Origin of the sequence: Pontimicrobium aquaticum, from assembly GCF_005047595.1 — a bacterium.
Taxonomy (GTDB): Bacteria; Bacteroidota; Bacteroidia; order Flavobacteriales; family Flavobacteriaceae; genus Pontimicrobium; species Pontimicrobium aquaticum.
In genome coordinates, this window is the sequence record NZ_SUPL01000001.1 from 115,343 (window position 1) to 173,013 (window position 57,671).

General features: G+C 29.4%; 50 protein-coding genes and 1 pseudogene (2 of these 51 running past the window's edge). 6 read left to right on the forward strand and 45 right to left on the reverse strand.

The features are described from left to right. The 3 genes from E5167_RS00560 to E5167_RS00570 form a co-directional block, all read right to left on the reverse strand. A protein-coding gene (locus E5167_RS00560; protein ID WP_136839957.1) for a hypothetical protein crosses the window boundary here: on the reverse strand, window positions 1-267 show its start. It extends 1,038 nt beyond the left edge of the window; the window shows 267 of its 1,305 coding nt (coding positions 1-267); the start codon lies at window positions 265-267; the stop codon falls past the left edge of the window. 150 nt (window positions 268-417) lie between these two features. Further along, window positions 418-930, reverse strand: coding sequence for a glutamine amidotransferase-related protein (locus tag E5167_RS00565; protein WP_136839959.1), 513 nt, complete (start codon window positions 928-930; stop codon window positions 418-420). Window positions 931-1,102: 172 nt separating this feature from the next. Next, the gene (locus E5167_RS00570) at window positions 1,103-1,663 is read right to left on the reverse strand and encodes a YceI family protein (protein ID WP_136839961.1); all 561 of its coding nucleotides are present in this window, start codon (window positions 1,661-1,663) and stop codon (window positions 1,103-1,105) included. A gap of 167 nt (window positions 1,664-1,830) precedes the next feature. Here E5167_RS00570 and E5167_RS15585 point away from each other — a divergent pair. Next, window positions 1,831-2,016, forward strand: a pseudogene (locus E5167_RS15585) (LytTR family transcriptional regulator DNA-binding domain-containing protein); the annotation flags it as partial. Window positions 2,017-2,088: 72 nt separating this feature from the next. Here the strand turns inward: E5167_RS15585 and E5167_RS00580 are convergent. The 34 genes from E5167_RS00580 to E5167_RS00745 all read right to left on the reverse strand — a co-directional run bounded on the left by E5167_RS00580 (window position 2,089) and on the right by E5167_RS00745 (window position 40,557). Then, window positions 2,089-2,841 (reverse strand): glutamine amidotransferase-related protein, encoded by a 753-nt coding sequence (locus tag E5167_RS00580; protein ID WP_136839965.1) that lies wholly within the window; start codon window positions 2,839-2,841, stop codon window positions 2,089-2,091. Window positions 2,842-3,010: 169 nt separating this feature from the next. Further along, complete coding sequence (locus E5167_RS00585; protein WP_136839967.1) at window positions 3,011-4,639, reverse strand: T9SS type A sorting domain-containing protein; 1,629 nt, start codon at window positions 4,637-4,639, stop codon at window positions 3,011-3,013. Between the two features lie 168 nt (window positions 4,640-4,807). After that, window positions 4,808-6,067 carry a TPR end-of-group domain-containing protein gene (locus E5167_RS00590; RefSeq protein ID WP_136839969.1) on the reverse strand — a complete coding sequence of 420 codons (1,260 nt, stop codon included), beginning with the start codon at window positions 6,065-6,067 and terminating at the stop codon, window positions 4,808-4,810. A gap of 229 nt (window positions 6,068-6,296) precedes the next feature. Next, complete coding sequence (locus tag E5167_RS00595) at window positions 6,297-6,836, reverse strand: nuclear transport factor 2 family protein (RefSeq protein ID WP_136839971.1); 540 nt, start codon at window positions 6,834-6,836, stop codon at window positions 6,297-6,299. 89 nt (window positions 6,837-6,925) lie between these two features. Next, window positions 6,926-7,534 (reverse strand): FMN-binding negative transcriptional regulator, encoded by a 609-nt coding sequence (locus E5167_RS00600; protein ID WP_136839973.1) that lies wholly within the window; start codon window positions 7,532-7,534, stop codon window positions 6,926-6,928. Between the two features lie 403 nt (window positions 7,535-7,937). Continuing rightward, on the reverse strand, window positions 7,938-10,247 hold the full coding sequence (locus E5167_RS00605) for a M20/M25/M40 family metallo-hydrolase (RefSeq protein WP_136839975.1): 2,310 nt from the start codon (window positions 10,245-10,247) through the stop codon (window positions 7,938-7,940). A 25-nt stretch (window positions 10,248-10,272) separates the two neighbouring features. Continuing rightward, complete coding sequence (locus tag E5167_RS00610) at window positions 10,273-10,740, reverse strand: hypothetical protein (protein ID WP_136839977.1); 468 nt, start codon at window positions 10,738-10,740, stop codon at window positions 10,273-10,275. A 132-nt stretch (window positions 10,741-10,872) separates the two neighbouring features. Next, a complete protein-coding gene (locus tag E5167_RS00615) occupies window positions 10,873-12,000 on the reverse strand; it encodes a helix-turn-helix domain-containing protein (protein WP_169301347.1) in 1,128 nt (375 codons plus the stop codon). A 163-nt stretch (window positions 12,001-12,163) separates the two neighbouring features. Beyond that, window positions 12,164-13,306 carry a DUF5050 domain-containing protein gene (locus E5167_RS00620; RefSeq protein WP_136839981.1) on the reverse strand — a complete coding sequence of 381 codons (1,143 nt, stop codon included), beginning with the start codon at window positions 13,304-13,306 and terminating at the stop codon, window positions 12,164-12,166. Between the two features lie 94 nt (window positions 13,307-13,400). After that, entirely contained in the window at window positions 13,401-13,940 is a 540-nt protein-coding gene (locus E5167_RS00625; RefSeq protein ID WP_136839983.1) for a nuclear transport factor 2 family protein, read from the reverse strand. A 331-nt stretch (window positions 13,941-14,271) separates the two neighbouring features. Then, on the reverse strand, window positions 14,272-15,180 hold the full coding sequence (locus tag E5167_RS00630) for a gliding motility protein GldB-related protein (RefSeq protein ID WP_136839985.1): 909 nt from the start codon (window positions 15,178-15,180) through the stop codon (window positions 14,272-14,274). A 183-nt stretch (window positions 15,181-15,363) separates the two neighbouring features. Next, the gene (locus E5167_RS00635; protein ID WP_136839987.1) at window positions 15,364-15,969 is read right to left on the reverse strand and encodes an FMN-binding negative transcriptional regulator; all 606 of its coding nucleotides are present in this window, start codon (window positions 15,967-15,969) and stop codon (window positions 15,364-15,366) included. Between the two features lie 4 nt (window positions 15,970-15,973). Then, a complete protein-coding gene (locus E5167_RS00640) occupies window positions 15,974-17,362 on the reverse strand; it encodes a gluzincin family metallopeptidase (RefSeq protein ID WP_136839989.1) in 1,389 nt (462 codons plus the stop codon). 53 nt (window positions 17,363-17,415) lie between these two features. Beyond that, window positions 17,416-18,369, reverse strand: a complete 954-nt coding sequence (locus E5167_RS00645; RefSeq protein WP_136839991.1) for a serine hydrolase domain-containing protein — start codon at window positions 18,367-18,369, stop codon at window positions 17,416-17,418. Between the two features lie 197 nt (window positions 18,370-18,566). Next, window positions 18,567-19,550 carry a leucine-rich repeat domain-containing protein gene (locus tag E5167_RS00650; RefSeq protein WP_136839993.1) on the reverse strand — a complete coding sequence of 328 codons (984 nt, stop codon included), beginning with the start codon at window positions 19,548-19,550 and terminating at the stop codon, window positions 18,567-18,569. A 421-nt stretch (window positions 19,551-19,971) separates the two neighbouring features. Next, window positions 19,972-20,871: an alpha/beta hydrolase gene (locus tag E5167_RS00655; RefSeq protein WP_136839995.1), complete on the reverse strand. Its 900-nt coding sequence runs from the start codon at window positions 20,869-20,871 to the stop codon at window positions 19,972-19,974. Window positions 20,872-21,144: 273 nt separating this feature from the next. Next, window positions 21,145-22,032: an MBL fold metallo-hydrolase gene (locus E5167_RS00660; RefSeq protein ID WP_136839997.1), complete on the reverse strand. Its 888-nt coding sequence runs from the start codon at window positions 22,030-22,032 to the stop codon at window positions 21,145-21,147. Between the two features lie 213 nt (window positions 22,033-22,245). Continuing rightward, on the reverse strand, window positions 22,246-22,992 hold the full coding sequence (locus tag E5167_RS00665; protein WP_136839999.1) for an alpha/beta hydrolase: 747 nt from the start codon (window positions 22,990-22,992) through the stop codon (window positions 22,246-22,248). A gap of 8 nt (window positions 22,993-23,000) precedes the next feature. Further along, on the reverse strand, window positions 23,001-23,252 hold the full coding sequence (locus tag E5167_RS00670; RefSeq protein WP_136840001.1) for a hypothetical protein: 252 nt from the start codon (window positions 23,250-23,252) through the stop codon (window positions 23,001-23,003). Window positions 23,253-23,405: 153 nt separating this feature from the next. Next, window positions 23,406-24,290, reverse strand: a complete 885-nt coding sequence (locus E5167_RS00675) for an MBL fold metallo-hydrolase (protein WP_136840003.1) — start codon at window positions 24,288-24,290, stop codon at window positions 23,406-23,408. 30 nt (window positions 24,291-24,320) lie between these two features. Next, complete coding sequence (locus E5167_RS00680) at window positions 24,321-26,756, reverse strand: DUF5916 domain-containing protein (protein WP_136840005.1); 2,436 nt, start codon at window positions 26,754-26,756, stop codon at window positions 24,321-24,323. An 87-nt stretch (window positions 26,757-26,843) separates the two neighbouring features. Next, window positions 26,844-27,971 (reverse strand): TlpA disulfide reductase family protein, encoded by a 1,128-nt coding sequence (locus E5167_RS00685; protein ID WP_136840007.1) that lies wholly within the window; start codon window positions 27,969-27,971, stop codon window positions 26,844-26,846. Window positions 27,972-27,996: 25 nt separating this feature from the next. After that, window positions 27,997-28,827 carry an alpha/beta hydrolase family protein gene (locus E5167_RS00690; RefSeq protein ID WP_136840009.1) on the reverse strand — a complete coding sequence of 277 codons (831 nt, stop codon included), beginning with the start codon at window positions 28,825-28,827 and terminating at the stop codon, window positions 27,997-27,999. Next, entirely contained in the window at window positions 28,824-29,159 is a 336-nt protein-coding gene (locus E5167_RS00695; RefSeq protein ID WP_136840011.1) for an antibiotic biosynthesis monooxygenase family protein, read from the reverse strand. The genes E5167_RS00690 and E5167_RS00695 overlap by 4 nt, the downstream gene beginning before the upstream one ends. 67 nt (window positions 29,160-29,226) lie before the next feature. Then, a complete protein-coding gene (locus E5167_RS00700) occupies window positions 29,227-30,750 on the reverse strand; it encodes a serine hydrolase domain-containing protein (protein ID WP_169301348.1) in 1,524 nt (507 codons plus the stop codon). Between the two features lie 50 nt (window positions 30,751-30,800). After that, the gene (locus tag E5167_RS00705; RefSeq protein WP_136840014.1) at window positions 30,801-31,571 is read right to left on the reverse strand and encodes a TlpA family protein disulfide reductase; all 771 of its coding nucleotides are present in this window, start codon (window positions 31,569-31,571) and stop codon (window positions 30,801-30,803) included. Window positions 31,572-31,619: 48 nt separating this feature from the next. Further along, window positions 31,620-32,399, reverse strand: coding sequence for a hypothetical protein (locus tag E5167_RS00710; protein WP_136840016.1), 780 nt, complete (start codon window positions 32,397-32,399; stop codon window positions 31,620-31,622). Window positions 32,400-32,626: 227 nt separating this feature from the next. Further along, the gene (locus E5167_RS00715; RefSeq protein WP_136840018.1) at window positions 32,627-33,358 is read right to left on the reverse strand and encodes an outer membrane lipoprotein-sorting protein; all 732 of its coding nucleotides are present in this window, start codon (window positions 33,356-33,358) and stop codon (window positions 32,627-32,629) included. 45 nt (window positions 33,359-33,403) lie between these two features. Continuing rightward, the gene (locus tag E5167_RS00720; protein WP_136840020.1) at window positions 33,404-34,717 is read right to left on the reverse strand and encodes a DUF885 domain-containing protein; all 1,314 of its coding nucleotides are present in this window, start codon (window positions 34,715-34,717) and stop codon (window positions 33,404-33,406) included. A gap of 204 nt (window positions 34,718-34,921) precedes the next feature. Beyond that, window positions 34,922-36,166, reverse strand: coding sequence for a TlpA family protein disulfide reductase (locus E5167_RS00725; protein WP_136840021.1), 1,245 nt, complete (start codon window positions 36,164-36,166; stop codon window positions 34,922-34,924). 16 nt (window positions 36,167-36,182) lie between these two features. Further along, window positions 36,183-36,977 (reverse strand): TlpA family protein disulfide reductase, encoded by a 795-nt coding sequence (locus E5167_RS00730; RefSeq protein ID WP_136840023.1) that lies wholly within the window; start codon window positions 36,975-36,977, stop codon window positions 36,183-36,185. Window positions 36,978-37,266: 289 nt separating this feature from the next. Continuing rightward, on the reverse strand, window positions 37,267-38,382 hold the full coding sequence (locus tag E5167_RS00735) for an NHL repeat-containing protein (RefSeq protein ID WP_136840025.1): 1,116 nt from the start codon (window positions 38,380-38,382) through the stop codon (window positions 37,267-37,269). Between the two features lie 241 nt (window positions 38,383-38,623). Continuing rightward, window positions 38,624-39,748, reverse strand: a complete 1,125-nt coding sequence (locus tag E5167_RS00740) for a sensor histidine kinase (RefSeq protein WP_136840027.1) — start codon at window positions 39,746-39,748, stop codon at window positions 38,624-38,626. 41 nt (window positions 39,749-39,789) lie between these two features. Beyond that, a complete protein-coding gene (locus tag E5167_RS00745) occupies window positions 39,790-40,557 on the reverse strand; it encodes a LytR/AlgR family response regulator transcription factor (protein ID WP_136840028.1) in 768 nt (255 codons plus the stop codon). 489 nt (window positions 40,558-41,046) lie between these two features. Here E5167_RS00745 and E5167_RS00750 point away from each other — a divergent pair, with 489 nt between their 5' ends. From E5167_RS00750 to E5167_RS00770, 5 genes are all read left to right on the forward strand, one after another. Further along, entirely contained in the window at window positions 41,047-44,232 is a 3,186-nt protein-coding gene (locus tag E5167_RS00750; protein ID WP_136840030.1) for a SusC/RagA family TonB-linked outer membrane protein, read from the forward strand. A 13-nt stretch (window positions 44,233-44,245) separates the two neighbouring features. Continuing rightward, on the forward strand, window positions 44,246-45,700 hold the full coding sequence (locus E5167_RS00755; RefSeq protein WP_136840032.1) for a SusD/RagB family nutrient-binding outer membrane lipoprotein: 1,455 nt from the start codon (window positions 44,246-44,248) through the stop codon (window positions 45,698-45,700). Window positions 45,701-46,140: 440 nt separating this feature from the next. Then, window positions 46,141-46,953 (forward strand): MBL fold metallo-hydrolase, encoded by an 813-nt coding sequence (locus E5167_RS00760; protein WP_136840034.1) that lies wholly within the window; start codon window positions 46,141-46,143, stop codon window positions 46,951-46,953. A 203-nt stretch (window positions 46,954-47,156) separates the two neighbouring features. Further along, window positions 47,157-47,765, forward strand: a complete 609-nt coding sequence (locus E5167_RS00765; RefSeq protein ID WP_136840036.1) for a hypothetical protein — start codon at window positions 47,157-47,159, stop codon at window positions 47,763-47,765. Window positions 47,766-47,914: 149 nt separating this feature from the next. Continuing rightward, window positions 47,915-48,481: a VOC family protein gene (locus E5167_RS00770; protein ID WP_169301349.1), complete on the forward strand. Its 567-nt coding sequence runs from the start codon at window positions 47,915-47,917 to the stop codon at window positions 48,479-48,481. A gap of 166 nt (window positions 48,482-48,647) precedes the next feature. On the opposite strand, the gene E5167_RS00775 is transcribed toward E5167_RS00770, so the two are convergent. The 8 genes from E5167_RS00775 to trxB form a co-directional block, all read right to left on the reverse strand. Continuing rightward, window positions 48,648-49,685, reverse strand: coding sequence for a hypothetical protein (locus E5167_RS00775; protein ID WP_136840039.1), 1,038 nt, complete (start codon window positions 49,683-49,685; stop codon window positions 48,648-48,650). A 73-nt stretch (window positions 49,686-49,758) separates the two neighbouring features. Next, complete coding sequence (locus E5167_RS00780; protein ID WP_136840041.1) at window positions 49,759-50,874, reverse strand: hypothetical protein; 1,116 nt, start codon at window positions 50,872-50,874, stop codon at window positions 49,759-49,761. A gap of 52 nt (window positions 50,875-50,926) precedes the next feature. After that, complete coding sequence (locus E5167_RS00785; RefSeq protein WP_136840043.1) at window positions 50,927-51,880, reverse strand: DUF5050 domain-containing protein; 954 nt, start codon at window positions 51,878-51,880, stop codon at window positions 50,927-50,929. Between the two features lie 601 nt (window positions 51,881-52,481). Beyond that, window positions 52,482-52,880 (reverse strand): hypothetical protein, encoded by a 399-nt coding sequence (locus tag E5167_RS00790; protein ID WP_136840044.1) that lies wholly within the window; start codon window positions 52,878-52,880, stop codon window positions 52,482-52,484. Between the two features lie 183 nt (window positions 52,881-53,063). Further along, window positions 53,064-54,431, reverse strand: a complete 1,368-nt coding sequence (locus E5167_RS00795; protein ID WP_317130357.1) for an alpha/beta hydrolase — start codon at window positions 54,429-54,431, stop codon at window positions 53,064-53,066. A gap of 11 nt (window positions 54,432-54,442) precedes the next feature. After that, window positions 54,443-55,957: a M61 family metallopeptidase gene (locus tag E5167_RS00800; protein ID WP_136840048.1), complete on the reverse strand. Its 1,515-nt coding sequence runs from the start codon at window positions 55,955-55,957 to the stop codon at window positions 54,443-54,445. A 104-nt stretch (window positions 55,958-56,061) separates the two neighbouring features. Further along, on the reverse strand, window positions 56,062-57,096 hold the full coding sequence (locus tag E5167_RS00805) for an AraC family transcriptional regulator (protein ID WP_136840049.1): 1,035 nt from the start codon (window positions 57,094-57,096) through the stop codon (window positions 56,062-56,064). 333 nt (window positions 57,097-57,429) lie between these two features. After that, window positions 57,430-57,671: the final stretch of a thioredoxin-disulfide reductase gene (trxB, locus tag E5167_RS00810; RefSeq protein ID WP_136840051.1), read on the reverse strand. Its footprint extends 709 nt past the window's final position; 242 of the gene's 951 nt are visible here — the last part of the coding sequence; its start codon lies beyond the right edge, outside the window — the gene reads right to left on this strand; its stop codon occupies window positions 57,430-57,432.

Below are 57,671 nucleotides of genomic sequence, written 5' to 3' on the forward strand. Positions count from 1 at the left end.
ATTTGGTATATTGGCTGTTCCATGACGTTCCCCAACTAAAAAGTAGTTGGATTTCGATGCTTCATTTATTAACCATTGTGATCCTTGACCGCTAATATCTTTACCGTTAAACTGAATAGGGTAAGTATTTGCCTTAACAATGGAATCAAAGGCATTTGCATTAAAAGTGCTTTGTCCATTAGCAAAATTCACCGATAAAACAAAGAATAAAAAATTAATTATAAGGGAGGTTTTTATTAAACAATGAAACGTACTGTTTTTTTTCATAATTGATTGATTTTGTTATGGATATTAGACTGTTATTAGATGTGAATGGTTACATTTTTTTGTTTAATTCTTCATTAAAAATCCTGTTGTTGTTAACACCTTAATCTTCTATATTCTAATATTGTAGTTTTCTTTTAATATTATTTCTTCTCAAAGTGAAATCTTAAAGCTTTTATTTTTCAATGTTTTAGCATATTGACTAGTTAGCTTATCCAAAAAGATGAACAAAACGTTATTCATTTCTTTATAATCATTCTCCAAAAGTTGTTTAGAACTTTGAACATATTTCTTTCCTTCTAATAACTTAAGCGCTTCTGTAGAATGTGATATTAAGGGTTCTATAGATTCATTATTAAATTCTAGGTGACATTGAAACCCATATACCAATTCAGAATATTCAACTATTTGTCTTGGGCAGCCATCACTGAAAGCAATAATTTTTGAATTATTTGTTAAACCAGGCATATCGTTATGCCAATGCCCAACTAAAACTTTTTCGGGAAAGTGGGAGAACTTTTCATTTTGCTTTCCTTCTTCAGTTTTTATAATTGGAAAAACTCCAATTTCTGGATTAGGACTTTTTTCGAAAGGAGCTCCAAGAGCTTCTCCAATTAGTTGGGCACCAAGACAAACGCCTAGAACAGCTTTGCCTGTATCTAAAATGTATCTTGACTATTATTTTTTATATTACCATGAATTCAGAGCTATTTAAGAATGTAAAAGTTAATGTTAAAAATTACTTTTTAATTAACTTAAAAGGCCCTGTTTTTTTCCTGAATACAGTTTTACAAAATAACCACCTCCTCCTGTGCCTTTCTCCAACTTGTGTAATTCTTTATTGTTGGTTCATTTGTATATTAATTACTATTTGAACCTCATCTCCAAGCGATACAGATTTGCTTCCTACTTTAAACAGCAACCTATCTATAGCTCCTGTTATCTTTAGTCCTGCCTTAAGCTTTTGGTTACTACTATTAGTAATCACCCCATTAACTACCCCATCTAAAGAAACTGTTTTTGTGATATTCTTTATAGTTAACTCTCCCGTTAGTTTAAATGTTTTATCTCCTGTCATTTCCACATTTGTCGTTTTAAATGATATAATTGGGAAATCCTCAACCTGAAAGTAATCGTTACCTCTTAATTTTTTATCCCTACCATCATTATCAGTATCAATACTAGCAGTTTTAATTTCTACGTTGAAATTTGGATTAGAAAATGTATCGTTGGCTGTAGCTTCAATATTAAAATCATCAAAGTTTCCTGTAACTTCGGAAATCATTAAATGGGTAATATTAAAACTTACCTTTGAATGTGCTTTATCTACTTTCCACTTTGATTGAGCAAAAATAATAGGAGAAACTGTAAAAAATAATATTGTAAATAACTTTTTCATAATGCTTAAATTGTTTTTAATTAATCAAAAAATTAAAGTTTAATAACTGTTTGCTGTTATAAATATTTAAAAGATTACGCGAATGTAAGTATCTATCATAATAAAACTTGAGTAAATGATTTAGATACTCTCTTTTAAATGCTCTAACGTGCTTTTTTTGCAGTAAAAAAAATTTAAATAGGACTTACCAAATGAATAAACTATATAATCTTGTAGATAAGGCACAATTTATTCGTGTTAATAGATCAATTGTGATCAATAAAATCTACATCAAAAAATGTATGTATATAAAGAATAATGAGTATTCGTTCAAATCGAAAAATGGAGACACTCTTTTATCTTCAAGACCTTAGTATCAAAAAAAATTTTCGGCTACTTATTACCATTTAAATCTTTAAAACTCATTTGCTCGTGTGTTACAGTTTCTAATAGTGTTTAGTTTTTAATTCATTTTTTATATTTTTCATATACTGGCAAGTAAGTTTATCTAAAAAAATAAATAAAAGATTATTCATCTCTTGATAATCATGGGCCATTAGCTGTTTAGGGTTTTGAATATGCTTGTTCCCTTCTAATGATTTAAGCTCTTCTGTAGAATTTGAAATTATGGATTCTATAGATTCATTATTAAATTCTAGGTGACATTGAAACCCATATACCAATTCAGAATATTCAACTATTTGTCTTGGGCAGCCATCACTGAAAGCAATAATTTTTGAATTATCTGTTAAACCAGGCATATCATTATGCCAGTGGCCAACTGTAACTTCTTCGGGAAAGTGGGAGAACTTTTCATTTTGCTTTCCTTCTTCAGTTTTTACAATTGGAAAAACTCCAATTTCTGGATTAGGACTTTTTTCAAAAGGAGCTCCAAGGGCTTCTCCTATTAGTTGAGCACCAAGACAAACGCCTAGAACAGCTTTGCCTGTATTGATACATTTTTTAATGAAGGCAATCTCTGATTGAGAATCAAAATACGAACACTCTGTTTTTTTTGTAGTTGGGCATTGAGGACCTCCTAAAACAACTAAAAGATCAAGCGTATCAATACTTTGAGGGAGTTTTTCATTATTGTAAATTCTAGTACATGAGACTTCACACCCTCTAGTAATCGCCCAATTATTAAAAGCTCCTGGCCCTTCAAATACTTCGTGGATAATAAAATGTATCTTAACCATTGATTTTTGTTTGATATTTTATAATTTGATTTTAGCTAGATATTAAGGTTAATTGTTCCTAATTAAATTTTCTTAGTAAGGAACCAACTAATTACTAAAAATTATTTTCACTATAGCTTTTAATGAATATATAATTAGAATTGAGTTCAATTACATTATTTAAATAACGCTATTTTTTAATCAATTTTATAGTTTCCATTTTGGTTTGAGAATATAGCTTTACAAAATAAATACCAGATTCAAACCCACTTATATTTGTTTCGGTAATCCCACTTTTTTTAGTTAATATTTTTTGACCTTTTATATTATAAATTTCTAGTTTAGTTAGTTGGCTGTCATGGCCAGTCTTAATAGTAAAAACACTAGAGGTAGGGTTTGGAAACACGCTCGCTTCTTTTAAACTAGTTTCTGTGATAGATAAAGAAGCATCTCCATACATTTGCAGGTAAATTTCTGTTTCCCCGTCATTTGGTGCAATATTATCATCTCCTTGCCACACAATTAAATAAGCATCTTGACCATTAGTAGCAACTGCTGGATTATCTGCATCATAATTAGCATCTCCATCAGTTCCCATATCACTTAGTAAAAAAGTTCCGCCACTATTTGAGCCTGTATTAGTAATTATTTGTCCATAAATTTCCTCTTCATTTTGAGTATTGTTAGCATCCGCTCTATAAACTAAAAAATATTCATTATTTTTTTCATTCCAAGTAATTGCAGGAGCCCAAGCATCAAAGTTAGAATTTGTATCGGTTACTATGGTAATTCTAAAGTCATTTGTTCCAACTTCACTTCCAGAAGATGTTAATCTTTGTCCATAAATCTCATAGAGATTTGCGCCTATATCAGACCCATTCCATATTACCAAATATTCTTGATCTATTGCGTTATATGCGCATCTAACAAATTGCCCTATTGAAAAACTGGTGTCTCCATCGGTTCCCATATCGCTAATTTTAAAGTTACTCCCTAATAATGAGTTTGTGTTAGCATCATATAATTGACCAAACACTTCTGCCTCTTCATTTGTTGCGGTTTCCCCTTGCCAAATTATCAAAAATTCATTATCAATAGAATTCCATGATAAATGAGGGTAACGTGCATCAAAATTAGCATCACCTTCAGGAAGTTGATTACTTATTTTAAAATCGTTACTTCCTATCTCAGCACCTGTATTAGATAATCTTTGGCCATATATCTCCATTTCGTTATTTTGGTTTTCATCGTCCCCTTCCCAAACCACTAAGTATTCATTACTAGTGGAGCTATAAGATACTTTTGGCTTAGCAGCACCAAGAATTGTATTTCCTTCATCACCAACGTCACTAATTCTAAAATTGCTTCCAATCAATGCCCCTGAATTAGCATCAATGCGTTGTCCGTATATTTCAAGTTCCCCATCAACAGCAGTTTCACCTTTCCAAACAACTAAGAATTCATTATTTACAGAGTTCCATGTAACATCAGGTTCGTCAGCACGAAAACGCGTATCACCATCGGTTCCTGTAAAACTTATCCTAAAGTCATTGGTTTGAACCTCCTCTCCAAGGTTATTAATGAATTGCCCATAAACTTCAAACTCATTATCAACTAATGATCCTGTATCATCATCAGCTGTCCAAACGACCAAATATTTGTTTTCAGTTACACTATATGCTACTTGTGGATCGAATGCATAAAACGAAGTAACTCCATCGGTTCCCATATCGCTTATTTTTAAGTCGTTAACCCCAAATTCTTGAGCGTTTAAATTGGTTAGTGATGTTAAGAGTACAGCTAGTAAAAATCTTTTCATAAGTATTTAGTTTGAGTTAAAAACATAAATTTATTACACAATACCTTGGTTAATATTTTTTTGATGTGAGTAACTAATTATATGATTTAAAAAAAGATTAGCAATTGAATAAAATCTTATGTAAAATATCATCGTCTTAATTAATACTGTTGAAAACTATTTTAGCTTTTAAAAATTTTCGTTTATATATTTATCTGCGTTGCTTTTTTTATAGAATGCTTTATAATCTTTTATATTTAAAATTTCATTAATAACTTCTGATTTACTCTTACCCTTTGCCTCATTATAGTAAGATTTGCAAATAATATAGCCAACCCAATACATAGCAGACATTGGTCGTTTTCCTTCTTGGGGTAACATCCATTCCATATATTTATCATCATACATGTCCTTTTTAAAATCTTTCCAGATCAATTTTTCCTTTCCAATAAATTCAGTAAAAAACCTCATAACATCAGATTGACCTGTTATTAGCTCTGTAATAAACTCAGCAGAGCCTTCTATCATAGCATATTTTAATAATGTTTTTTCATTAGCCATTCCTTCTTGATTAAAATGAACCGATTCATGAATAACAGTAACAGGAGTTTTAAAAAAATCGCTTGTCCATTCTAAAGTTTGCTTATCCCAATTAATAGAATTTTTTTTAGTCTTACTTTTAACAGAAGAATTTATTAATAATCCGTTATTTGTTTTAGTGCCTCCAGACATTAAATCAGAAATAACAAAATACACATCTGGAAAAACAGCTTCAGGGTACAAAGTCTTAAACTCTGTAAAATAACCATGAATATCACCCTTGAAGTTCTCTACTTTTAATACTGTACTTCTTATGTCTTTATAGAAAGATTTGTTTTTTATAACATGTGCCCCGAAGCTATCAATGTCTCTAACTTTGTAAGCAAAAAAATCTTGTAACCCAACACTCCCATTTATAAGGTAATTTTCCTTAAATATTTTGGAGGCATCTTTGGGATTCTTAATTGCTATATCAAAAGCTTTATAAAAGTTTTGAATATCACTTGTAACTAATTTTGGTGACAAAGGGTTGGAAGAGCTTAATTTGGGAACAATGGCGTTTATTAGACTATTCCATCTCTTATCTTTATGCAAATAACTCAAGTCAATATCTTTAGAAACTCGGGTTTTATCACTAAAACCATTATCAACTGCTAAATTTAGGCTTCTGAAAGCTAAATCCATTTTTTTTGCTAATGAATAGCTACAAGCAGCATTGTAGTAGTATCTTTTCTTTATGGTTTTTAACCAAGCTAAATTAGCTGCCCTGTCATATTCTTTTCCAGCCTTTAAATAAATTTTGGCTGAGTATAAGCTATCAGCTATTAAAGACACTTCTTTATATGATTGGCTGAATAAAGCGTTGCTATTAAAAATAAGCACAGCAAAAAGGATAATAAAATTTTTCATTGTTTTAATTTACGTTAATAATGCGTTGTGATTTAAAGACGGTGTTGTATTCTAGTGGTTACAATTTATTTTAATTAAAATCACAGAACGCTAATATGGAGAAATGATTAATCGTTTTTTTGATGTGAACGATTAATAATATGATTTGAAGAGACAAAAAAATCCTTACAAAAATGCAAGGATTTTTAAACCAAAAACATTCTAATGAAAAAAAAAAAAAATGAGTTTGTTATTTTTTAGTAAGCTGAGCTTGTATTTGTTTATTCCATGTGTCATAATCAGCATAATCTTTATGGCTAACTATTTTACCATTTTTAATTTGAAGAATCGTTAAGATAGGGATGGATACCATTATCTTTTCAGTGTTAGAGTTTTTGTACCATACATTTGGAAGTACACTTTGGTAAGTAGAGTTAACCACAACAAAAGATCCTGAACTAAAAATTTTATCAACATTTATACTAATGTATGGTGGTTTATTATTTTCAAATGCTTGATAAACTCCCTTAAACATAGTATAAACTTTTTCTTTACCTACAGTTTCAAATGCGCTTTTAAAGGCTTCGGTTGCTGTAGGATCTTGAAAGCGAATATTATCATCGTAAAAAGTTTTCATTTTATCAAAGTCCCAATTCCCATAAGCTTCCATATATTCTAAAGCTAAATCTTCAGATGATCTTCCTGCAGACGGTGTTTGACCATATGAGAAAAAAGAAGTAAGTAATAACAGTGTTATTATTAATTTAGACTTGTTAAGTAGTATTCTCATGAGATTTTTTTGTTAAAAGTATTAGAATAGTTTGTTCTTATTACAATAATGATTTGAATAGCTTAATTAATGAAGCAAAAAAATCTCTCTTATAAGTTTTTTCTCATATAATCTGCAATAAGTTTTTCATTATAAGTTCCACTATTAGAAAGAGAATCAATAATATTTTTTTGTTCTTTTTTAGTTTTATTCTGACTTAATTTTTCTTTGGCTTGTATTTCAGAAACTTTTATCTCAAAAGCCACAATACCATTTGCCATTTTGGTTTTAAAACCTAAGGGTAGTTTATTCCATTGCTGTTTATAAGCAACCTCAAAATTTTCAATAGTACCCTCCAGCAATTCAAAAGTTTTCTCTAAATCAGTAATAATTTTCCCTTTGCCATAGGCATGCACTGAAATATAATTCCAAGTGGGTACATTTAATTCCTTTCCGTAATTTTTGGGAGAAATATAGGCATGTGGTTCACTAAAAATGACCAAAACATTTTTATCTTCAATATCTTTCCACTGTTTGTTGGCTTTAGAAAAATGAGAGGTTAAAATTATGTCACCTTCATTTTCTGAAATTAAAAAAGGCAAATGCGTGGCAATTGGGACATTATTTTTTGAGGTGATAATGGTTCCAAAACTAAAACGTTGTATAAATTCAACAATTTGCTTTTTGTTAGTTTGTAAGTTTTTTTTTGGAATGTACATGTTGCTATTTGAAGTTTCATTTATTATATCTTTATTAAATAAATTTTAAAAAGGAAAAAAATACTCCATCTTTATTTTATGATATAATTATGATAATTAGCTTTCAGCTTAATTTTAACTTTGAATTAAGTCTTGTTAAAGGGCATCTAAATTTAATATCTCACCAAAAATGAATAAAAAAAACCTCTCTAGGTCTATTAAAAGGTTGATTATTTTTACAAAAATGTGATTTTGCTTCATTAAATTAAGGAAGGTAAATGACTGATTTTTTACACATAATTTCGAGAATAGTTTATGTGTCAAAGCAGAATTATTGTGTAAGATACCACACAATGTTTGAAGGTTTAAAAAAATATTTGAGTATAAATATGATATCTATACTCAAATATTTAAATTTCTAGTATTATAAGACTTCTGTTTTTTTAATAAATATAGCGTTTGAATAAAACCCTGGGCTAGGAAATTGATTTTTAGGCCTTTCAGTATATCCCCATTTTTTGAAATCCATTTTGTAAGAAATAAATAACATTGGTAATTCTAATAACGTATTTTTTTGAAGTTCAAACCTTAACTTTAAATGAGAGCCAGGATTATAAAAAATCATATTGATTTGACTTCCATCTTTATTTCGCTCTTTAAAGTGATTATCTGTATATAATTTATCATTCACATAAATCTCTTGTACTCCATCCTTTTTGATTGGTAGGTTTAAAACAGAAGCTTCATTAGTAGGTGGTTCAATCATAATTTCAAGAATTCTTTTATCTCCTCTAATTGAATCTAATAATATTTTTATTTCTGGATTTACTAGCCCAGGTAGTACTTCTGCATAACTTTTAAGAACCGGTGTTTTTGAAGTAGGAATAATTTCAGTTGGCGGAGTAAATTCTGTGTTCTTTAAAAATTGTGATGCCCACTTATCAGCCTTGCGCTCACCATAAACCCAACCAGATTTCTTAACATCTAAGTTCCAGAAAAAAGATAAATCAGTTGGTTTAGGTCGTTCATTAGAAAATTCTGATGTCATACTACCAAAAGAAAGAAACAATAAGAAAATTACAAGCAACCCTGCATTAAAGTATTTAGGAGCGTAATTAATTGCTTTCATTATATAAGGATACAACATCCCTAGAAGAAGTGTAAGGAAAAGCATTATAGGTCCAATCATACTAAGAGAAAGCCCTTGAAAAATTATTATAATAATAGGTAGCCAAATAATTATTGCTGGTAAACCTAATAAAAATCCATATTTTTCATAAATTATTTTATTACCTACTTTAAGTAATGACCACAATTTTCCTAATAAGATTATAATTAAAGGAACATAAAATAGATAAGCTGCAGTAGGTGCTAACATTGTAACAACCAACATTAAAATAACCAAAACTATAATAGGGCCTAAGAACTTTGCTTCATCATTAATCTTTGAGCCAATTCTTTGGAAATAAACACAAAAAAGTAATATCGCTAAAGTGAATATTCCCCAAAAGTAGGTGTAAGCATTATACATACCTGAAGTGCCTAATAACTTATAATTTGGATGAATAAGCTCTATCAAAAACCATAACCCATATGAAATACTTGGAATTAGAACTAAAACACCTAGATACAGCATTACAGACTTTAATACACTAACAATTTTAAATTCATTTTTTCGTTTACCAAAAATTAGGACAGCTACAAATAGTAAAAACGTCAGAATTACAAATGGCCAAATTAATGATTTTGGATGCATTACCATAAAATCCCCCAGTGTATTAAAATACACAGAGTTACCACCTCCAGATAGAGTGCTGAAATCTAAATTACCAAAATGATTAGCTACTCCAAAAATATGGTTTCCATAACTTTGTAGGCTGGCAAGTGATAAATTCTCTGGGTTGTCTTTACTAGTATGATAATTATCAACCCCGTCTACAATTGCACCAGTTGCACCTCGAATTCCTTTAGCTTTAAAAATTGTAAAATCTGTCCCTTGGGGAACCATTTTATATATTTCATAAAAAATAGATGATGCTAACATGCTTGGAACTGCTTTATGTAGTTCACTAATAACTTTACCATTATTAGCACTAGTTTCAAACATAAGTACTGGGCCTGAGTTTCCTCTAGCATCCATATTTAATAAAAACCCAATGTCATTTTTATTTTTTAATTGCTCTACATATGAAATTGCGCCAAATAGCCCTGCTTCTTCACCATCTGTAAACAAAAAAATTATGTCGTTTTTATAACCTTCCTTTTTTGCAACTAATGTTCTTGCTGTCTCTAACATAGATGCCACAGCCGACCCACTATCTCCAGCACCAGGTGTGTGATAATCTGAATCGTAATGTGACGAAATAACTAAAGATTTCGAACTAGTTCCTTTACCTGGGAGAACTGCAGTAATATTCTGCACATTCGCAATCATTTTTTGAGACCTATTGAATCTTGCTTCTCTGAATGCGGTTTCATTAGAAACAGTTACTTCTAATCCTAAATTCTTAAGTTCACTTACTATATATTCTTGCACTAAACGGTGCTCATTCATACCCAAATAATGTGGGGCTTTAGCAATGCTCTTTACGTGATTCATAGCTCGTTCAGCAGAATAACCAGATTCTAAAGCTGGCTTTGAAATTTTATCACTAGGAGTAAGTGAAAAAGTACTTAACCAAGCAACAAGTATAAACGAACCTATTACTACAACTATTGGTTTAATTTTATCCATAGTCTTTAAATTATTTGTCAGGTTGTTATTTGCTCATTGCTAGTTTAGCCGAATGCTTAAAGACATCTTCAATTTTTTTTGCAAAATTATTGTCTACACCTTTATAAAATGTAACTTTCATATCTCTTTTTCTACTGTTTTTAGCTTTAACACTTATTAATAGACTCTTCTTAATTGTAATTAACAAAGAGCCTTCCGATTCTGAGTATGCGAATAGAACATTCTTCCCTACCTTCATTTTTGACAAATCAAAGTCATAAATAACTTTTCTTTCGTCCCCTGATTTTTTTAAGTTTTGTGAAATCTTAATTATAGAGCCTGTATAAGACACATTGTAACTAACATCATAACCATATACATTTCCTTTAATTTTAGTTTCCATTTGAGTTTTAATCCATTCAAGAGATTCCGAAAGGGACATGCTATCTTTATTTTGACCATAAGACATTAAACTACTAGCTGCTAAAAACAGAAATACTACAAAATTCTTCATTATTCTTAATTTAAGTTAATATTAACCACAAATGTATCTAATGAAGGGAATGTATGCTCGCAAAATTTATTGATAGTTGTTGCAAATCTTGAATTGCCAATAAGCAAAACACGAATTGAGTACTTGAAAAATTTAATTTTTTCTGGTTTTCCTGAAGTCAGTTGGCGTTAAACCTGTATGTCGTTTAAAAGAACGATAAAAGCTATCTATTGAATTGAACCCTGCGTCTAAAGCTATTGATTCAATAGTAAAAATATCATTATTTAAGTCGCTTAATCTTTTCGTGGTTTCTTTAATTCGGTAACTATTTATAAACTCAGAAAAATTCATATTCATTTGTTCATTAATAATTTGAGATAAGTGCTTTGAAGAAATATTAAGCTCGTCGGCTAGCTGATTTAAAGATATTTTTGGGTCTTTGTATCTTTTTTCTTTTTCAACCAACTGAAGTATTTTGTTTAAACGGATATTAGTGTCATTCTTTGATAAATAGGAAGAAGAATATTTTTGGGTCCAACCGTGATACGGAATATCTGTACCCATTTGGTTAATCCATAAAAATGAAATAATTAGCGTAAATAATGAATAAAGAATAATTTCTACCGCTGAATGACTAATGTTTATTATTTCAAAATTGCTTAACAAAATAGACCCTTTAAGCAGTAACCAAATTAAAAGATAGAAGTAAAGTAATCTTTTAACCCAAATTCTATTAATTTTATACTTATTGATGAATCCTATGGAAGATTTTTTAAATTTTGATAATAAGATGAATGTAAGAATTATATAAATAATTATTGACAGATCTATTATTCCAACATCTATTTGACGCACTACACCAGCTTTCACATCCCAATGCCTGATTAATTTTTCAATTTTTATTGAAGATGGTTTAAAGTATGATTTAATGTGAATTATTTGCCAAATCAAAAACGGTATAAAGTGTAGTAAGTATACCGATCGAAGAGTGAACTCTTTTTTTATTAAAGATAGGGAGTAAATATACAATAATGGTCCATAAGCCAACAAAAAAACACCTCCCCAACCAAACCAAGACGGAATTTTAAATATGAATCCTGAACGAATAACAATCCCATAACACAATTCATAACTTGCAATCAATAATAACAATGCTAATAATTTATTTGGAAAAGATTTAATTGAAGAGCTTGTTAAAATGGATGTCACAAAAAAAACACCGACACTTAGTGCTATTAAACCAAGTATTATATAGATGTCAACAACTAAATTACTTGTCATGTTTAAAAAGTACATTTTCAATTATAAGATTCTAAATATCTATGATATTTATTTTGCTTTATCCCCTCCTCTTTTCAGCAAGATAACTTGGCTAAGTTACTTAAAATATCACTTACTTTTATTTTGGCAAAACTAATTATTCTTAATTTCTTTTTATTTAACATCATTTAATGCTATTTGTTAATTTCCTAACTCTAGAGCCATCAGTTTTCATTATATAGATTTCAGAATTACCGCTACGATTCGATTCAAAAGCAATAAACTTACCATCGCCAGAAAGTACTGGACGATCATCTACATATGAATTATTTGTTAACCTCTTTAGTTTTCCATCTTTTTTATTTCTCGTATATATTTCAGTATTTCCATCACGACGGGAAGTAAAAACAATTTTATTTCCCACAACCATCGGATTTGTATTAGAAGTAGAAGTTCTTGTTAAGTTTTTTTCATTTGTTCCATCAATATTCATAATAAAAACATCTGCTGATCCACGTTTTTCTGAATCAAATAGAATTCGCTTACTATCTGGAGTAAATGAAACAAAATATTCATCCCTATCCGTATTAGTAAGTCTTTTCATATTCTTACCTGTACTATCCATTATATACAGTTCGTAATTTCCTTTCATATTAGATGTAAATGCTATCTTCTTGTTGTCTGGAGAAATTGCAATAAGAAAATGTTTGTTTGGGTTACGAATTAACTCTTTCGGTTGACCTCCATTCATCATGTCAACTTCATAAATACTTGAAGTATTATCCTCATGATTTAATATATAATATGCTTTTTTAAGATCTTTGGATACAATTGTTCTATTAGGATTTGGAGTGCGTTTAACTAACTTTTGTCCCGAACCATCCAAATTCATGGTGTAAATCCCATCACCGTCATGTGTAAAATAAATTTTATCTTTTGTCCAAGCAATGGCACCTGAATATTCTCCATCTTTAAAATTTGTAAGCTCTTTTACGTCAGATCCGTCTGCCTTCATACTTATAATTGGACCTGATATCCGCTTCCCATTTGCATCTTGTAATGAAGATTGTGAATACAAAATTCTTTTTCCATCAGGTGACCAAATAGGCTGTATATGGGTTCCATCACCAACTGATAATATTTGTTGATTAGATCCATCTGGATTCATTGTAAAAATTTTACCTTTTCCTGGTCTATAGGAATAAAAAACTATTTTTTTTTCATCATTAGACATAACTGCTGAATAATCATTTGGAGTTTGTGCTATGACAATACTACTTTGCAATGTTAAAAGCAAAATCAAAAAGATGTAAATTATTTTTTTCATACTTATTATATTAAAAAAGTTCTTTACAAATTTAATTGGAGCTTAAGTGATTTTTATAAAAAATGTTATGAATAGTTATTTTTGTGATAGTTTGCTATTTTTTAGTAAGCTGAGCTTGTATTTGTTTAGTCCATGTGTCATAATCAGCATAATCTTTATGAATAGTTATTTTACCATTTTTAATTTGAAGGACCGTTAGGAAAGGAATGGATACCATTATCTTTTCTGTGTTAGAGTTTTTATACCATGAATTTGGTAGTATACTTTCATAAGTAGAGTTAATTACAACAAAAGAGCCTGAACTAAAAATTTTATCAACGTTTATACTAATGTATGGTGGTTTATTATTTTCAAATGCTTGATAAACTCCTTTAAACATAGTATAAACTTTTTCTTTGCCAACTGTTTCAAACCCGCTTTTAAACGCTTCGGCTGCTGTAGGGTCTTCAAAGTGAATGTTTTCATCGTAAAAAGTTTTCATTTTTTCAAAATCCCAATTGCCATAGGCTTTCATATATTCTAAAGCTATAGTCTCAGATGACTTTACTGCTGAAGATGTTTGACCGTAGGAGAAAAAAGAGGTAAGTAGTAAAAGTATAATTATTAAATTTGATTTGTTAAGTAGTATTCTCATGAGGTTCTTTTTTTGTTAAAAATATTAGAATAGTTTGTGCTTGTTACAATAATGATTTGAATAGCTTAATTGATGAAGTTAAACATATTATCACTTAAATTTTTCTATTTATTGAAGTATTTTTTTTAGCGCCTTGACTCTTATTAACTCACCCTAGTAGTTAATAATTTAACTATATAAATTCAATCCATTTATATTTTAAACTACTTTTCCGAATAAATTCATTGCAGATTTTTTATAAAATCCTAATTTATCTGATTAATATATAGGATTATGCTTAAAAGTTACGTTATTCTATTGTTTCTTTATATGTGTTGTGTTTACAACTAACTTATTGCTTTTTAACTTTCTCCTCATACTTTTCTAAATAGCCACTTTCTTTTAAAAATCTATCATAATCTTCGATATTCAGAATATGGTTAACAGCTAATTTTTTGTCTTCAGCTTTGTTAAAATATGCTTTTACTATTTCATAACCAATCCAGTATCCTAAATCATGTGGTCTATCATCTTTACCACTTACCCCATATAACCAATCTTGAAAATTATTTCCATGCATTACTTGTAAAAACTCTTTACATAGATTATCTTTATGTTTATTTCCATATCTGTTTGTGCCTCCATTAAGTTTTGTTCCAGTTATTAGTTCTGCAATAAAGTCTGCTGCTCCTTCTAGAATAGACTGTTGAAGTAGGTTTTTCTCTCCTTTAGGCCATTTTTGTTGGAAATGAATTGATTCATGAACAATTAATCCAGGAATATATTCAAAATTATTGTTATTTAGCATTTCAGCTCCAATTAGCAAACCGTTTTTAGAGATAGTCCCCATAGTATTAAAACGTCCAACTACAAAATAAACTGGAGGATAAACAGTATAAGGGTACCAATATTCCAAAGCATAGAAATATGGTTTAACCTTTTTTTCAATGTCTTTAATTTTTTCTTCAATATCTCTTACTTTTTCATAATCTTGTTTTCGTCGAATTACCATATTCAATAAAGAATCTGCACTAATTATTCTATTACGAATGAAACCCTGTAGCCCAGCAGTTCCATTTTTAATATAACCCTCAAAAGGGTTTTTATCAGAATCTTCATATGCGTCAAATGCTATCCAGAAATTTTGAATATCGGAAGTTTCAAATTTTGAATCTATTGGCTTTTGGGGGAAAGATTTCTCTTGGCTTATTACTTTTGCAAAGCTTAGCGTAATAAATGTTAATATTAATGCTCTTTTCATCGTATTTTCTAATTTTAAGTTATACTATAATGAGTCATATTATTTGCAATTGTTACTACCTTTTATTATAAACATATATGAATAATTCAATAAGCAATATGAGCAGCTGATATATTGAAGCGAGAATATGATTTTATGACTTAAAGAAATAGTTAATTAAACAAAAGCTAACATTTTTAATTTTTATAAAGATTTTCTCATATAATCTGCAATAAGCTTTTCGTTATAAGTTCCACTATTAGAGAGAGAATCGATAATATTTTTTTGCTCTTTTTTAGTTTTATTCTGACTTAATTTTTCTTTGGCTTGTATTTCAGAGACATTTATCTCAAAAGCAACAATGCCATTTGCCATTTTAGTTTTAAAGTCTAATGGTAGTTTATTCCATTGCTGTTTATATGCAACCTCAAAATTTTCAATCGAATGCTCTAACAATTCAAAAGTTTTCTCTAAATCGGTAATAATTTTTCCTTTACCATAGGCATGCACTGAAATATAATTCCAAGTGGGTACATTTAATTCCTTTTCGTAATTTTTGGGAGAAATATAGGCATGTGGTTCACTAAAAATCACCAAAACATTTTTATCAATATCTCTCCATTGATTATTGGCTTTAGCAAAATGAGATGTTAATATAATATCACCTTGATCTTCTGAGACTACAAAAGGTAAATGTGTTGCAATTGGCAAATTTCTTTTTGATGTGATAATAGTTCCAAAACTAAATCGTTGTATAAATTCAACAATTTGTTTTTTGTTAGTTTGTAAGTTTTTTTTAGGAATATACATAACCTTATTTACTATAGTTTTTTACAATTTCCTTTATAATATTTTGTTTAAAATTTTTGTTGGATATGAATTCTTTTTCAAATGCTTCAAAAGCGTCTTTTTTAATGCCACTTTTAATTGCAGATTGTTTCCAGTGCTCTAATGTTAAAGTTTCATCGTAAGAAAGCTCTAACAAAGATTTAATGATATGATTCATTTTATCTCTTCCAAATCTATCTTCAAAACATTTTAACATTAAAGGCGCTAAAATGTACCTGTATTTACTTCCTATATCACTTCTTTTTTTTACCTCACTTAACGCTATAAATGTATCCTCTTCGTTAATGCTTTTAACTTGTTTTATTAGTGTTTCTTTTAAAAAATCCTTTCCACATAAATCTTCTGCTATGTTATAGGATAAGTATTCTGTAAACGATTCCCCCCAAAACCACTTTAACTTACCTGAATTTACATTGTTTCCAAAATAGTTATGTCCAAATTCATGCCCAAAATATCTAACATTATTATTTGTGAACTGACCTTCATCATCTAACATCTTGTCAAAATTTAATGCTGTGAAAGCAAATGTTGGATACGTGTTAAATCCCCAACTGCTACCTTTTTTTCTTTTATTTATAGCTTTATGACTAACCAAATAAATTTTATCAGTAAATACTATACCAAGTTTGTTTGATAAATTAGATTTAATTATCTCTATATTGCTAAACACTTTTTTTGAAGTTTCTTTTGTGATTTTTGTGTTGAGAATATAATTTCCATTGCTCTCCACAAAATCATAATTACCAGCAAACAGTAATAAACGCTGTGCTTTTTTTGACACAAAGCGAGACGTTTTTCCTTTTTTAGGAGCACTACCATTAATAAAAATGGTAGTACCTCCTTTTATACTAATGGTCAAATCATACGTATAGCTATTAATTAATCTGTCATTAGTAACATCATAAATCACGGGATACCATTTGGTCTGCTCAGTGGCTCTTAAGGTTTCTCCGTTAAAAGCTATTATTCCTTTGTAATCAAATGCACTAAATTCGTCATTCTTATATATTGGAAAAGCACCTCTATAGGTGACATGAAGCTTACTAGGAATATATGTTGTATCTGTTCTTAATGTATATTCAATAGCTTCTCCATTAGTATTTCCGTTATGATGACCATTATAGCTTATTAATTGATTTTTATCATCTTTAAAATATTTTATATTCATTCCTTTGTTGAGTAAAATGCGATACTCTTCAATTTTTGGAATGTTAGATAAATCAAAATCACAATTAATTAATCCAGAATTCATATCTATTTCAACAGTTCCTTTTATATTAATTTGTGCATAACCAATACTAAACATTAGTAATGCCCAAATAATTATTACCTTTTTAAAGTTATTTTTTTTCATTTTCTAAAATTTCTATTAAATTATTTGTTAGCTCAAACAGCTTACGTTTTTTATTATTCCCTAATAAGATAATTATATAGTCCTTTTGAGTAATTTGAATATAAGAGAGCTTCAAAGTTTCTAGATTCTCCATTATGTAAATGCGTTTCCCATTTCTCATCTTTAAATTCAACACTTCCTAAAGCAGACTGATTGCCATTAAAACTTTGCCCTAAAATTTTAATTGATTCTTTATCTATTAATCGATAATTCTTTAATGACTGATCCCATTTTAAAAGATCATGTGCCGTTACATAAATTACTCCCGTAAAACGATCTTCGATTTTATCATTAACTAATGAGTTAGAATATCCTAAGGCTATATTTTTAGTATCAATTGTTGGGTTCGCAATTGCCGTTTTCATGCCAATAGGGTCAAATAGGCGTTCTTTAACAAATACATTAAATGGCGTACCAGATACTTTCTCAACTATAAATTGTCTAACAGATATATCATTATTGTTATAAAAATAATCAGTTCCTGGTTCAAACTTTAACGAGTTTAAATTTTTTAAGTCATTTAAAATATCCAAATCACTTTTGATGGTTCCCCATTTTAAATTTGGCAAACCACTAGTATATTGAAGCAAGTGTTTTACCTTAATTTTCTTTCCCCATGAAGGTAGTGATAAGATGAATTTTGAAATAGAATCATCTAAGTTTAATTTTCCACCTTCTACCAAAACCATTAAAGCTACAGCACTAAACTCTTTGTAAATAGATCCTATATTAAATCGTGTTGCAAGGCTAATTTCCTTTTCTTTAGATGCATCCGTATATCCAAATGAGGCAGAATAGATTATCTCATTATTTTTTACGATTAATGCATTTCCATTGAAATTTCCTAAAGAGTATGCATTGTGTAGCAATGAGTCTATTAGAATTGTATTTTGAATATGAGCAAACCCGCTATTAAATACGATTAGCGCAAAACTGATTATGAACGTTTTAAAACTGTTTGTTCTCATGAAATATTGTTTATAATAATGACAACTATTATTTAAAATAGTTACAACCTGTTTTGCAAAAACAGCATGAATAACTTAAAAGGCACAATAACTAATCACACTTTTGATGTGAAAACACAGTTTTATGATTTTAAAGAAATAAATATTAGTAAAGCTAATTATTCATTATACCTACTGTTCCTGTTCTTAATTATCGTTTAATCCATTTTTTTAAAGTAATTGAAATTTTGTTGAGGAAGACTGTAAATCATTACTCCATTAGCTTGAAGGCTATTAATTATTTCTAAATCTTTAGAACCAGTGTCCAAATCAATGTAGTTGTCATTTACAGATAGGCGTTTTAAGTTTTTAAGTGTTGACAATGAATTTATGTCACTAATATTATTTGCTCCCAGTTCTAACCATTCAAGATTATGTAATTTTGAAAGCGTAGTAATATCTTGAATGTTGTTCTTCCAAAGAAACAACCTCTTTAATTTATAATTGCCAACTAAAGGGCTTATATCTTCAATACGATTATTTCTAAGGTCGAGGTACTCAAGTAACACTAAATTGGAAATAGGTTGAAGGTTAGATATCTGATTTCCATTGAGTGTAAGTAATTCAATTTTTTTAAGATTTGAAAATGAAGCTAAATCTGAATCATTTATCTGAATATTATCAATATTTACCTGTTGAAGATTAGTTAAGTTATTTATAGGAGTAATATTACTAACTGGGTTATTTGCGATAATAAGGTGCTTTAGATTGACTAAATCTTTTATAGGGGTAATATCAGAAATCTTGTTATTAGGTAGCCAAATTCCAACTAAACTTTTTATTTGAGACACGGGAGAGATATCTGTTAAATTAGCATTTCCTATATTAATCGCTCGCAGTTTCTTTAAATTGGATAAAGGACTGAGATCACTAATAGGGTTATAATCTGCTGAAATTGCAATAAGATTTTCTAAATTTTCCACCCCTTTAAGTGAAGAAATATTTTTATGTCTGATATCTAACTTTGTAACATCTATTAAATGACTCTTTTTTATAGACTTATTGGGTAAATTAATAAGTTGTCTTATTGCTAATTCTAAATTGGGGTCTTCGAATGATACTTTTTGAGCATAGACATTGTTACAGCAAAATATAATAATGATTAACGCTTTAGCTATTTTATTAAATACTGGTTTTTTCATAATAATTTTATTAATAGTTAGTTTACTTTAGGTTATTTGTTTGCTTTTAAGGCTAATCTTTTTACTGATTTAGATGTTGTTGTATATAAAAGATATGAATTATTTGTATTTGTTACTAACCTAGACTTGTCAAAACAACAAACACCTTAATAAAAGCATTATGTGCTGGTATATTGCTATAGATACATGTTTTTATGATTTTAAAATCATACAACTCAAGTCTATTGATTTAATGATTTTACTACAAATTCAAGCCATTCATGTTTTGGAATACTTTTATCTATATAAAAATCTGGTTTAATACCTTTATTATCAACAACCATTTCTGGTATTCTCATACTTTTTGTTAAGCTATATCTTATTTTGGTGTGAATCCTTTAATGTATTATTTATTTACTATTATTAATACTTTTTATGTAATCTATTTTACTTTATAACTTCTTATCATTTTCTTAATTATTTTAACAATAAGTTTAGGCTCATCAATATGAACATTATGCCCACTCTTTTTAGCTATAATCTGCTTGCTATTTGTAGATAAACTTAAAAGGTCTTTTTGTAAATTCTTTGAGTGTTCTGCTAATCTCTCTGAGCTCCAATTTCCATCACCTTTTGAAGTGTCTTTATCTCCACCAGAGATAACCACTAGAGGTATATCTCCTAAATTATATTTTTCTTTATTGGTATGCATGTCCTGCATTATTTCAGATTCATAAGTATTACTTTGACCTTTAACATAGGTCCATTTACGCTCATTGTAAATCCAATTGAAACGTGCCTTATCTTCATCAGAAAATTTATTTAGCATATCTCCAAAATCTCTTCTTGCTTGAAAAGATTTTGTTTCTTTAGGCTCACTTAAAGGCGTCGTAACCACTTCTTTTATTGGTTGATCTGCTTTTAACCGCATACGCATCCATTCCATTTTCTTTGTCTCTTTATTGTAAACCTTCAAGACTACATCTGGATGTGTGGCATCTACCATTACAACACCAATAACTTCCTTACTATATTTTGCTGCAAATAAATTGGCAGTTATACCTCCTAATGAATGACCGACTACTATATAAGGAGCGTTAAAGCCTCCTTTTTTAAGTGCTTTGTAAGTGTCATATACTTGTTGGTTTAAGGCCATACCATGACCATGATCGCTCCATCCTTCTCCAGCATGGTCTATGGCTACAGCTTTTGCAAACTTTCCAACTTTAGGTAATACCAAATTCCAATGTAAAGCGATATCTCCTGCTCCGTGGAAGAAGACAACTGTTGGACCTATTTTATTTTCTCCAGATGCTAGTAAGTGAATTTTATAACCTCCAATATCTACTAACTTTCCAGGTGCTGAGTACTCTTTTGACTGTTGCCCATTTTACTGAAAGGACCATTAATATAAATATTATGCTTATTGTTTGAATTCTTTTTTTCATTTGATTTTTGATTTAATTTAAGGAATTTAAAAGTTTAGGTAAATAATTTTTGATTAATTTATATAGCTTTCTCTATTTCGAATTTTTTAATAAAAAACATTATGTGGTTAAAATATCACTGTTATTAAGTATATGTTTTTATGATTTAAAATTATATTTATATATTATCAAAGGTTGTTATAAATAAAAGTAATCCACTTGTCTTGCGATACATATTTAGCCCCTTCACTTAAATACTTAAACTTTTCAGGGAGTCCTTGTTTAAGAGCTTCTTCAATTGAAAGCCCTTTTGTTTTCATAGCATTTATTTTAGAAATGGATTCTTTAATTTTATTAATGTGTAAGCTATATTCTTTTTTAGATAAGTATCTTTTCTTTACTTCTTTAAAAGAGGTATGTCCAGGGATAATTTTGGTGTTATTATCTGCTAAACTTAGTATGTAATCTATATTTTTAAAGTATCCATCAATGCTTCCTCCTCCTCCTTTTAAGTCAATTCTTGGATACATATCTTGAAACAAATAATCGCCTACAATCAATACATTTGCTTGCTTGAAAAAAAAGAGGGCATCTGAATCTGTATGACCAGAAGTGTTAGGAAAAGAATGAATTTCTAATTCTTCTTGTCCAAGTTTTAGATGGTATTTGTCATCAGAAGATATGATATTTTTAATATCCATATTTGAAATGTTTTTTTGTTGATTTGATGACAGAAGGATCGTGGTATTGTTGTAATAGTTTTCCATAGCTTGTACATGGTCTAAATGAAAATGTGAGGTCATAATGAATTTAATGCTACCACCGTTTAAAGCATTGATGCTGTCTTTAACACTTAATTGCATTTGCTTGTAACCTGGATCTATTAAGATGGAAAGTTCAGGTGAACTATACACAATACTTGAAGGGTTGGTAATATTAGTTTGTTGAACAAATAAATAAATATCTTTACCAACTTTTTCAATTTCAAGTTTTGATTTGCTTAAATCCAATTGTGCAGAAGCACTATATACCATTAATACAATAATTAAAAGTGTAATAATTCTGTTATGTTTCATCTGTTCGTTTTTTATTTTTTTTAAGAATAAGTTTTAATAAGTACTCATCAAGCAATTATCTAATGGGCTTAATTTATGATTTTAATAGGTTAACATATATCTACTAGTCCACAGGAAGTTTATTGTTAGAAACTTAAAACTTAAGAAGCTCTTAAGTTTGCTCAATAATAATAAAATGATGCAATCATTTAAAAACATGAATTAAACCATTAACTACTTGAGGCTTAGAATTTTTTCAATCCAGTTAGACATATAAGCTGCTAAATTTGGATCAAACTCAAAAAGAGGGTAGCCATGCCTTTTACCTTTATACGTAATCTTTTGAGAATATTCGGATTCATTACCTGGGAATACAGCGTTAATACCAGCTTGCGCAAAAGTATCTTCAATAGATGAAACGGCTAAAATAGGTAACTGCTTCATTTCTTTAAATTGATTTAAATATTCTGATTCTATCCAATGTTCTCTGACACTTGGAGAAAAGAGAACAATACCTTTTATTATGTTCTTGTTTTTATTAAGTGCAACAACTTTGAGTGTTTGTGCTCCTCCACAACTTGCTCCCACAACAAAATACTTTTTTGATGAACTTGTCTTTTTTAACCAAAACTCATTTATATCTTCAATATCTTTTTTAAAATGATTAGTAACATAGTCGTAATCGTTCTTATCTATATCAAAATCTTTAGAAACACTCTTGCCATAACCTCTCATATCAACAGTTAATATATTATAATTATTCTTAGACAGCAGTTCTATCAAAGGCTTCCACATTTTTTGATCTTGATTGCACTGATGTAGCATTAGAATTGATGGATTCTCATAATTACCTTTATGAAAAGTTCCAAATAATGTATACCCATCTTTTAATTTAATTGATACTCCTTCTTGTGCATGAATAATATTACTTAAGAAAAGTAGTGTAACAGTAGTGAATAAAATTTTGCTTAATGTTTTCATAATCTCTTTTATTTAGGAGTGTTTATTTGTATTTTAATTGTAGTTTTTTTAATCTCTTTAATAATGTTTTCTTTGAATTTTTCATTAGAGATAAATTCTTTTTCAAATGCTTCAAAGGCATCTTTTTTAATGCCACTTTTTATTGCAGATTGTTTCCAGTACTCTAATGTTAAAGTTTCATCGTAAGAAAGCTCTAATAAAGATTTAATGATATGATTTATTTTATCTCTTCCAAATCTATCTTCAAAACATTTTAGCATTAAAGGCGCTAAAATGTATCTGTATTTACTTCCTATATCACTACTGTTTTCTATACTGCTTAATGGAATGAAATTATCTTCTTCGTAAATGTTTTTAACTTGTTTTGTGTCAAATTGTATGTTTTTTTGGAATATACATGTTGCTATTTACTATTACATGTTGTTATATATAAAAGTAATCCATTTGTCTTGTGATACATATTTCATCCCTTCATTGAAATACTTAAATTTTTCTGGAAGCCCTTGTTTTATAGCTTCTTGAATTGAAAGTCCTTTCGATTTCATTGAATTTATTTCAGACATAGATTCTTTCAATGTTTTAATATGTAAGCTATATTCGGCTTTAGATATATATCTATTTTTAACATCTTTAAAAGAGGTATGACCTGGTATTATTTTGGTATTATTATTAGCTAAGCTAAGAATGTATTCAATATTTTTAAAGTATCCTTCAATGCTTCCACCTCCTTTTACGTCAATTATTGGATACATATCCTGAAACAAATAATCGCCTACAACCAATACATTTGCTCGTTTGAAAAAGAAAAGAGCATCTGAACCTGTATGACCTGAAGCGTTAGGAAAAGAATGAATTTCTAATTCTTCATTTCCAAGTTTTAGATGGTATTTATCATTAGAAGACATGACATTTTTGATATCCATATCTGTAGTGCTTTTGTATTGACTTGATGACAAAAGGATTGTGGTGGTGTTGTAATAGTCTTCCATAGCCTGTGCATGATCTGTATGAAAGTGAGAGGCCATCGTAAACTTAATGTCACCACCGCTTAAAGCACTTATGCTATCTTTTATAATGGGTTGCATTTGCTTGAAACCTGGATCTATAAGAATAGAGAGTTCAGGAGAACTATATACAATACTTGAAGGGTTGGCTATGTTGGTTTGTTGAACAAATAAATAGATGTTTTCACCAACTTTTTCAATTTCAAGTTTTGATTTATTTAAATCTAATTGTGCAAAAATACTATTTGTAGTTAATGTTAACATAAATAGCAAAGTGATTTTAAAATGTTTCATTTGTTTTTATTTTAATGTTTGTGTTTTTATTTAAATAATATTTTTTTTCTTAAAGAGATTTTTAACACTTGAATAATCAATGAAATATTGAACACGCAAAGAAATGATATTTTGTATAGGTTGATTAAATAGTGTTTTTAAACTAGCTCCATAAGTGTCTGTTGAGGCATTATTATAATTAAATAATTGATTTCTATATAAAGCAGTTAAAAAGCTACCTGGTGCAAATTGCCAGGTGTAATTCAAATCAAAATTCCATGTATTATAATTTATATTAGGATTGGTTTCTAAATCATTCATTTTGTATGCTGAGTTTTGGTTTAAACGACCATTATCTCCTAAAGTAAAGAAGTCATTTTTATAGGTTACGGTAGACCAGTAATTTCTAAAGGTTAATGATAATCCATGAAACGGATTGAATGTATAAAATGCAACTACTTTATTTTCTAAGGTTTTTCTATCACGCTCTCCAAATATAATGTCATCATTTACTGTTGTTGCGTAACCTCTGTCATTAAACTGTTTGTTATTTGCAAAAGTATAGTCAATTAAAAATTTGTCATTTAAACGAATCCTCGGGCTTATAAGTAATCTAAGTTCGTTTGTATTCCTGTTTTTTTCAAAAAAGGTATTACCGCCAACGCGAATATCTAAAGCGAATGTTTTATTGTAATTACTTCTAACCCAAAGACCTAAATCAGTTTTATTCTCATAAATAAAAAATCTACCTTCTGTTCTTGGCTCAAAATAGTCATATTGTTTACCAACATAAAATTTTGAATTTACTCCAAAATCAATAAGGTTTTTTGTGCGAGCATAAAAATCAAATCCAAAATTAGTGCCAGTATAAACTCCAGGACTCGCTAGCCTTTTGTAGTTTATATAAGTTCCTATAAAAAGCCTATTTAAATTATTGGTAGGCTTAAATATTCTATAGGTTACATCTGCTGCAAAATTGTTATAATTATTTCTTAATAAAAGGCCTAAATCATTAATATCAAATTTTGTATCGGCAAAACTATGAATAAAACTATATCTTAATTTACCGTGAGATTTTTCTACTTTAACAAGCGAACTATATCCTGTAGAATTTCCATCGACTAAATTGAGATAGCTCATTTTGCCTTCTCCATAGATATTATATGTATTTTTCTTATTAGAAATATTATAAACTAAACCTGTGACATTAGCATCTTTAAAATCACCACCTCTTGTAACATTAGTATTAATTAAACTTATTGATGAATTTTTATTGAACTGCTGGTCCACAACTAAAATATTGTAATTAGCAACAGGTTCTATAACCTGTTCTCTTAGCTCTCCAGAAATAGTATCTCTTATGGTTGCATTAGCTTTTTTAGTTATAGCGTTAAAAACACCTATGCCTAGTCCGTTTTTAGTCCTCCCAGAGAGTTTAACTGCGTTTAATACCTTAACATTATTGGTGTCATCGATAATTTCTTCATCTTCATTTAAAGTCGCTTCTCCTGTTGGATTACTACCAATACGCCTTGAGAAAAACAAATTACCTTTGTTAAATAAATCAACACCTTCAGTAAAAAATTGTCGTTGTTCAGAAAAAGTTTGCTCAAATGGGCCTAAATTTAATTCTAGATTATCAAAACCAGCTTGACTAAAGTCTGGTACCAAAGTAGCATCTAAGGTAAAATTTTCACTGATTCCATATTTTATATCAAGCCCAAAATTAAAATCTGTAACTGTTTCACCATCATGATTACTTATTAAACCAGACGTAAATGGATAAAAACTAAGTCTAGTTGGAGGTTCAATATTTTCAAGACCAACTAATTCCCCATGATATAGACCAATATTTCCTTTTGAAACGTTAATTGGATTCCATGAATATTCAGAGCTATGCCTTCTAAATTGTCTTTGAAATTGTATGCCCCAGGTTTTTATATTGTCATTTGAAAACCTTAGTGCACTATAAGGTATTTTAGCTTCAACAATCCAACCATCGCTAATTAATTTTACTTTACTTTCCCAAACAGCATTCCAATCATAATCCTCTCCAATATTAGGGTTGGAAATAGCATCTGCTTGTGTCCCTGAACTCATAATAAAGAACATTGTATCGTTTTGGGCGTCATTATTAGGGTTAATAATAATGGTAAAAACATCTGACTGACCAAAAAGATCTCTAGGAGTAATTTGTCGCATTATTTTTGAAGGATCATCTTGTAAATAAGCTCCAAAGTAGATAGCATTATCATCATAAGCTATCTTTACTATGGTTTTAGAGCCTATAGTATCTTTTACACCCATTTCGGGTTTAAATTGTGTAAAATCTTTAGCTTCTGCAGAGTGTTTCCAAACTTCATCATTTAAAACACCATCTATTTTTGGAGCTGTATTTGCTCGCTTAATTTGATATGTCTTTTTGTTTTGAGAAACACCAGTTGAATAAATTGTTATAGCAAACACTAAGAAAAGAAAGTATTTCATTGATTTTAATTGATTAATATGTAAATAAGAGTAATCCATTTTGATTTTTAACTTTATTTGTCTTTAATGTTTATATAATAGGTTGCTTTATTTTTCTAAAAATAATTCTGTAAGCTTCTTCTCTAGTTCATTTCCATGAATATTCTTAGCAAGGATTATCCCATTTGCATCAACAAGAAAATTTTTAGGCAATGCTGTTATTGAATAATTAGCAGAAACATCATTAGAATACCAATTTAGAGTTGAAACTTCTATCCATGTTTTTTTGTCTTTTCTAATCGCTCTAGTCCAACTTTCTCTGTTACTTTCTATAGCAAATCCAAAAATATTGAAGCCTGAATTATTAAACTTATTATACATTTGAACAAGATGATTACTCTCAGATCTACAAGGCCCACACCAGCTTCCCCAAAAGTCTATTAATGTATACTTTCCAAGATTTTTATATAATGATTTTTCATTACCAAAAGTGTCTTCTGCTATAATATCCGAAACTTTACCACCAAGAGAAACTTGTTTCAAAATTTTGATCTTTTCTGAAATTAGATTAGCAACTTCTAAACCTTTATGCTTTGCAACAAATTTTTCCGCAAGTTGTTCATAATACTGCATATGTTGATCACCATTCCAACGAATTATGGTTGGGTAAATAGCTATTGAAGTACCCATTTTCTTTACCACATTAATTAATGTGTCTCGGTATTTCTCTTCAGCTTTTACTAACTGCTCTCCCAAATCATTAATTAGCTTTGGGTTAGCACCCTTTTTATTCATTAATTTCCTCAATTCACCTCGTTTAGGGTATACTGTTTCTTTTAACACATCTGACCTAAATTTTTCATACTCTTCAAGTAGCTTTGTGTCTGGAGACCCTGTGATACTATACCTTTCTTCAGCAAGAAAATCTATTTTAATTTTTTGTCCATAATTAGCTATAAAAGGAATTTCTATAGAATCAAATACCTTTAAAAAGTAATAATGTGGTTGAAGATTATATGTGGCTAAAAAAGTACCATCCTTTTTTATATATAAAGTATCTACAATGTCGTATTTCTTTCTGTTTAGATCAGTTGCTTTGTAAAGTAAAACTTCCCCTGCTTTAATTTCGTCTAACTTTCCTTGTATAGAAAAAGTAAAATTCTTTTCTTTTTCTTCACAAGATGCTAAGAAAATTGAAGACATTATCAGTACAAAAATTGAAATTCTATAATTCATATTTTATGTTTTTGCTTAATTCGTTCTATTTGTTTACCCACTTAGATACTTTATGAATTAACTCCAAACGCTTGTCTGAAAAAGAATGATCTGTTTTCATTAGTATATACTCAACATTCTCTATGTTTTCTATCCAGTGTTTATTTCTTTCATTTTCATCAAATATTAACACCTGTTTATTTTTTAATTGGTTTTTATAGTTGATAATACTATACTGCTCACTATTTTTTACAATGTCTTCAAGAAAGCGCTTTGGCTCTATGTTAAGCATGAATAAAGGTTTTAGCATTGCTTTAAATCCATTAATTTGTTGTGTAGTAAATTTTGTACCTCCGGCATTCCAAGGTGAGTACACGGCAATTTTTTTAACTCTATTATCTTTTGCGCCACTAATTAAGGCAACACCACCACCCATACTATGCCCAAAAAGGATAAAAGAATCTAGTTTAATTCTATACTTATCTGAATTCTTTGATGTAGAGAAAAAGTCTATTATTTTTTTAACATCTTCAATACAGTTTGCATACATAAATTCACCTTGACTTCCCCATGCGCCACGGTAATTAAAATAGATTACATTTTTTCCATTTCGTCTTAATTCTTGTGCTACATCTAGGTTTCTTTCATTACCTGGAAGACCATGTAATAGAATCACGGTTTCCTTTTTAGCTTTCCCTCTAGCTAACATTGCCCAAGCTACAATTGAATCGTTCTCTATTGGAATAATTATTTGTTCGCTACTTGCAGGACAACTATTGTTTTGAGCACTTAAGTTATAGTTAAATAGAGCTAAAATGAAGAATAGAGTTATTATTGCAGTAAATGTATTTACCTTTAAATTAATTATTGTATTCATTTTTGATTAAGTCGTTTTGGCATAATGGCACAATTAATTGTATTAAATGTTCCTATTTTTACTTCTGTTTCGTAAATATTTTCAAATCTAGAGCTTAAGCTTTCGTAAAAACTTTCATTTGTGTTTTTGAAATTTTCATAGGATTGTTCGTCTGTCCAGGTATCAATAAGAAGATATGTCTCGTTCTTGTCAGAACTTTTATATAAAGAAGAATTTATATAATTATCAGAACTCTTAAATAGTTTTGACCAAGTTCCAAGATTTCCATACTCTAATTCAAATTCTGTTTGATTGTTTTTATTCACTTTATACTTCCAAACTACTAAGTACATATAATTTTATCAAATTTAATTTTAGCTTTAATCCATCATTTAGAACTATTTTTTTATTAATAGTTCATTAAAGCTTTTCATAATAATTATCTTTATAAGTAAACCCTTTAACTCGGTCTCCTTCAACATCTAGTTGGAGTGTTTCACCTCCTCCAGTCATGTCTATTCTAATGGCATTTGGAAACCCTTGAGGTTCAACTCTAGCATTCATAATGCCTTGTGACACACCTAGTTCGCCATCTTTTTCAAAAACTCTAATAATAGGTAAATTTTCATCTTTACATTTATAGGCTCCTGTTATGGCACTAAATGGCACTGATAAATCCCATGTACGTTTTGAACGATTTAAAAAATCTTGATACATAGGGTCTAAACCATATTTTTTAGTTTCAGCCTTCGATTTTGTTATCCATTTGTAGTAAGATTGCTTCCAATCTTTATCTTTTAGGGTTTCGTCAAAAAAATCATAAGCAAAAGTGGATAGAAAGTGTGTAAAGCTATTTCCTATATTACTATCATTAACCATTACGACGACACCAGATTTTGTTTCAGGAATATATGAAATCATAGTTCTGTAGCCTGCAAACGCACCTCCATGATGATAGAGCAATTTGTCTTTGTATTTTGCAATATTCCACCCAAGACCATAACTAATATTCATACCGTTAAACCCAAACCCTTTTCCTTTAACCTCTCCTCTAATTTTTCTAGTTTTAGCTAATGCTGTAGGTGATATAACAGTTTTAGAATTAATTTTTCCATCACTAACCTGAACAAGTAACCACTTTAAAACATCATCAACCGAAGCGTATAATCCGCCTGCAGCATGCATGGTTTCGTCTCGTTTAAAAAGGTTTGGGATTGCAAAAAAGTCTTTACCATTTACTCCAAGTGCTTGATAAGGTGTAGCAACATCTTCTTTGTTTTCTAATAAATTTATATAGCTACTGTATGTGTGATTCATACCTATAGGGTTTAACACTTCTTCTTGCACAACGTCTTTCCAAGTTTTACCTAACTCTTTAAGAAAGATTAAATTCATGATGTTGTATCCTAAATTAGAATACCTATAAGTACCATAAGGAAGTCGTGCACATGTATTCTCCATTAAATCAAAAAGTTGATCTATGGTATATGAACCTGTGTTTGATAGTGCATACGTCATACCTGCACAATTATCAATTCCTGAGGTATGACCAAGCAAATCAGGGATTTTTATTTTATCTGCTTGAATGGAATCTGCGAACTTTACTTTAGGAAAATAATCTGCCAACGATTTATTAAAATCCAATAAACCCTTTTCTCCTAAAATAGTAGCTGCCAGAGCTGTAAAAGATTTGGTTGTGGATGCAATATAATATTGTGTAGAGGTTTTTGCAGGCATTTTGTTTTCTACATTGCTGTAACCATAAGCTTTTTTGTGCACTATTTTACCATTATGGATAACACCTATTGAAATACTCGGCGCATATGGTATTGAATCGTATATTGTTTCAACAAATTCATCTAGGGCTTTAATGCTTTTTGTTTGAGCATTTATTGATAAACTAGCAGTTATCAATGCTATAATAATTAAGCTTTTAGTATTCATATTGATTGTTTTCATATTGATATTAAGGGAACCTAGGGTCTTTTATTTACTCATAGTTGTTTATCAATTTCGGCGCTAATTAGTTCTGGTACTTGTTTGTTATAGCCTATTTTCATAAACGTGATTTTTCCGTTTTTATCAATTACAACATTGGTTGGATAACTACTAATCCCAAATTTTTTAATAATCGAGTAATTTTGTGGAACAATGTTATAGTTAAATGCTTTTGTTTTAAGAAACTTTTGTATTTGTTCTTTAGAATCATTAGGTGAAATAGCAATAAAGACCACATCATCACTTTTGTATTTTTTAACCAATTTATTTAAATCTGGCATTTCCATAATACAAGGTGGGCATTTTATAAACCAAAAATTTAGCACCACTACTTTACCCTTAAGTTCTTCTAGTGAATATGAGTTTCCATTAATATCTGTTACAGAAAATGATGGTGATGGTTTGTTAACTAAGGGTGATTTTTTCCTAGAATTAGAAGCTGCAAAATTAAAGACACCTTTTCCAGCTAGTCTAAGCGCTAAAGCTTTTAGTTTCCCATTACTATCTGCATAAAGATCTGCACTATATTTTTTATCTCGCAATTGAGGTGTTATGCTTTCAAAAGACATTTTTCTTCCTTCTAGGTCGAAGCTCACTATGGATGGATTAAGTTCCAGCTTTTTTCCCATTACATCTTCTTTGGTAAGCTTTTTTAAGTCCTTTAAAAAGGCTTCCTCTTCTTTGGTTTGAGAATGCCCAACAAAGGATATTAATGGTATCATAAATAATAGTAGATACTTTGATATATTTATTTTTTTCGTTTTCATAATGATTGTTTTTAATTGATATTTTAATTCTTATAATAAATTAGAAAGCTATTCATCAAATGGTTCTTCTAATAAATTCATTTGATAGGTAAAAAAACTATCAGAATTAATATCAGTTTTAAAGGCTAAAACTTTACCAGATTTTTTATCAATATACCTGTAACCACCAGATTTAACTTCTCCATTTGATCTTTCAACAGTAAATTGTAAGACCCAAGTCTCAATAGATTGCTTATTTGGTAGAATAAAGTCTTTTTCGTCAATTACCTTAATTTTAAAAACTGCTGGTTTTTTCTCAGGAGAGAAGGTTTTAAATTGTACTCTTTTGTTTTTTGAAAAATCTATCGATTGAAGAATTTCAGAAAAACTATTGGATAAAAATACTCCCGTCTGATTATTAAATTCTTTTTTGATTTCTTTAGAATTCTTTATTTCTACAAGTAGAATTTTATCTTTCTTAAAATTATATTTTTTGATTAATGTATCGCTTGACTGAACTTCAAGATATAGAGGTAACAAGGTTTTTAAATCTATATAGCATAAAGTTTTAGTATTCGTTTTATTGTTATTGTACTCCTCAGTAATTTTTATGATTGGTGTTTGGTTATAAGTGTCTCTACTTATTTTTCTGTCTAAAATTGCTATGTCAGAAAGCGCGTTTTCTTTTTGATTATATAATACGAGCTTGTATTTAACATTTTTAACCCTACTTGGGTTAAATATATCAACAGCATTTACAAATGATTCTTTATTTTGTCCAATTAAATTTATTGAAAAAAAATAATTGAAGTTTATTAAAACCAACAATAAGAGTGATTTTAATTTCATAATAATTGTTTTAAATATGGGGTTAAATTTAGAGCCCTGTAAGCCAAAAAATTGTTAAGTATTGTTAATAGAGTCCAATGGCTCAATAAATGAATTGAATGGGTTCTTTTTTGATGTAAAAATCAAAAAAAAGATAATGAACATAATGTTACGTATAGTTGCTTAGTAATGGTTATGTTATTAAATTGTGTTTCAGCGTTTTTGCAATAACAAATCTTAAGGCATTTTTACCATTCCATTTCAGAAAATCTTGAGCTATCTAGTAGGTTTTTTGGAAGCTTTTTTGGCACTTCTATGTCGTAATATGTTTCCTTCATAATTATTTCACCATCTTTATAAAATATTACGGTAGGTGCTATCCAAGCTTCGTTTAATTTTTCATAATCCATAAATTCAGTGGTAGAAATAGTGCCATTTGGGTAATGTGTTTCCACTTTAGTAAAAAGTAGGTGTTCAGTATCTATCCAAAATTGTTTTTTCGAAGGCTCCCCAACGACATAATAAGACTTATTGTCTATGGTGTCGGTTTTAACAATATTAAGGTTAAAACCGACCTCTTCTAGTTTAGAGATTGTTGTTTCTGGATTATCGAGATAAACACTAAAACCAAGTACTAAAAGTTCATGAACTCTTCTCATCTTGTTTGCTGCTTTTCCATCTTTAAAAACAGTCATAGAATCATTCTTAAAAAGTAATCCGTTACCACCATGTATATCTTCAATCTTAATTATTAATCCTTTAGGGATTTGCATAGCCTCATGCCATAATTCTTCTTTTGAAACTCTTCCTTCTTTATAGAAAATAGTTTGCTGTTTAAAAGTAAGATTGCTGTACCATTTTTTATAGTACTTCTCATGCATTTTATGTACCAAGTCATTTCCGTTTTTCACTTCTTGTTTTGACCTAACTGGAGTTATAAAAATGATTGAAATTAGGATAATTGAAAATAGATGTTTCATTATTTGTTTATTTGTGTTAATAGATTATTAAGGAAAAAGAAACTTTTATTTAGGTTTATTATTTAATGTTTTATTAATAATAGATAAAGGTAACGATCCATTTTCCAGTAAGAGCTTATGGAAATCTTTTAACCCAAAAGTATCATTTTCCGCTAAGTATTTCTTTTTCCATCTTATTAGTTTATCTGCTCCATATTTATAGGTTATAACTTGTGCTGGCCACCTTTTTATACGTGCAATTTCTCTTAGTGCTATATCATCTTTATTTTGGATGTGTTGTCTCCAAAAATTCATAGCTTTATAATCATCCCACCCATAATAATTAATACCTACATCTAGTACTATTCTAACCGAGCGAATAATATCCCATTCCCATTTGCCTAGTTCTTCATATATATCTTCATAAGCATTAATTTCAAAACCAATTTCCTCAATGTATGCAGCATAACCCTCTAAAAAGCCATAATATTCAAACATTCTTTGAATTGATGACCTAGGTAATACTTTATCGAGCATTAACTGGTAATGATGCCCTGGAATGGCTTCGTGAATATACACCCAGCTTATTTGTCTTTTATTATATGGAGAACCTCTGTAATTATAATAAAAGGTTCTTTCTTTTGGAGTATAAAAAGCTGGGGCATTTACTAAATTTTCATCAGGTATCCTTGCGATTGTTACTTTGGGTATTTTTTCAAGAAAAGGAAAGTGCTTGTTTAATGCTACATCAATTTTATATTGTTTCATTTCAAAAGCTTCTTGAATGTCAATCTCATCATTGTAAAAAAATGAAGGCTGATTAATATGCTTTTGAAATGAAATACTATCCATTCCAGAGCTTATTTGTATATCTTTTATTTTAGATTTTACTCGCTCGATTTCTTTTAAACCAAATTGATATATAGCATCTGGATTGACCTCTTCATCAACCCATTTTTTTAAAAAATAGGCATACCATTCTTTGCCATTAGGGATGTTATAAATCCCTTTTGTTGACACACTGTCAATTTTTAAGTCCTTCCACTCTTTTTCTAGATTTATCCTCTCTAAATTAAGTCTTGTTTCATACTTTATTAATTCATAATCCAACCATTGACTTTTTGTTAATAATTCAGGCTTAATTTTTTTTAGTGATGCCTCTGTATATTTAAAAAAACTTTCTTGATATTGAATAGAATCATTGCTCTTTATGGACTTAATATTTTCAATATAGCTCATTGCAAGAGGAGCTATACTTAGTTTCTTAAAGTCTTGCTGAAACTGTTGACTAAATTCATCCCATTCAATGGTTTTTCTTTCATTTTTGCAGGAAAATATTAAAAGAAAAAACACTGTTAATAATGAAACACTTCTTATCATAATTGATATAATTATTTAGTTAATTTCTTTCCTTTACTATATAAAACAGCAAATTGATGAACTCAAGACTATAATAATAAGCGGAGAGTATAGGTAAATTTCTTTGACTTCTGTAGAGTTTAAGATTTTCATGTTTTTGATTACATTAATGGTAGTAATATTATTTAGGTGTTTTATAAATTCCATAAATAATGTTTACTCTCCTTATTCTTTTAAATATTGATATAATTTTTTAGCATTTCGTTCAATAACTTCAATTTTTCCATCTTTTGAAATAAGAATAAATGTTGGATAGGAATATGTTTTAAATTTCTCTACAAATGCTTTAGACATTAGTGCTACAGGCCATTCTATACTATGCTTTTTAACATAGTTGGCGACTCTTTCTTCGGTATCGTGCGCAAAAACACCAATGATATCTACTAGCTGTTCTTTATATATTTTCTTTACTGTAGGTTCTTGGGTAATACAACCACCACACCATGTACCACCTACATCTATAAGTAACGGCTTGTCTTTTATTAGGTTTGATATAGCTTTTGTTTCTCCAGACAGTAAATCAATAGAAAAATTAGAGACATCAGTTTCTTTATTAAACATCACTCTGGTATTTTTGTCAGTTTCAGATATTGTTAGTTTATTTCCATTTTTAGACAAATGTTTCACATAATAGTTTTTGCCATATAGTTCAAATACAGCATTGTGGTCTATAGGTTCTGCATCCATAAGAAAAGACAATAAGCTTTGTGTTTCGTCTATAGATTTATCTAATAAGACTATTCTATCTCTATTATTATCAGGATTAAAAGTATATATTCCATTAACATCACCATCACGAATAAGAATGGTTATGGGCTTTCCATTAATTTTACCTTTTGAAACTCTTACAGAAAGCTTCTCAAAAACTAACCAAAATTTTGTAGATACAATTTTGCTCTTAGGAAAATTAGCACTATATCGATTAGTAATAGAAACTTCATTTTCTTTACTAATTCTACTTTTAGACACTACATATAAAAATTTACTATCTTTTAAATCGCTATTAGATAGTTTTAATAAGAATTTGTCTTTAAAATAAATAGGCTTCCCATCGTCTGTGAAATCTAAATTACCGTTTCTGTCGATATGTAAAATAGGAGTAGTGCTATCATAATTCTCAACCAATACAGTTGTCTCTCTATTGAAAACAGAATGACTATTTCCTAAAAACAGAATAAAACCATAAGCAATTTTAGATGGATTAGAAAAACTTGGTTTGGCTTTAATTGTTCCAGATTGGTTCTTATTATAAATAGTATTTGATTCTAACTTAAAAAGCGGCGAAAAAGTTACCATATCACTACTTTCCCCAAACTCACTCACATAATTTTCAGCTATGTCGAAAGTCATGCTGTTTTGAGCAAATAAAAATTGACTGACTAAAGCAAAAAATATAAATTTGAATTTCATGATTATTACTATTTTTTTAATTAATTAGTGATTTTGCTATCTTATTGACATCTTCTCCATATCCTGTTTGTTTTAAAACTATTTCGCCTTTTTTATTAAACAAATAAACTGTTGGTGTATTTTGTACATCGTATATTACTTTAATTGGGCTAAAGTCTCCTTTAAGGTCGGACAACAAAGGGATGTCTAAATTATATTTAGATTCTTTAATCCATTCTTCTTTTGAATCAGTAAAAAAGTAATTGAGTATGTTGATTTTATCACCATATTCATTATGAAAATTCTTTAATATTTTTCGACCATGTTCCCTCATGCAATAAAGACCACCTAAAATAATTAGTAGTGGCTTATTCTGATTTAATATGTTCGAAATTTTAATCTCTCTTCCTTTAAGAGATTTAGCGGATATATCAGTGTATAAATCACCAACATTAAGTGTTTTTGAGTGAGTATAGGCATTCAAAACTTGTACATAAGGGTTGTTTTTTAATTTAGCAGAAACATTATTTAACACCTTGGTAATAGCCTTTTTATCTATGTATAGTCTAAACTTATAAAGTTCTTCAATAGTAAGTTTGCTATTAGGGTTTTTTAAGCTAAGATCTAAAATATCTTTGGCTAAATTTTTTCTTAATAGAGTTAATGAGTCATGTTTTTTTTCTTTACTTAATCTTCCAAACTCAGAAAAAAAATGGGTGTATCTTTTGTCAATAACATCTTTTATACTATCTTCACTTGTCTTGTAAACAAAAGATTGACTGTAGGTTAGTAGAGGAAATAATACTGCTAAAATTCTAAGTGTTTTTTTCATAACTGTTTTCTTTATTGATTACTTATTTTGCTTATCGAATTTAATAATGAAGGGATATAATCATCTATCGATTTGTAAAGATGTCTGTTTGTTTCATATTCTTCTATGCTCTTTTCTAGATGAGGTATATAAATAAATTTTATAATGAGAAAATAACCACTGAGTAATCATCAAACTTCAGTGGCTATTCTCAATTCTTCTTGATCTACTTAAAATAATCACCAACCTATCTATATAATTGACCAAAAAAGAAAATAAGCTATTTAGCTATTCCATTATGTTTATTTAATTACGTTTTTAGAAATTTTCCGCCACTAACAATTGAATTGTCAGTAGATTTATATTGGTAAAAATACATTCCATCTTCAATAGCATCTACTTTTATACTATTTGAATTTGTATTGTTAAATTGTATTTCTTTTATCATTTTAGTATTAATATCGTAAACTGTAAACTTTCCATTCACATTTTTATTAAACTTTATGGTTAATTCATCCAAATCTTTGTTATTAATCACATTTATTTTTAAAGTGTTTTTTTTAACAGTATCAACTGAAAGGCTTGAAGTTGTTATTTTTCTAATACGATTTTTTTCTACAATATAAATGTATAAGTCTGTACCATTAATAAAAGTTCCTATTCCAGTAGGTGCATTAAACGTTGCTTGGTTAATGTTACCATTATCTCCTCCTAAAGCTCCAGTACCAGAATAGATTGACCAAGTACCATTTGGTGCTACTTTGTATATTCTATGATCTGAAAAACTAGCTACTAATATATCTTCACCTAAAAAAGTTAAGTATTGAAGTTTTGTGTTTGGAATATTAGCAAAGGTAGTAACGACTCCTTCAGGGGTGATTTTTGAAATAGTATGAGGGGCTTCATGAGAAACAAAAAGATTATCATTATTATCTATAATAATACCAGTAGGTTCGGCTGCAGTATAAGCAAAAGTAGAAACATTACCATTCGGTAAAACCTTCATGATTTGATTATACTGAAAATTTGCAACAAATAGGTTTCCTGCGCTATCAAAAGCCATTCCAGCTGGCACTCCAGTTCCATTTGCATAAATAGATTTTAATCCATTTGGTAAAACTTTCCATATTTTTCCTGTATTTAATTCTGAAACATATAAATTTCCTGATTGATCAAAAACTAATCCAGTTGCCCCGAAGAGACCACTTACAAATATTGAAGTTGACCCATTCGATAGGGTTTTGTATATATATTGTCCATTATAACTACCATTGCCAAAAACATCTGTACTATAAATTATTCCATTAGATGAAATTGCACACCCATGATTCATGGTAAAGGAACCACTGTTAACAAGTGTTTCTACAATTTGAGCATTGGCACATCCAATTATAAACAAGGCATAAATTAAAATGTTTTTTTTCATAAGTTCAACACTTTTATTAATTATAAAAGAACTAGTAGGGTTACTTAGGTTTTTTTTAAATAAATAACCCAACAACCTTATAGCTACTTAACTAGTCCAAATAATATTAATAAAAATCGATGTAAAAATATAGACCCCTTATACTGCAAGACATAGATTTGATATGAATGATACGAAAAAATGAATTGTAACTAACTAAATATGATTTAAAAAAACCAAACTCATAGCAGATTTGGATTAATTAATCACAATGAATTTTATATTCAGCAATTGTAAAAGGGATTACTGTTTTGACAACTACTTCTTGGTTTACATTGCTTATTTTAAATAAAAAATTAGCTTGATATATAATTTTCATCCTCTCAATTAAATTTGTTAGTCCAGAACCATTATTAATAGTTTTCTCAATAGGCTCTTCAATTGCTTTTCCATTATTTTTTACTAACACCATTAATTTGTCTTTATTTTTTTTAACAATAATTTGAATGGTTAATTGTGTGTTTTTAGAAGAATATCCATGCTTAATAGCATTTTCTATAAGAGTTTGAATTAGCATACTAGGTATTAAAGCACTTGTTGTATTTTCATCTATATCCTTAATAATTTTTATATCATCTAAAAACCTAACTTTAATAATATCTAAATACTTATCCACAATGGTTAGCTCTTCACTTAGTTCCCATAAATTGTCATTCCTATTATCAATCAATTCACGTAATAAATCACTTAAATCCACTAACATAGATTTAGATTTATTTTTATCAATATCAATAAGGCTAACAATATTATTTAAAGTGTTAAATAAAAAGTGAGGTTGAATATGAGATTTAAGAGCCTGAAGCTTATTTTGAGTAAGGTTTTCACGTAATTTAACCTCATCTAGTTTGATTCTTTTTATTTCTTTTTGATTAATATATATATGGGTAATTCCAACTAATGAAAAGTAGATTAAAAAGTTTAAATCTATTACATTCATATAATAATGAAATACTAGAGAAACGGAGATATTGGTACTAATAGAACCTGTTAAGCTTTGAACAAGGAATAATGCAAAAAAGATAATAATACCTAATAGTGTAGAAAGAAATAGATGTATTATCACTACATATATTAATTTATATTTTTTAACTATTAGTTGCTTTGTGATAATTAATGCAGTGGACATGAAGAGAATAACAATAACGTAGTCAACAAAATAGGTTTCAAAAAACATAAACGACCATGTTTCATTATTAAACCTTGCGCCTGTGCTTTTAAAATAGATCATTTTTAATAATGAGAAGAAACTAAAAGCACTATAGAACACTATAGTAAGATTTATTAGTTTCTTATCAATATAAGGTTTAATGCTTTTTAATACTTTCATATTCTATCATATGTACAATTATCCAAAATTTGCTTCAAGACTTACACACCCATTTTTTTAAGAAATTGTTTTTTATAACTTTTACTTACTCTAAGAATTTTATTATCACTCATTTTAACATCTAATTCTCCATAGTTTGAAGAAATTAATTCTTGCACAAACTGGATATTAATAATTGTAGACCTATGTATTCTAATAAAACTGTTATTTCCTAATTCTAAAATTAATTTTGACAAAGACTCCCTTAAAACATGTTTTTTCTCTAAAGCGTGTATTTCAGAATAGTATCCAGACGCGATTATATATTTTACATTATGTGATTTAATAAAAGATATTTTATTCCCTAACTTTATTGGGATAGAAGTTCTATATTCTTGTTGATTTGGATTTTTAATATATTTTAATAATTTATTAATTTCAGCACTAAAACTTTCCTCTTCATTCTGAGAAAGGGTCTTAATTGCGCGATTTACAGATTTATAAAACCTTTCATCCTTAAAAGGTTTAAGTAAATAATCGAAAGCAAAAAAATCAAAAGCTTTTAATGCAAACTCATTAAATGCTGTTGTGAATATTGTTAGCGGAATATTTTCTTTTGGAAGTTGTTCTAGTATATCAAACCCAGTAATATCTTTAAGTTGAATGTCTAAAAAAATTAATTCAGGTTTAAGTGTTTTGATTTTTTTTATGGCCTCTGTCCCTGTTTTACATGTTCCAATAATATTAATATTAGACATGTCCATAAGCAAATTTTCAATTCTTTTTATAGCTAATTCTTCATCATCAATAATCATTACAGTTATTGGCATAATCACTTTGTTTTTGGTGAATATAAAATATTAATAAAAATAAATTAATCAAAAAAAATAATTTAATATCATTATAAATACTTTTCAATGCATATATATAATATTTAAAATCATTTTTAAAGCATTTTGGTGCATTATTCTTTTAAAATAAAACATGTTTATTGATTATTTCAAAGCATTTAAAAGCATGTTTAAAGCATTATTCATTAAACATATATTCACTTCACTTTTAAGGTTATTTAAATCATCCTTTAACACGCAAGCATCTTAACACCTCAAATAAGGATTAATTATATCTTTATTTATCCCGCAATTGTAAAGGTAAGGCAGTTTAAAGTTCCTTGCTATAATACATTAAAAGTTCTACTAAACTTTGATTTCATTATTTAGTAAATAATTTATTTGAATTAGTCACTTTAATAAATTTCTTTAGCTGTCTTCCTTTTTAATAATTGCACTAACTAGAATTTTAAACAAAATTTACAACTTATGAGAGTAAAAAATTATTTTGTGATGTTAGTGCTATTAGCTTTTAATATAGCACCAGCATTAGCACAAGAAAAAACAATTTCGGGAACGGTTTCAGATGAATCTGGAATGCCCCTTCCTGGAGTTAACATTATTGTAAAAGGTACAACTAATGGAACACAAACAGATTTTGATGGTAATTATACTATTACTGCAAACACTGGTGACGTTCTTACTTTTACTTATGTAGGCCTTAAAACTGTTGAACAAACAATTGGATCTTCTAACACTATTAATGTTACCATGCAGGAGGATGCTGCAATGTTAGATGAAGTAGTTGTAACAGCATTAGGTATTAAAAGAGAAAAAAAATCTCTTGGTTATGCACAACAATCTGTTGGAGGCGAAGAACTTGTAAAAGCAAAAGAAACAGATATTGCTGATGCTTTAGCTGGTAAGATTGCCGGAGTACAAATTGTTGGTAACTCAAGTACAACATTTGGAGCTTCGCAAATTAGGCTAAGAGGGGAAAACAATGTCTTATATGTGGTCGATGGTGTTAGAGTATATGCTGTAAACGATATCAACCCAGACGATGTAGCAGATATTTCAGTGCTTAAAGGAGGTTCTGCAACGGCTATCTATGGTCCTGAAGGAGCTAATGGTGTTATTGTTATTACAACTAAAAGAGGTGAAAACGGTATAGCAAAGTTTGAAATTGACCACACTACTTCTATTAATCAAGTAACCAATTTGCCTGACTACCAAAATGAGTATGGTGGTGGTTATAGCCAAACGTTCAATACGTTTGCTTACGATCCTGCTATAGACCCTGTTGAATGGGCTGCATTTGATGGACAACAATATCCTGATTTTTGGGCAGATGAAAGCTGGGGTCCTAAATTGGATGGCACATTAGTACGCCATTGGGACAGTTGGGTACAAGGAACCCCTGAGTTTGGTGAATTAAGACCTTGGTCACCAACAAAGAATGGAATTGATTCATTTTACGAAGATGCTTATACTTCCAATACATCATTAGCTTTTTCTAAAGCTGGTGAAAAATACAATATCAGAACTTCATTAACATATGTAGATCAAAATGGTATTGTTCCAAATACTAGTAATAAAACTACAAGATTTGCGCTTAATACCTCATATAACGTTTCAGAGAAGTTCGAGTTCTTTGCTAATGTAAATATTGAAGATACCGATAGATTAAATAACCCTGATCAAGGATATGCCAACTTAGGGTCTAACTTCAATCAATGGTGGCAAAGACAATTGGACTTTAAACGTTTACGCCGTTATGAACGTGCAGGACAAGTAGTGTCTTGGAATATTCGTGGCCCAAGAGATGCACGCCCTTTATATTGGGATATGCCTTATTTTGAGTCTTATGAAAACGACAGGAACTGGAGAAAAAATTCGTATTTCGGCAAAGTTGGAGGAACTTATACATTTAACGATAATTTTAACATCACTGCTGAGATTAGAAAGTCGTTCCACTCTTATTATGAGGATGATAGATTCACAACCAAGAGTTTGTTAGCAGATGCTTTTTATACAGAGTTTCAAATAAGAAACGAAAGGACCGATTATTTTGCCATGGCCAACTATAGCAATACGGCTTTAGATGGAGATTTAGATTATACTATAAGTGCAGGTGTAGAAAAAATTGAGAAAGACTTTAGAAGATTGGATATTAATACAACAGGTGATTTAGCCATTCCTGACTTTTATAACTTGACAAACTCAACAGGGCCTCTTTCTGCCGCTGCAGCTAATAGAAGGGATAAAGTACTGGAAAAAAGAGACGGTATCTTTATCAAGGGATCCCTAGGGTATAAAAAATTCTTGTATTTAGATGGCTCATATAGATTAGACTGGTCCTCTACAGCAAACCCTGATGATAACCGTATTGAAACAATTGGTGCGTCTTTAAGTTTCTTAGCACATGAAGTATTACCAAAAAACAATGTCGTAACCTTTGCTAAATTTAGAGCAGGGTATGCTGAAGCACCATTCTTTCCAAATCCTTACCAAACACAAAGTGCATTTACTGTTGGAACTAACTTATATCAAGGGTTGAATACGCTTTCTAGTAATAATACAGAAGCAAATCCTAATCTTATTGGCGGTACTAGAGCCGAATTTGAAGTTGGTGCCGAGTTACGCTTATTTAATGGAAAGGTTGGCTTAGATTTATCTTACTTCAATAGAACCGATAAGGATTTACCAGTTACTGCTCCCTTAGATGGTGGAACAGGTTATAATCAAATTGTTTTGAATTCAGGTAAACAAAGTGCAAATGGATTTGAAGTTTCGTTACTAGGTGATGTTATTAAAAATGACAACTTTACTTGGGAACTCGGTGTAAACTTTGCAACCTTAAACAAGTTTGTGGATGCAATATACCCAGGAATCAACAATAATGACCTAAGCACTTATACATCTAATATGAGATTACAAGAAAGAGTTGGCGAAGAGTGGGGTACATTAGTCGGTACAGGATATGCTACAGGGCCTAATGGAGAAATTCTTTTTGAGGAATCTTCACCTGGAAGTGGACGCTATTACTATAGTTTAAAAACAAATAAAATCTTAGGAAATGTATTGCCTGATTTCACAGGTGGTTTAACTTCTAACATGAGTTATAAAAACTGGGACTTAAGTTTAGGATTCGATTTCCAAAAAGGCGGTAAATATTACTCTAGAACTGAGAGATATATGGATCATTCAGGATTGTCAAAACAAACAGCGGGACTCAATGACAAAGGCAACCCAAAAAGGGATCCTGTGGCCAATGGTGGAGGTGTACACATTGTAGGGCTGTTACAGACTGGTACCGATGCAAATGGAGATCCTATTACGGATGGCACAGTTGTAGATACCTATGCAGATCCACAGTTTCTATATAACCTTGGAAATTTAGGTCAGGTTTACGAAAACAATTTACACGATGCCTCTTATATTAAATTAAGAAGCGTAAAGCTAAACTACAATTTCGAAAAGGATTTTGTAAGCAAGTTTAACTTAACTGGAGCTTCTATAGGACTTTTTGCTAACAATGTATGGCTAATTGATTCTGAACTTAATTGGGTAGATCCTTCGGAACTTGAAAGAAGAGGTGGCATTAACTGGGCTGAAGCAGGACAATTGCCTCCAACAAGATCTATGGGAGTTAACTTAAAACTAACATTCTAAAAAACTAAGAAAAATGAAGAATAATATAATTAAAAACTTAGCATTATTAATATGCGTTACAGTGTTCTTTAGTTCATGTGAAACTATAGACTATGGTAATACTAATGATGACCCTAGTGGACCAACAAAGCCAGTAACATCACAATTACTAACCGCTGCTCAATCTTTTATGCCTTTTATAACAGTTGATGAAAAGGCAATATTATATACACAGCATATTGCAGAAGGGCAATACCCTGGGTGGTCTAACTATTCTGTACTAACGTTTAACTATAATGGCTGGTACATAGGAGCAATGCATGACTTGCATTTAATTGTTAATCTTCTTGAAGATCCTGAAACAGCAATCAGTGCAGTGCCATTTGGACCTATAGAAAATCAATTAGCTGTTGCTAAACTGTTAAGAACTTACTACTTACAGTATATGACTGATAGATGGGGTTACTTACCTTGGACTGAAGCATTCCAAGGTGTAGCCAATCCACAACCAGCATTCGATTCTCAAGAAAGTATTTATAACTTTATGTTTGCTGAAGTAGATGCTGCACTAGCTATGTTAAACACAAGTAAAGATGGTCCTCAAGGAGATGTACTGTTTGGAGGTGACATGGACAGATGGGAAACTTTTGGAAATTCGTTAAAAATGCAATTAGCTATGAGAGTTTCTGATGTGAATCCTACTTTAGCTCAAACCAAGTTTGAACAAGCAGTAGCATCAGGCACATTAATTATGGATAATAGTGATAACATTGAGTGGCATTATGGCACTGATGAGAATGCTGATAGTCCATGGGAAGACAATTTTCGAACTCGTGAAGACTATGTGATGTCCGTAACTATGATAGAAGCATTAAGATCTAACTTAGATCCAAGATTATTTAAATATGCTGAACCTGCAAGAGATAGTGTATTTGCTTCACCTAACTTTCCAGGAGGTATAGATGCAGGTTATGTTGGCGCACCAATTGGTAAAGTTAATGGTAATGTACCTGATTACTCTTTTATTACTGAGGATATTATTTACGAAAAACTGACTCCATCACCAATTTTTACAGCAGCACAAACAAGATTAAATTTAGCTGAAGGCGCATTGAAAGGTTGGAATGTTGGAAGTGGAACAGCTTCTGAGCATTATGAAGCGGGTATTCAGGCTTCTATGGATTATTGGGGCGTAGATTCATCTGATACAGCTGATTATATTGCTGCACATCCTTATAATGGTATTGAAGAAATTGCTTATGAAAAGTGGGTATCATTATTCTTACAAGGACCTGAAGCTTGGGCGGAATGGAGACGATTGGATTTGCCAGTGCTAACACCTTCTCCTTATGCAAGTGATGTAAGAATACCTGTTAGAGATGCTTATGATGCTGCTATAGAGACTAACAATCAAGAGAATTATAATGCCATGATAGCTGCACAAGGACCAGATGATTTACATACTAAACTATGGTGGGATGTAAACTAGTTTATTAAAAACTTTCTTTATATATAAAAAGGGGCTCAACTAATAGTTGAGCCTTTTTTGGCAAAAAAGCTATAAATTAGATATTAAATTTGATTGCTTGAGTAATATTTCAATCAAATAATTTAGTGATTTTTGTTAGATTATTTTTTGTAAAAATGATATAAAGAATCAATTTTTTGTAATAAAACTTTCTGATTAATGAATGTTTTAAATCAAAAACACATAATTTGAGATCGCATATAATATACTCTACTTCATTGTTTGTAATGTATTGATTTAATATGCGTTATTTTAACTTTTAACCGTTAAGGATTGAGCATTTTAGTTAAATAAATTTTATTAAGTAATTAATATTTGAATTAGTCGCTTAAAAATTTGTTAGCTACCTGTTACTTTTTTGTATAAAATACTAAGTCAAGAAACAAAATAAACTAAATTTCATGAAGAATAAAGGCTATCTTATCTTATCAATTTTATTCTTTTCAATTATTAACATTTTTTCTCAAAACATTAAAATTAAATATTTGGCAAATGAAGGAGTTTTAATAAAATCAAAAAGCACTCAAATATTAATTGATGCTCTATTTAAAAAAGAGTTTGATTTTTTAGATGTTTTGCCTAATTCAGAATTAGATATAATTGAAAAAGCAAAGGCTAGCTATGGCTCTATAGATATAGTACTTGCTACACATTTACATGGTGATCATTTTAATCCTCATTTAGTTGGAAATCATTTATTAAACAATAAGGAGGCTATATTTCTTGCTCCAGAAGAAACAGTTAATTACTTTAAAGATGATTTCAAAGACTTTAACCAAATAGTTTCAAGAGTAAAACCCTCAACTCCTAACCTTTTTAAAAGTCAAGCTATTACAATAAAAAATGTAGAAATTAAAGTATTAAGATTTGAACACTTTGGCGATTCTCCTTGGAAAGAAGCAGAAAATGTGGGTTATTTAATTTCAATTGAAGGCAAAAAAATTCTTCACCTTGGTGATTCCAAAATAAATATTGAAAATCTTAAAAACTTTAATTTGCAAAATGAAAATGTTGATGTAGCAATTCTTCCTTATTGGCAATTGGGTGCAGACCAACAAAAAGATATTATTGAAAAACACATAAAACCTAAGCAAATATTTGTTGCGCACATTCCTATAGAAGATCATATTAAGGCTCGTGACGTTATTAAAAGTATCGGATACAAAAATACCTTCCTATTGATTGATAAGTTCAAAACTATTACAATTAAATAATCGCTTAAAAAATTAATTTTTGATTAGAAACTATGAATTCCAAATTTCAAAAAATTAAACAAAACACTTTTTTTTTCTTTCTCTTAACAATTTTGATTTCATGTTTTATGGGATGTGAAAATCAAAAAAAAGAACAAAACAAAAAATGGTTAGAAAAAAATGTTTTAATTAACAATTTAATAGAAACTACAAATTATTATCATATGTACGATTCTACTAACTCTAAAGTTGGATCCATGGTTTTTGGCACTTATTTTGAGAATGGATTTTTTGTAGCTAGAGATACATCACTATTTGACGATGGTAGTGTATATGAAACAGCCGAATTTAAAATAGACACTACAAATTTAAAAATGAGTCAAACAAGAATCAATTTTCAATTTGGCAAGATAAACTCAGTAAATATATCGTTAAACAATAATGAAAATAGAATAACAGGAGATTACATAATAAAAAAAGACACAATTACCAATTCAGTAAAAGTTGACTCTGTTTACAAGTATAATATCTATAGAGGAGAATTATTTATGCTTTTAAACACCATTAAAATACAAAAAGGAGATTCTTTAAATCTTAATATTTTTGTTCCTATGCAACTTAATACTTCTAAGGTGCTAATAACAGGCTTAGGAGAAGAAAAAATTAAGGTGCCATATTATGATGATATGCAATTATGTGATCGAATAAAAATTAAGGCAGATGGTGTAATGCCTGATAATATTATCTGGATTACTAAAACAGAGCCTAGAAGAATGCTTAAAGTACATGTGCCAAATAATAAGCTTGATATAGAGCTAGTAGATGTTAAATAATATTATAAATATTTACAAAGCTAAACATCTGTAAAATGTATATCCTGAGATAAGATAAAAATTAAATAAAGTATCAATAATGAGATACATAAGACAAAAGTATTAACGAAGAAGATGCCTTAATTACTTGAAATAAAATGAAAAATAAAATGAAAAATAAAACCATAATGACTAAAAAAAATTTGCTAACCATAATGCTGGTTATAGTTGGTGTAAATATATATGCACAAAATAATGAAAAATTGCAGCTTGAGAAATTAACACAAAAATTTAAAGATTCAATAGAGAATTTTGAAGATAATTCTTCATTTAATAGTTTATTAAGTTTAAAAACTCTTATAAGAACAAAAGATTTTGAAGCTTCAAAAACATTCTATACTCAGATTTTGAATTTGGAAATAATTGAAGAATATGATGATGGCAATGGCTCTAAAGGAATAATCATGAGATTTGGTCCAATAGGTAGTAATGCATTTTTTGAAATTTCAGAAATTTCAGATAACCATAGTTATTATCAAGAACAATTTAGTAAAAACCTAGAAAATGATAAGATAGATATACAGTTAAGAACTGATAATATAGAATTTTGGGCTATGCGTTTAAAAGAAAAATGGAATGCAAGAGGACCTATACTTAGACCATGGGGCTCTCAATATCTTTATTTGAGAGATCCTGATGGATTACAGATTATTATATATCAAGAAAAATCTAAATAGCACTAAACAATAAAAGAAATATACATTTTTTAGAGTTGTTTCCAATAACAAACTACAATAAGGAAAAATGATGAAAAAGGTCAAATAAAATTTATCATTTCGCTAAAATTTTTATTTATTAGACAATTGTATATTAATGTTTAACAAAGTAGTATCAAAAGGGTTTTTAGTTTTTAAGAGAAAAACTCGATTGAATAACAAATTCAATAACCTTTGTCTTAGATGTTCTGTAGGATTGTTTTGCCTGCAGATCAGTTTCAAAAAGGCGATTTAAATTATTTCCTGATAAATCTTCTAACCTACTTTCTATAACAATTTTATAACGTCCTTTTTTCCATAACACATTAGGAACAAATAAGATACTAGTTGCTTTTTTTGATAGTTTAAACTCACCTTTAATGAGTTTATTCTCATCTAAAAACACCTGAATTGTTTCTTGTGCCAAAAAAGCATCTAATGATTCATTAAAAACAATTTTAAGGGGAGCTTTAGTTCTTTCCTGAGGTATTGTAAGTTTCCAATTATTAACAGAAGGACTTTTTGTATCCCTCTCGCTAACAATTATTTTTTTTATATACTCCTTATCTAGCTCAACTCCCTCTGCATCAGTTAGTTTTTTAGAAATTTTAATTTCATAAATATTGTCTTTTTTTATAGGAATACCTAGCTTTTCATTCGGAATTAAGCCTTGTTTAATTCTTCCAGGATCTAACCATAAAGTCAACTCTGTATGGTCTGTATTCCATAATTCATTTTCAAGCGATAGGAATATATCTTCAGTTTTGTTTGTTAAACAATTTGTAACTGTAATAAAATTTAATATAGGTTGAGATTGCTGCATTGGTTTTGAAAAAACAAAATACATTTTTAATAAGTTTTCAGGAACTGTATCATTATATGGATGAATGGCAATAACTTTAGGTTGAATTTGATTTTCTGGCTTTGAAATACTAAATTCTTTATAAAGTTTACCATTTTTAAAAACCTCATAGTTCTCACCTACAGAGAAAGGAATTATTGGCGTAAATATAATTTCATCTCTATTCAATATGAATTCGCCAAGAACTGAACTTTTCTTTCCTTTTAGTTTTATTTGATATTGACTCTCAAAATCACCAGAAAATAAAACAGCAATAGCAAAACCTGTTTGATTATAGTCGATTCGTAATTGTGATTCGACTAACCTTTCTTGACAGGAAAGCATTAATAGAACACAAAAAAAGATCAAGAAACACCTACTCTTTTTAAAATATGTTGCGTTCACAAAAAAGTAATTATTATAAACTTCTATTTTGTAAAGATAAATGGCCTTCACTTCTTATTAAAAGTAGTGCATTATTATCATCATATTTATCCATTTGTTCAACATTAACATAAGGAAGGTTTACAGCTTTAACTCCACCAACCTTTCTTCCTAATTCTCTAGTAACAACTGGTTTTGTCATAGAGCCTTTAAAATCAATAATATCAGAAAGATTAATGCGTTTTACTGGAGTATCAGTATTTGACAAAAAGAACTTTAATTCTTTACCTTTTTTAAAACTGATAATATCTATAGGTGCATTTCCTGAACCGAGTTCGGAAACGGTTCTACCTTTTATATGCTTACCATTTTCTAGTTTATCAATAGGAAATAAAACCAGAGGTGTACAAGTATAACTAGCTAATATAAACTCCTTACCTTTAATCGTTGTAATATCAAATGTTTCGATAGGCGCATTAGTTTCATATCTTCCGTGAGCTGCATGATATATTTCTAAGGTTGAAAAATCTTGCTTATTATTGAAAGGAAAAGGAATACTGCTAAAAGAAGAACTAAATTCTTTATTTGATAATCCTGACACAAAAACTTTGCCATTGTAATATTTCATATCAGATATAGCCCATCTTCTATGAGCGTAATAACCTTTTGTTTTAGGAGATTTAGAAATAGGGTTGGTTAATGTTGTTTTTGCATAGCTAACATTATTAAGAGAAACATTTTCTAGCTTTCCATTTGTTAGTCTTAATAAAACAGGAGTGCCATTTTTAGTTTGAATAGAAAAATAAACATTTTTAGAGATAGGGTTTACAGACATGTCTGTAATATTTATATTCTTTACAGTTGTTCCTAAAGCTGAGGCAATTTTCTCATCAAAAGAATCAAGAGCAATATTTTCAGGTTTATTTTTTGCAATATTATCTTTTGTGTCAAGAGCAAAAATGGTAGCACTATCAGAATCTCCAATAAATAATATTCCTTCTGGACCAAAACTTAAGCGATAAATTGATTTTATATTGGGATTTCCTGTAATAAAGTTTTCAGTTAATGAAGAATTTTCAGTCTTATTGGCCGCAGCAACTGTTACTAAAATAGCAACGAGTAAACTAAATGTGCAAATAATTTTTTTCATGAAATAATTTTTATAATTAGTTTTTCTGTAGTTCAACAATCTATTATATCTACTATTTTGGAGTCATTCGTTTTAAACCTTTACCGTTTCTTCTTATCGTATAAATATCACCCTTATCTTTTTTCCCATGTCGATAAGTTCCAAATGCAATAGTACTTCCATCTGGTGACCAACTAGGCAGAACATCTAAAACTTCGTTAAAAGTCAATTGTCTTTGGTTTGACCCATCTGAATTCATGATAAAAATTTCATTATCCCCATCTCTATTAGAAATAAAAGCAATTTCATTGTTCACTGACCAACTTGGGTCTATATCATTATAATTATTATTAGTCAATCTTTTAATGTTAGTTCCATCAACATTCATAACATATATTTCAAAATTACCATCTCTATTCGATTGAAATATTACTTTTTCCCCATCTGGTGACCAACTTCCAAATTGGTCTTTAGCTGGATTATTACTTAAATTCACTTCTTCTAAAGATTCATTGATTAGATAAATTTCTGAATTTGTGTAATGAAAAGCGTCAGATGAATATAGTAACTGATTCCCTTTTGGGGATACTCTTGGCATTATATTATAAGTAGTGTCCCGAGATTTAGTTACTTGCCTAACATTAGTTCCATCAACATTCATAACGTAAATTTCACTGCCGCCAAATCTTTTTTTCTTGTCTTTATCAGAGCTAAAGAATATATTCTTTCCATCTTTTGAATAATCACTCCACCATTCATTATGAAAGGTATTCGTTAATCGAGTCATTTTCTCACTACTAATATCCAAACTGTACAATTCTGCTCCTTTATCATCGTGTCTATATGTGTAAAATAAAATTTTGGTTCCATCAGGTGACCATCGCGGAGCAGTATCATAGACTAAAGAATCGTTTTGAGTTACCACATCTTTTACCTCAACCTTTGAATTAGTTTTTGTTTTTGAATTACAACTTACTAGTTGAATTAAAAAAATTACTAGAACTGTTGCTTTAATTAGTTTTTTCATGTTTAATGAGTTTAAATTTCCTTTCAAATTTAATTGGTGCTTATTTATTATTTATGAATAATGTTATGGATGGTTAATTTTGTGACAAACTGTTATTTATTGACAATTTATTAGGTTTTAAAAACTCCCTACAAAAACGTAAGAGCTTTTTTCTATAATCTAAAACCGTGGGTCACCCATACTTTCAAATTAAACCATTTTTTCAGAATATAATCCTAAAGTAACTTGTATGTCGTCAGCTTAATTTGAACTTTTTGAGTAAGCTGCTGTAGTAAAAGTTTTATTTGCTTAAACAAAAAATGATTCAATAAAGAGATTAATAGTATTTAAAATTGTGTTAGTAAATCTCTACTGGGGGAACATAAAGCACCTTAATCCTATTTATAAGCATTTCATGAAAAGTGGCAAAAATGCAGTCAATTATTTTAAAATATAGATTTGAACAAACTAATATAATGGTTCGAACATAAGTAAATATAGTTTACAGTAGAACCTTCAACCTTTTCGGTTCGAGATTTTTATCTTCTAATTTACAAACTTTAATCTTGCGGTCTGGACGGAACTTTATGAGGTTTAAATTTTAATTATAATAACCACCTAATTACCAAATTGTCCCAATTCCTTTATGTACTGCTTTGAGTAATTTAAATGGTTCATGCCCTATATCATTAACAATTATTATTTTAATTTTTTGATTATTATATGGATTGAGCTTATTCATGACATTTGACCAGTTTTTTCCTCTTTCTATACGTGTGTTCCCAATAACTCCTTTTATGCTTTTTAAAGAGATCGTATCATTAGCACCTATTATAATTCGTATTGGGATTTGATTTACCGCTTTTATTGCTTTTTTAAGGTTTGGAGAAAATAACATTCCAGCTGCTTTATTTGGATTATTTTTAAACTGGATTGTTCCGTTAAAAATAGAATCTCTAACAATAGACTTAAATCCATATGGCCAATTAACTTCATCATTAGGAAAAGGTTTACTTTGCATTTAGACTACAAAAAAAACTTTTTTTTACTTAAAATAGTTCGACTACATGAATTCGAACTATTTTTTCCTAGCATAAAAGAAAAAATATAACTGAAGTCTTAAAAAGGTTAGCAATCAAATATTATTACTATCTATATTATTAATGTGATATATAGAATTAGCTATTTGAAAATACAATCATAATTACTTATGTACTTTAAAGTTGACAGGAGCTTCAATTATTGCTGGTGAACTAAATAATTTAGGATTAGGAGCTGTAAGATAATTTATCATTACTGGTTTTATTTCATCCCATACTTCCTTGAATAAATCATGAGAGCCATTTTTTACTCTTATAGTATGAGCATTTTTAAAATGCTTCATTATATCTTGAGTATTTGATGGTGGTGTTCTAGCGTCTTGACTACCATAGATTAATACAATTGGAATTTCGGTATAAAAATCACTTGAAAGTTCATTTGATAGATTTAAGTTTGGTAATGAGTCGCAGACCTTAAATCTAATACTATTAAGAGCATCTCCCAAAATAGCTTTCTTACTTTGTTTTTTAAGTTTAAGCCATCTATCAGCTTTAGCCCCAGAAGCACAATCGGTTAATACTGGCATTAAATTCTCATCTTGATTAACACGTATATTAATTGCTCTTTGAGCTAGCCAACTATAATCACCTTCTTGCATCTGAAGATATCTATAAGGCAGCTCCCTGTATTCTTTTCTACCTAAAAGCGAAGCAGTTATTAGCTGCAAATCGTAACCTCCTACGACAATTTGAACCCATTCATTCGTTTCTGGGTGTTTTACATCAACTTTAATGGGTGAGGTCTCTAAAGATTGTATTTGCCTTTTAACCATCTTAATAAAAGATGGTATTTTATTATTTAAAATAGTGTCACGAGACACCATTTTCGACAATCCTTTTAGAATTCTATCTACATTTAAAGGTAGTTTTACTGTATGTGTTAAACCTTCAGGACTATCCACCAAAATCCTATCTACATGTTTAGGATAGTTTTTTGCATAAGTAAGCCCATGATGACTTCCAAAACTTCCCCCAAACAGCATGATTTTATCATGATTTAAACTCTTTCTTATATCATTAATATCATCCGCCATAGAAATAACATTATACGATGATAAGTCTCTAGATTTTTCCTGCCAAAACTCTTTACAACCATTAATATAATCTCTATATACTTGAGAAAATTTTTCTATTCTCAATGGTTCGTCTAATGGAAGATTAAAGGAACCAGGGCATGTTAAATTTGGAGTAGCCAACCCATTACCCCTTTGTTCTACTATAACAACATCACTTTTTAATGTAAAATCATATAAACTCGGCACAATGCTTTTTATCTCTTGAAGAATTGAAGGATTGTCCCCTGGTCCGCCATCAAGTAAAAAAATAGGAGGTAAAGGATTTGGGTTCTTCGTTTTTATTATAAAAAAAGGGATTTCAATGAGTCTAGAATCTTTCTTTTCTCTGTTTTCCTTTACTTTAATGCTTTTTAACTCACCTTGAAAAATTTCTCCCGATTCAGAATTGAAGTTAATAAGTCCTTTTTTTAGTTTTTTTTACTTAGTTCATTACCGTAAATACTATTTATTATATCTTGTTCAAAAGCGGAAGTATTTATTTTCTTCTGAACTTGTAATTTATTATCCTTGATTTCTGAAGAGAAACCAACTCGAGACATGTAATTTTCAATAGGAATACGCTTTGTTCCGTAGATATAATCTTTAAAAAACTCTGTTTGATCTTTACCACTTAAATTTGACAGCATTTCCTGTAAATCTTGTATTGTATAAGCTTTATCACTGCCAGAATAATTCTGGAACAAGTTTCTCATTAAATCATCTAAACTTTTAGTATTATTGGAATTGAGCCGTATTTCTATATCTTGAGCTATTCCATTAAACATCCCTCCTGCATAAATTAGCCCCCAATGATTATGTTTTTCTTCTCCTTGTACTGCAGGAATCTTCCCTAAACCATCATCATTTATATAACTTTGGTAAAATAAATCATCTAAAATACTTAGGAATTCATCTTCAGACAAATACCCAATACTGAATAAGGCTTTTAGAGTATAATAATTACTATACCCTTCTTTAAACCATTCAACGGTATTAGGGTTTTTAGGAAAAAATGATTTGCCATTCCACAAATGGAAAAACTCATGAGCAAAAATAAAATTAGCTATATTTTTATCCATACCTTTTGCATCCTTTTTCACCAATAAACTTATGTTATTTCCAATAGCTTCACCATCTGTTTTACTCCAAGAATTAATAAATACGGTAAAGGTTGAAGAATCTAGCTTTGGGAGTCCTTTCATTAGCTTTTCATAATAATTTAAAACTCCAGAAGCCATATTGGCATAATACTCTTTTTTAGCCAAAACGTCATCACCTCCTAGGGCAAAAACAAGCTTAAAACCACCCTTGTCTATTAAAATTTCTTCCTGAGTTCCAGCAAAAAACATAGATTGGGTAAGTTCCTCATAATTATGTACAATATAAGAATGCTTATTATTTGGTTTTGGAGTCCATGACGTGGTTAACTTCCAGGAATCATCAATTTTGAAATTAACCTCGATATTAGTTCTATCAGAACCGTTTAAAATCAAAAAAGCTCTTGTCGTAGAAAACACACCCCAATCTGTATTAAAAGCAACGCCATCTATTCCTCCACCCCATCTATGTTCATCATGAGTAAGATTTATGTTATACTTTAATGTTACTCTTCCTTTTTGCGGTGTTTTTATCAACCATTTAGCGCCTCCAAGTTCACTTATTTCAACAGGGGCATTCTCTTTATTTAATAACTGTAAATCTGAAACAAAAGTAGCCCACCTATTAGGTAATTGATATGCTCCTGGAGCCATATATAATGTATCATTTTTTGGAATGAATGAAACCACTATTTGGGCTTTTTTATTATGGTTTTTATTTATAGTTATTGTATATTGTGTTATATTTTCTCTACCATTTTTCGATATATTATTTAAAGAAATCTGATTAAAAGCATTTGAATAACTAAAGGCTAAAAAAGAAAAAATGATAATTAAATGTTTCATGCGTCTCTATTATTTTGATTAATGATTGTCAAAAATAGATAACCTAAAAGCCCATTACCAAATACTAGTTGTTTGGATTTTAAAATCAGAACAAGTTAAAAAAACTATAGTGTATCAATATACTTTGAAGGCGTGGTTCCTGTTTCTTTTTTAAAAGCTTTATAAAATGCCGAGGTTGATTTAAAACCTACTTTATTGGCAAGCCCTTTAATAGTTAAAGATTGGTGGCTATTTTGGCGTATTTCTTTAATAAATTCTTTTACACGGATACTATTTATAAATTCATTGAAATTTTGATTGAATGCTGTATGTATAAATGCACTCACTTTATAATAAGGCATATTAATTTTATCTGACAAAACACGAATATTTAAATCTGCATTCTCGTAAATTTTCTGTTCTATAATTGTCTTTACAAGCGTATCTGGATCTATTTCTATTTCAAGTTTTGTGTTTGCAAAAGACGTCCTTTTTTGTGGAACCTTTTTTAAAGTAGCATACAAATAGATGATGCTAATTCCTGTAAAAAACAATGTAATATTAAGATAAACACTTGATGGCAATGGATTGAAAATATGTCGATATAAAAAAATAAGTAGGTTAACCCCCCAAGATAAAGAAACACCAAAAATCAATACTCTTGAAAAGAAGCTTAATTTTTGCTTTCCCCTTTTAACCAAAAAGAATATTTTAAAAAGATAGATAGCAAAATACAGATTCCATACTACTTGATATGGCATTCCTTCTAGTACCGATTGACTATTGTATCCAAAAATATTAAATGAATATATTAAAGAAAATACTACTAGAAAGAAATAGCAAAAAAAAGGTATTAAATGCTTTAACCATTCTTGGAGGTTTACCTCTTTAAAAAGTGTTTTCACATATACATATAATGTAGAAGCCAAAATAAACATAAAGGCATTTGATATAGTTTCAAAGCCATAAAACAATTCGCTGTAACCGCTATGATTTAGAATGGTATTTAAAGTTATCCAACTTAAAATAAAAAAGATAGCTGATAGAAAATAACGTTGACTAGAGTGTTTCTTCCCTCTACTAGTAAGTTGAAATATTGACAGCAAGAATAAATTACCTACACCTATAATATTTAACAATAATGTTATGTCTTTTCCCATATGATAAGTTAAACAACTTTGACGATTACAAAAAGATAAAGTTACAATTTTAACCAGTAACTGATTACAGCATCACCTAGACCACAAAACATCACCTCTATACCTACTGTTATTACTGAACTAGCTATCCTAAAACGAAAAAGCCTCAACTGGTTAAGGCTTTTAGCAATTTTGCGGTCTGAACGGGAGTCGAAACTACGATACTTATTTCATTTCACTTAGTTTTTTAACTAAACCGAATAAACGGTTCAAACATAAGTCAATGTTGTGTACAAAAAAACCCTCTTAGAATAACATCTTAAGAGGGTTTTTTATTTATAGTAAAAGATTTTTTTATCCTTCCTTAGCTGCTAAGTATCGCTCGGCATCTAAAGCTGCCATACATCCTGTTCCTGCTGCAGTTACTGCTTGTCGATAAACATGGTCTGCCGCATCACCGCTTACAAACACACCATCGATATTTGTTTTTGATGTTCCAGGTTTATTAATGATATAACCCGTTTCATCCAACTCTAAATAATCTTTAAAAATATCTGTATTTGGTTTGTGCCCAATAGCTACAAAAAATCCTGTTG

Excerpts from the sequence above, each read along its gene's own strand:
- E5167_RS00785 (WP_136840043.1), bottom strand. The coding sequence starts at position 51,880 with ATGAAAAAACTAATTAAAGCAACAGTTCTAGTAATTTTTTTAATTCAA.
- E5167_RS00735 (WP_136840025.1), bottom strand. The coding sequence starts at position 38,382 with ATGAAAAAAAACATTTTAATTTATGCCTTGTTTATAATTGGATGTGCC.
- E5167_RS00610 (WP_136839977.1), bottom strand. The coding sequence starts at position 10,740 with ATGAAGAATTTTGTAGTATTTCTGTTTTTAGCAGCTAGTAGTTTAATG.
- E5167_RS00805 (WP_136840049.1), bottom strand. The coding sequence starts at position 57,096 with ATGGGAAAAGACATAACATTATTGTTAAATATTATAGGTGTAGGTAAT.
- E5167_RS00645 (WP_136839991.1), bottom strand. The coding sequence starts at position 18,369 with ATGAGAACAAACAGTTTTAAAACGTTCATAATCAGTTTTGCGCTAATC.
- E5167_RS00600 (WP_136839973.1), bottom strand. The coding sequence starts at position 7,534 with ATGTACATTCCAAAAAAAAACTTACAAACTAACAAAAAGCAAATTGTT.
- E5167_RS00615 (WP_169301347.1), bottom strand. The coding sequence starts at position 12,000 with ATGACAAGTAATTTAGTTGTTGACATCTATATAATACTTGGTTTAATA.
- E5167_RS00625 (WP_136839983.1), bottom strand. The coding sequence starts at position 13,940 with ATGAGAATACTACTTAACAAATCAAATTTAATAATTATACTTTTACTA.
- E5167_RS00690 (WP_136840009.1), bottom strand. The coding sequence starts at position 28,827 with ATGAATACAATAATTAATTTAAAGGTAAATACATTTACTGCAATAATA.
- E5167_RS00630 (WP_136839985.1), bottom strand. The coding sequence starts at position 15,180 with ATGAAAAGAGCATTAATATTAACATTTATTACGCTAAGCTTTGCAAAA.
- E5167_RS00650 (WP_136839993.1), bottom strand. The coding sequence starts at position 19,550 with ATGAAAAAACCAGTATTTAATAAAATAGCTAAAGCGTTAATCATTATT.
- E5167_RS00765 (WP_136840036.1), top strand. The coding sequence starts at position 47,157 with ATGTACGATTCTACTAACTCTAAAGTTGGATCCATGGTTTTTGGCACT.
- E5167_RS00695 (WP_136840011.1), bottom strand. The coding sequence starts at position 29,159 with ATGTACTTAGTAGTTTGGAAGTATAAAGTGAATAAAAACAATCAAACA.
- E5167_RS00745 (WP_136840028.1), bottom strand. The coding sequence starts at position 40,557 with ATGCCAATAACTGTAATGATTATTGATGATGAAGAATTAGCTATAAAA.
- E5167_RS00675 (WP_136840003.1), bottom strand. The coding sequence starts at position 24,290 with ATGAAACATTTTAAAATCACTTTGCTATTTATGTTAACATTAACTACA.
- E5167_RS00670 (WP_136840001.1), bottom strand. The coding sequence starts at position 23,252 with ATGCTAAAATGTTTTGAAGATAGATTTGGAAGAGATAAAATAAATCAT.
- E5167_RS00715 (WP_136840018.1), bottom strand. The coding sequence starts at position 33,358 with ATGAAACATCTATTTTCAATTATCCTAATTTCAATCATTTTTATAACT.
- E5167_RS00725 (WP_136840021.1), bottom strand. The coding sequence starts at position 36,166 with ATGAAATTCAAATTTATATTTTTTGCTTTAGTCAGTCAATTTTTATTT.
- E5167_RS00660 (WP_136839997.1), bottom strand. The coding sequence starts at position 22,032 with ATGAAACATAACAGAATTATTACACTTTTAATTATTGTATTAATGGTA.
- E5167_RS00620 (WP_136839981.1), bottom strand. The coding sequence starts at position 13,306 with ATGAAAAAAATAATTTACATCTTTTTGATTTTGCTTTTAACATTGCAA.
- E5167_RS00760 (WP_136840034.1), top strand. The coding sequence starts at position 46,141 with ATGAAGAATAAAGGCTATCTTATCTTATCAATTTTATTCTTTTCAATT.
- E5167_RS00710 (WP_136840016.1), bottom strand. The coding sequence starts at position 32,399 with ATGAAATTAAAATCACTCTTATTGTTGGTTTTAATAAACTTCAATTAT.
- E5167_RS00730 (WP_136840023.1), bottom strand. The coding sequence starts at position 36,977 with ATGAAAAAAACACTTAGAATTTTAGCAGTATTATTTCCTCTACTAACC.
- E5167_RS00720 (WP_136840020.1), bottom strand. The coding sequence starts at position 34,717 with ATGATAAGAAGTGTTTCATTATTAACAGTGTTTTTTCTTTTAATATTT.
- E5167_RS00770 (WP_169301349.1), top strand. The coding sequence starts at position 47,915 with ATGAAAAATAAAACCATAATGACTAAAAAAAATTTGCTAACCATAATG.
- E5167_RS00680 (WP_136840005.1), bottom strand. The coding sequence starts at position 26,756 with ATGAAATACTTTCTTTTCTTAGTGTTTGCTATAACAATTTATTCAACT.
- E5167_RS00685 (WP_136840007.1), bottom strand. The coding sequence starts at position 27,971 with ATGAATTATAGAATTTCAATTTTTGTACTGATAATGTCTTCAATTTTC.
- E5167_RS00755 (WP_136840032.1), top strand. The coding sequence starts at position 44,246 with ATGAAGAATAATATAATTAAAAACTTAGCATTATTAATATGCGTTACA.
- E5167_RS00790 (WP_136840044.1), bottom strand. The coding sequence starts at position 52,880 with ATGCAAAGTAAACCTTTTCCTAATGATGAAGTTAATTGGCCATATGGA.
- E5167_RS00780 (WP_136840041.1), bottom strand. The coding sequence starts at position 50,874 with ATGAAAAAAATTATTTGCACATTTAGTTTACTCGTTGCTATTTTAGTA.
- E5167_RS00580 (WP_136839965.1), bottom strand. The coding sequence starts at position 2,841 with ATGGTTAAGATACATTTTATTATCCACGAAGTATTTGAAGGGCCAGGA.
- E5167_RS00705 (WP_136840014.1), bottom strand. The coding sequence starts at position 31,571 with ATGAAAACGAAAAAAATAAATATATCAAAGTATCTACTATTATTTATG.
- E5167_RS00605 (WP_136839975.1), bottom strand. The coding sequence starts at position 10,247 with ATGGATAAAATTAAACCAATAGTTGTAGTAATAGGTTCGTTTATACTT.
- E5167_RS00570 (WP_136839961.1), bottom strand. The coding sequence starts at position 1,663 with ATGAAAAAGTTATTTACAATATTATTTTTTACAGTTTCTCCTATTATT.
- E5167_RS00640 (WP_136839989.1), bottom strand. The coding sequence starts at position 17,362 with ATGAAAAAAAATAACTTTAAAAAGGTAATAATTATTTGGGCATTACTA.
- E5167_RS00700 (WP_169301348.1), bottom strand. The coding sequence starts at position 30,750 with ATGAATACTAAAAGCTTAATTATTATAGCATTGATAACTGCTAGTTTA.
- E5167_RS00775 (WP_136840039.1), bottom strand. The coding sequence starts at position 49,685 with ATGCTTTCCTGTCAAGAAAGGTTAGTCGAATCACAATTACGAATCGAC.
- E5167_RS00740 (WP_136840027.1), bottom strand. The coding sequence starts at position 39,748 with ATGAAAGTATTAAAAAGCATTAAACCTTATATTGATAAGAAACTAATA.
- E5167_RS00585 (WP_136839967.1), bottom strand. The coding sequence starts at position 4,639 with ATGAAAAGATTTTTACTAGCTGTACTCTTAACATCACTAACCAATTTA.
- E5167_RS00750 (WP_136840030.1), top strand. The coding sequence starts at position 41,047 with ATGAGAGTAAAAAATTATTTTGTGATGTTAGTGCTATTAGCTTTTAAT.
- E5167_RS00665 (WP_136839999.1), bottom strand. The coding sequence starts at position 22,992 with ATGAAAACATTAAGCAAAATTTTATTCACTACTGTTACACTACTTTTC.
- E5167_RS00595 (WP_136839971.1), bottom strand. The coding sequence starts at position 6,836 with ATGAGAATACTACTTAACAAGTCTAAATTAATAATAACACTGTTATTA.
- E5167_RS00590 (WP_136839969.1), bottom strand. The coding sequence starts at position 6,067 with ATGAAAAATTTTATTATCCTTTTTGCTGTGCTTATTTTTAATAGCAAC.
- E5167_RS00635 (WP_136839987.1), bottom strand. The coding sequence starts at position 15,969 with ATGTATATTCCTAAAAAAAACTTACAAACTAACAAAAAACAAATTGTT.
- E5167_RS00800 (WP_136840048.1), bottom strand. The coding sequence starts at position 55,957 with ATGAAACATTTAATTATCATTTTTTCTTTTTTAGCCTTTAGTTATTCA.